The sequence below is a fragment of the Marivirga arenosa genome (assembly GCF_030503875.2).
GTDB classification, from domain to species: Bacteria; Bacteroidota; Bacteroidia; order Cytophagales; family Cyclobacteriaceae; genus Marivirga; species Marivirga arenosa.
Window position 1 is genome coordinate 1,038,087 of sequence record NZ_CP129968.2, and the last position, 57,671, is coordinate 1,095,757.

Consider the following 57,671-nt stretch of genomic DNA (forward strand, 5'->3'; position numbering starts at 1 on the left):
TACTGAAGCTAAAGATACAGAAGAGAGCTTCCCTACTGATATGCCACATAATGAGGTAGCTGCATTTTTAGCGGAAAAAAAGGCTAAAGCCTTTTCAAATAATGATGCCTATTACGACAAAATCATTTTAACAGCAGATACTACTGTTTTAATTAATAATGAGCTTCTTGAAAAACCTGCGAATCAGGAAGAAGCATTTGAAATGCTATCGAAGCTAAGTGGAAATGTACACCAGGTTGTTTCAGGTTTTTCTATTTTATTTAATGATGAAATTCAAAAGTATTCTGATGAGACTTTAGTCTATTTTAGGGCGGTTGAGGAAGATGTAATCTGGGATTATATTAAAACCCATAAGCCATTTGATAAAGCAGGAGCTTATGGAATACAAGAAGGACTTGGCTTAACCCATATTGAAAAATTGGAAGGTTCATACTTTACTGTAATGGGATTGCCCATCCACAAAGTTTATCAGGCGCTATATAAATTCAGTGCCTTTCATAAAAAATAAATGGCCTTTTTAGCATTAGGTTCTTTTCTCTCAGGAAATAATATGAAAGCAGTTTGGCAGTATTTTAAAGATTTCCATAAAGAGGTAATACATCCTCCAATGATGTATTTATTAATATCTTTATTCATTGCCATCCTCACAGCAATGAATTATCTTCTACTTGATATTCGTTTTGAGAAATGGATGTATCAATTAAAACCCATTGAATGGACTTATTTGGCCCATTTTGTACTCTTTGGGTTCATTTATTTTGGAATTATTTACATTTGCTACCGATATAAGACTATCCCAAATTTATTTAAGAATAAGGCCTTTATGGTAAAGAGCCTAATTATGCTTTTAATCTTAACCTTAGATGTTTGCTTTCATTATCATACATTCTTAATAAGAAACCTATTTGAGTTTCAGGATCGATTCTTTATGTATAAAGTGAGCAATCAAATAACTAGCCTTTTCATAATACTTTTGCCCTTATTCTTTTATTATAGAAAATATGAAAAGGATAATACTAATTTTTATGGTTTAAATACTTCTGTTAAAAAGATAGGACAGTATATGCCCTTAATTTTAATCATGATACCTTTAATAGGTATTGCATCCTTTGAAGAAAATATTAGAGATTTTTATCCGCAGTTTTCATCTAAATTAGAATTCATGAACTGGTCTGTAGAGTTAAGGGCAATTGTTTTTGAATTTTTTTATGCTTTTGATTTTCTGACCACTGAATTTCTTTTTCGAGGGTTCATGGTTTTAGGTTTTGTGGCTTTCTTAGGCCCTAGAGCTGTTTTACCAATGGTAGGTTTATATGTTGCTTTACATTTTGGAAAACCAGCTGGTGAAACAATCGGATCATTTTTTGGAGGGTATATACTTGGAGTTTTAACCTATCAAAGTAAAAATATTTGGGGAGGAATTGTAGTTCATATTGGTATTGCCTTACTTATGGAATTAGCTGCTTGGATGCAAAATACATTCAATTAAAAATAAATGGCACGAAACTGTTCTTCGTACCATTTTTTTAATATCAATTTAATTTATAGATTAATTACTCTTTTTAGTGCATACTCGGGATCTATTTATGGTTAAAATGATCCCATCCTTGAGCTTTAAGCGGGATTGGGTTTCCTTTTGCAGTTATAAGATTCAATCCATTTGATTTTTCATTTACATAACCAATGAAATGAATATCAGGATGGTTTTTTACTTTCTCGAATTCATCTTGAGATATTGTAAAAAGTAATTCATAATCCTCACCACCATTTAATATAGCTGTATTAGGGTCAAGTTTAAATTCTATAGCTGTTTCTTGCGTATTAGTTGCATACGGTAATTTATCCTCGTGAATGTTGATTCCAATATTCGATTGTTTTGCAATGTGATGTAATTCAGAAGCAAGTCCATCTGATACATCAATCATAGAAGTAGGAACTAGTTTTAAGTCTAATAATTCATGAACTAAATCCAAGCGAGCCTCAGGTTTTAATTGTCTCCCTACTATATATTGATATTTGTCTAATTGAGGCTGCATATCAGGGTTTTCAAGGTAGACTTGTTTCTCTCTTTCTAGTACTTGTAAACCCATGTAAGCTCCACCTAAATCACCTGTTACACAAACTATGTCATTTACTTTTGCTCCAGAGCGATAAGCTATTTTATCTTTGTCTACTTTTCCAATTGCAGTTACAGAAATGACTAATCCTGCAGGTGAAGTCGTAGTGTCACCACCTACTAAATCAACTTTATATGCATCACAGGCAGCTTTTACTCCTTCATAAAAGGCATCTACTGCTTCTACTGAAAACCGATTACTTAAGGCCAAGCTCACTGTAATTTGTTCAGCTATTCCATTCATAGCTGCTATATCAGATACATTCACAGCTACAGATTTAAAACCAAGATGATGAAGTGGAAAATAGGAGAGGTCAAAATGAACCCCTTCAACAAGCATATCAGTTGAAACCAACTGAAAATATTCCCCAGCATCAATTACAGCAGCATCATCTCCAATGGCATATTGCGTGGAACTATTTTGCTTGCTAAATTTGTTTGCAATTTGATCAATCAGGCCGAATTCACCCAACTTGTTGATTTCTGTTCTTTTTTGATCACTCATATTTTTCTGTTTGAGGTTCTCTTGAAATTATATATTTTTGATTATGAAATTTATACTATTTAGAATGTTCGTATTTTTATTGATAGGCACTTTTATTTTATCGGCCTGTCAGAGAAGCTCCTTTCAAACAAGAGAAGGTAAAAAGAAGCTCAAATACTATAATTCTATTCAGCATCAGTAATTAACTTTTTATTTCTTGGCAAAGTTCTACCAAAACACCATTCGTAGTTTTAGGGTGTAGAAAGCATACCATTTTATTGTCAGCACCTTTTTTTGGAGCTTTATTAATTAGCTGAAAACCTTCTGATTCTAATCTTTTCATTTCAGCTTCTATGTCTTCTACTTCGTAGGCAATGTGATGAATGCCTTCACCTTTTTTTGCAATAAATTTAGCTATCGCACTATCTTCATTTTCAGCTTCTAAAAGCTCAATTTTGGTTTCTCCCATTTTAAAAAAAGAAGTTGATACTCCTTCACTTTCTACTTTTTCAAGCTTATAGGGCTCTCTATTAAATAGTTTACCGAAAAGGGAATTAGCACTTTCCATATTCTTAACTGCAATACCTATATGTTCAACTTTTAACATGCTGTTTATTTTTATGGGACTAAATCGTTAACTTTGTATTTGTTAATGCAAAAATGCAGAAACTTTTCCATGGATAAAAAAGTTGGGATACTCAAGATCATTTTTTAACTTCATTTAAGAAACAAAAAGATGGAAACATCAGCAGACATACACGTAGAAAGTGCACGAGTTCAAAAAGAGATAAAAAGTTATCTTGGATTGAATAGTAGTGAGTTAGTTTTTGAGTTTAGTAATCTTGAAGGAAAAGTAAAGCTGGATTTAATCACTATTAATCCAAGGCATAATCAATCATTTTTATTTCATTCTGAAATGGGATATGATAAGCTTGATGCTTTAAAGAAAATGATGGATTATGTCAAAAACTATAGAGATCATGAGAGCTCTTATACTATACAGTGGATGACTAAAGATGACAAACAATTGCATACCTCTTATTTTAGAGCGAGCAATATTTTAGATAGTTTAGATAAACTTTACTACGGAAGAGATCGTAATACCATTACTGTTTTTAGTGTTGTGCTAAACCCAGTATCATAATAAAATATATTTTTAATCATGATTATTGTTACAGATAAAGCGAAAGATAGATTAGGCGAGTTAAAGAACGAAGAAGGTCATAGTGAAAAAAGCAATGTAAGAGTTTCTGTAAAAGGAGGGGGTTGCTCTGGCTTAATGTATGATTTAAGCTTCGATGAGGAAATCAAAGAAGGCGATGAAGTGTTCGAAGATAAAGGAGTGAAGCTTTTAGTAGATAAGAAAAGCATGCTTTATTTATTAGGAACGACCTTAGATTTTTCAGATGGCTTGAATGGAAAAGGATTCCAATTTATAAATCCTAATGCAACCAGAACTTGTGGTTGTGGTGAAAGTTTTTCAATTTAAAAGGTCTATATAACGTTTGAAATAACGTTTAAGAACATAGTTAAGCCCTTGACAGTCATCTGTCAAGGGCTTTTTGTTTTAGATTAAATTAGGAATTTTATTTATAAACTTCTGTAGATAGTTTGAATGGGTTAATGATTTACGATACAATATATTGCTTAAATGTTTTTAAGTAAAATAAAATATAGGTATATTAGGTATGGTGTATTTGAAAATATTTTAATATTAAATAAAAGTAATATTTTATTGTAATTGTATTTTTTCTCATTTAAATTTGAAACAAATGAAATCAATCAATAGACATAGGCGCTGTAATAGACCAATCCCAGTCCAAGCTCGTAAATCATTGACCCTAATGAATTTACAGCCTATTTTTGACTGCTAGTCAATTCATTTTCACACTTATTTTATTTTTATTTTTCACTTAAATTAATTTCTATGAGACAATTTTTACTCATGGTAATGGCTATTTTATTTATTAGTCATTATTCCTTAGCACAGGATGTTACCATTAATGGTACTGTTACTGATGCTGAAACTGGCGAACCACTTCCGGGTGTAAATGTGGTGATTAAAGGTACTACTGATGGTGTAAGTACCGATTTGCAGGGCTCCTATAAAATATCAGCTGGCCCTGATGCTGTTCTAGTTTTTTCCTTTATTGGTATGGAATCGAAAGAGGTTTCTGTTAATGGCCGATCAAGGATTGATGTAAAATTAGGATATGATGTTTCTCAACTATCAGAAGTAGTGGTAGTAGGATATGGTTCTCAAATAAAAGAGGATTTGACCGGTAACATTGCTAATGTATCTGGAGAAGATATTGAAAATATTGCAGTTCCAAGTTTCGAGCAAGCAATTCAAGGTAGAACGGCAGGAGTTCAAATAACTTCACAAAATGGTAAAGTTGGAGGAGGAATTAATATCCGAGTAAGAGGGTCGTCCTCAATAACGGCTAGTAATGAACCTTTATATGTGATTGATGGTGTACCTATGACTTCAGCAAGTCAATCAGCTACTAATGCAACTACTAATCCATTATCTGATTTAAATTTTAATGATATTGAGTCTATAGATATATTAAAAGATGCATCTGCATCAGCCATTTATGGTTCCAGAGGCTCTAATGGTGTAGTTTTGATAACAACTAAATCAGGTAAATCAGGAAAAACAAGAATATCGTTTGATTCGCAATATGGTTTTAGCGAACCTACAAGAAAAAGAGAGTTTCTTAATGCCGGTCAATATGTAGAGCTATTTAGAGAAGCAGCTTACAATAATGATTTAGCAGATGGATTCGATCCCATCAATAATCCTGCTGATTATCCAGGTTCTTGGTTAGAATATATGGAAGGTAGTATGGACTACTTATCAGGCTATAGGGACTGGAGACAGGAAACTGCAAATGATCCTAATTGGACGGGTACCGATTGGCAAGAAGAGGCATTCCAAGATGCTCAATTTCAAAATCATAACTTATCAGCTTCAGGTGGCGATGAAAAAACTCAGTTTTATGCAAGTGGTTCCATTACGGATCAGGATGGTATCTTAATTGGGAATTCATTCCAAAGAATTTCAGGAAGATTGAATTTAGATCATACTATAAATGATAAGCTTAAAGTAGGTTTAAATGTAGGGATCACAAAAAGTGTAAATAATAGAGTTACGGATGATAATCTATTCTCAACACCAATTCAATTAGTTGCACAAACACCATTGACTCCGGTTAGAGATTTAGACGGGGAATTGTATGATGATGCGTTGAATCCATCAATGTTTTATTATCCGGCCACTGTTGAGTTAGAGAATTCTACTTTTGAAACCTCAGTTTATAGAAATATAGGGAATACTAATTTAGAGTATAAAATTACTGATAATCTCACTTTAGTAGGAGAATATGGCTTTGACTTAATGACCCAGTTTGAGGATAGATATCAAAATTCAAAAACACAAACGGGTCGACCTGCAGATGTAAATGGTGTGGGTCAAGATAGATGGGTGAGAATTTTCAATAATACTTCTAAAGCCTATTTTAGATGGGATAAAGTGTTTAATGATACTCACACATTCAATGTAGTTGGAGGTACTGAATATCAAAAATCAACTAGAGACCAAACTAGCGTAACAGCTCAAGGCTTTCCTTTAGATGAACTAACAAAAGTTGAATCCGCTGCGGAGGCAACAGCTTGGTCAGGTACATTAAATGAGTTCTCTTTCTTATCTTATTTTGCTAGAGTTAACTATAAGTTCTCAAATAAATACTTACTTACTGTAAGTGGAAGAGCTGATGCTTCTTCTAGATTTGGAGAAAATAACCGTTTTGGTTTCTTCCCTGCTTCATCATTAGGATGGGTGATTTCAGAAGAAGATTTTATTTCTGATGCAGGAGCAATAAGCTTTTTGAAATTAAGAGCAAGTTATGGTTTAACAGGTAATGCTGGAATCGGAAATTATGAGCACTTTGGCTTATATACAGGTGTGAATTACGGAGGAAATGCAGCCTTAGCCCCATTTCAAATTCCTAATCCAGATTTAGAGTGGGAAAAAACAGCTCAGGTTGATGTAGGGATTGATTTTGGATTTTTCAATGATCGACTAACTGGTGAAATTGATTATTACAAGAAAAATACTACTGACTTGCTTTTGAATGTTCCTGTTCCGAGTACCTCAGGTTTTAGATCACAAACTCAAAATATTGGTTCATTAGAAAATGAAGGGTTAGAATTTGTCTTGAATTATAATCTAATCACTCAAAGTGATTTTACTTGGTCAAGTTCAATTAACATTTCTAGAAACCAAAACAGAATTACAAAATTAGCTGATGATCAAGAGTTTATTGAGAGCGGAAGTTCTAGATATTTGAATTCTATAAGATTGGGTGAAGCTATAGGTGTTCATTTTGGAGCTGAATTTGCAGGTGCTGATCCAGCAAATGGTGATGCAATCTGGTATTTGAATCGAGAACCCACTGAGTCAGAACTAAATGGAGGTAGTGTATTTCAGGTGAACCATTTGGGTGATGCTTATGTAACTAATGATTTCAGTCTAGCCGAAAGAAAAGTTTTAGGTAATCCTAATCCTGATTTTATCTTCGGATGGAATAACAGCTTTACATTTAAGAATTTTGACCTGAACATCTTGATGCAAGGGCAGTATGGGAATAAAATATTTTTAGGTGGTGGAACATTCACATCTGCAAATGCAAGATTTGAAGATAACCAAACTGCAGATCAACTTGACAGATGGCAGGAAGTAGGGGATATCACTGATGTTCCTCAAGCTAGATTGTATGCGAACAATGGGGCTCAACCTTCAAGTAGATACTTATCTGATGGTTCTTTTGTAAGGCTTAAGACTTTAACGTTTGGATATAACTTTCCAAAAGGCTTCTTAGGAAATGATTTTATAGAAAATTTAAGAATTTACTTTTCTGGACAGAATTTATTGACATTCACAAATTATGATGGATGGGATCCTGAAGTAAATACTGATTATCTAGCAAGTAACATTTTCTTAGGAAATGATTTCTATTCAGCACCACAAGCTAGAACTTATACATTTGGTGTGAAACTAGGATTTTAAAAATAACTGACATGAAAAAATTTAATATATATATATTTATTGCTCTGTTTTTGGTAGGTGTATCATGTGAAGACAGACTTGATTTACTACCTCCGCAGGATGTTGATAATAGCGTAGCATTAAGTACTGACGCTAACGTAAAGGCAGTACTCTTAGGCGCATACGATGCGTTAAGTAATGGTGATTTGTTTGGTGGTAATACACTAAGAAATTCTGAATTGTTAGGCGCTGACGGAGAAATTGTTTTCTCTGGTACTTTTGGTGATCCAGCCGATATTTGGAGAAAGCAAATTACAAATATTAATAGTGATGTAACGGAGACTTGGATTGAAGGATATGAGGTAATTAATATCTGTAATAATGTTTTGAGCGCGCTTGACGTTGTAGATGAGGCAGATAGAGCTTTAGTAGAAGGAGAAGCTAAATTCATTAGAGGATTAATGTATTTCGAATTAGTGAAATTCTTCGGGACGCCTTACTCTGCCGGAGGAGCTAACTCTTCATTAGCTATTCCGATTGCTGATACTCCAAATTCAACGGAAGAATATGAAAAGTCTACCGTTGAGGAGGTTTATCAGTTAGTAATATCCGACTTAACATTTGCCGAAAATAACTTACCTTCTGATAACGGTACATTTGCCAATAGAGTAGCAGCAGCGGCTGTATTGTCACGAGTATTTCTTCAGCAGGAAAATTTTGCTGGGGCAAGAGATGCAGCAAATAGAGGATTAAATTATGCTACTGGTGTTTACAGTTTAGTAGGAAACTTAGCTGGGGTATATAATAATACCAATAATACATCAGAAGATGTATTTGCGATTCAAGTAAATACTCAGGATGGTGTAAATAATATGCAATTGTTTTTTGCTTCACCTACTTTAGGAGGAAGAGGTGATATTGAAATCCAGCCATCACATTTTGATATTTATGAAGCTAATGATGAAAGAGCAAATTTATTTTACAATGATGAAGCTACCGGTGATATTAGAACTGCAAAATGGACTAACCAATTCGGAAACGTAGTATTAGTTAGATTAGCAGAATTATATTTAACCCGAGCAGAAGGTAATGTAAGATTAGGTCAATCTGTTGGTGATAGTCCAGCTAATGATTTAAACCTTTTACGACAAAGAGCTGGTTTGGCGGATCTTGTAAATCCAACATTAGCTGATGTTTTAGCTGAACGAAATGCTGAATTAGCTTTTGAGGGTCATAAGATTCATGATATAAAAAGGTTACAATTATCAACTGATGGGTTATCTTATGATTCTGATCAATTGATTTTTCCAGTTCCACAAAGGGAAGAAGGAGTGAATCCTAATCTTTAAATAATTATTTTTAATTCTAGAAAAGAGATGGCTTTTAGTCCTCTCTTTTTTTTTGCTTTACTTTTCCATATTTTCGAAAGAAAAATAATATGGATACTATCAACCCCAACTTTACAGGAATACGAACTAAAAGGCTTGAAAAGGTGATTGCGAATTATGAAAAACTTCTATCTGAATTGGATAACAGAGAACTGCCTGATGATATTTTAAATACAATTGATAAAGAAATTATTAGAATAAATTCTGAGCATAATAATGAAGCAAAACTTTATCATCTTGTTAATGGCTCTTATTATCGGATTTTAAAATTAGTAAGAAAGAGTATGGGTCTGGTGACTAAAAATCATTATTTGGCGATTTGGATGGGGATAGGAATGGCTGCTTTTGGAATTCCATTCGGTGTTATGATGGGGTTAATTTTGGATAATATGGCTTTTATGGGTTCTGGTATTGGGATTGGACTAGCAATTGGCTTACCTATTGGCGCTGGAATGGATAAAAAAGCTAAAGAAGAAGGAAGGCAATTGGATATCTCAATGTAGAAATTCTTTGATTGTAGTTTTTTATTTTCACCAAGTTCTCATATTTGCAATATGATTAAAGATAATGCTGCTCCTATAGGTATTTTTGATTCTGGTATCGGTGGATTAACCGTAGCACACAAGGTGAAAGAGTTGATGCCAAATGAGAATATCGTTTATTTCGGAGATATTGCTCACCTTCCTTATGGTGATAAGTCAGCAGCTGCAATTCAAGCCTACAGTATAAAAGTAACGGATGTTCTGCTACAGCAAGGCTGTAAGCTGATATTAATTGCATGTAATTCTGCGTCATCCGCAGCCTTTGAATTAGTTAGAGAATATGTGGGTTCAAAAGCAAAGGTATTTAATGTCATTGATCCTGTTGTAGAATATGTGGCCCAGCACTATAATCATAAAAAAGTAGGACTTATTGGAACCAAGCAGACCATAAATTCCAATGCATACGAATCAAAGCTTAAACAACTTAATCCTGAAATTGAATTACATAGTTTAGCAACTCCATTGCTAGTTCCTATGATTGAAGAAGGTTTTTTTGAAAACAGAATTAGCCATGATATAATAGAAGAATATCTTCATAATGATCATTTAATGGGTATTGAAGCCTTGATTCTAGGTTGTACGCATTATCCATTAATTAAAAATGAGATTAACGACTTTTATGAGGGTAAGGTAGATATCCTTGATTCTGCTTCTATAGTGGCTAAAAGACTTCAGCAATTTTTAAAAAATCATGACCTTTTGTCGGATATAAAATTGAATAAAGATAGATTTTTGGTTTCTGATATAACCGCTTCTTTTGAAGCATCAGCAAAAATATTTTTTCACGATGATGTTAAGTTAGAGAAGTTCCCTATCTGGGATTAAGAGGGATTTTTATAGTAAATTGTGATCCTTCGTTAACTTTTGAGCTAACTGAAATTTCGCCTTCTAAAAATGAAATAGCTTTATGTGCTAAAAATAAGCCTAAGCCAGAACCCGGGCTTTTATTACTGATTTTAAAATAAGCTTTAAATATATCATTAAAATATTTTTCATCTATTCCAAAACCATTGTCTTTTACGTGAATATAGAAGAAGTGATTTCCCCTATCTGTTGAAATCTCTATTTTATTAGTCCCTTCATTTTTGTATGTCATGGAGTTTTCAATGATATTGTCTAAAGCGATTCGCAAAAGCGAATTATTAGCTAAAACTGAATTTGCTTTAGGATTAATATCGATAGAAATTTGGGAATTATGTTCTTTAATTTCCAATGCCATATCATCAATACACTCTCGAATTAGTTCTTCAATATCTACTTTAGAAATATCATGAGTAGTATTTAACTCATAAGCCATTTGCAATTTGAATAACATTTTGTCCATGCCCATGGCCGTAACATTTACACTATGAAACAATTTCTTGAGCTGAAAATTGTCTTCAGTTAGCTGAGCAATATTGTTTAAGCCTAATAAAGTTCTGATGGGTCTTCTTATATCGTGTGAGGCTCTGTAAAGATAGGTGTCTAATTCTTTATTAATTTCTAAAAGTCTTGCAGTTCTTTCCGAAACTTTAGCTTCTAATAATTCATTTAGCCTGTCTATTTTTCTATTCTTGAACCGAAGCCTAAACACATACCATAAAACTACCAAAAGAGCAATTGCTATAATGATTAAGAAAGCAGTTCTTAATTTTAAATGAGAGGCTTGCAATTCATTAGTTTGTTGGAGTAATTCCAATTTGCTGATCTCTTTGTCCAGAAGATATTTTTCTTGCATTCCACTAATGTCATTTTGAATTGCAATAGAATCTCTTTTCAAGTCAACTTTTTCAAACTCCTTATAAAAATCTAATGCTTTTTTGTAGTCTCCTTTATTTTCAGCTAATGCAGCCGCTATTAAAAAGTAATCAGTCATTGCTACTGGGTTTGAGAAGTTGTATTCACTGTGAATTTGTTCAATTTCTCTAAAAATGGAATCCATTTTTTCAATCTTAGCTTGCGCTTGATAAACTCTTGCTAAATAAATTCCAGCATTAAAAGCACTTCCGTAAACTTCATTTTTCATGCTGTTGGTATAGTCCTCAATTAATAGAGGAAGAGCTTCATCTAACATTCCTAAATCAAAGTAGCTTACTGCTTTATTTCCTTTTGCTATGGAAACAAAAACTGTGTCTTTAAGCATGCGCGACATTTTAATTGATTCATTAAAATTATCAATGGCTTTTTTATGATTTGATAATCTTCTGTTATTCAACCCTTTATAGTCAATTATTGATCTTAGTAAAATACTGTCTCTTCTGTTTCTTGGAGGGTTTTCTTGAAATATCTGATGAGCCAGTTCGGCATAATTTAATCCTTGATTATAATTTTGTCCCTCGGTATTGATTCTTGATATGGATCTATAGATAGTCACTAAAGGATAAAATTCATTATTTGATTCATATCTATGAGAGGCTTTTAAATAGTTCTCTAAAGCAGATACTAGTTCATCCTGATGGTGGTATATTTTGCCTAAAGTCTGGAAAAGAAAAGCTTGAAATATTTCGCTTTTTTTTACTTTAGGAATAAGTGTTTTTAGTAAATTAATTGCTTTCTGATTTAAATCAGAATTTTCTAAATAAACCAGAAGTCTGATTACATCTTTAATTTCTTGTTCTGAAATTTCTGAATCACTTGGTATTCCATTCAAAAATTCATCAACTTTTAGATCTTCCGATATGTATTCATTGTCAATCTCCGATCTGTAATTATGGTAAATTTGCTCTATTTGCTCGTAATTGTTTTGAGCAAAACTTGGTGTAATAGCTAAAAAATTGGAGCTTAAAAAAAATATGATAAGGTTTAGCTTTTTCAAATCAGGTAAAATTGTAATTGTTTATTGATAGCTTTTTATTCCCTATTAAACATCAAAACTAAATATTTCTTTTTTGAAAATGGCATTTATTACAATTTTCTGTCGGTAAAAAAGTACCGATACATCGAATATATTACTTGTATTATTTTTAGATAATAGCTAATTGAAGAAAAAAAATTGAACATCAATTATAATAAAGTTAACTTTGTGTTTTAACGCAACAATCATGAGCGATATCATCAAACACGAATGCGGAATTGCATTAATCCGTTTAAGAAAACCTCTACAATATTACATTGATAAATATGGGCCACTTTATGCTATGAACAAGCTTTACCTATTAATGGAAAAGCAGCATAATAGAGGACAAGATGGTGCCGGTGTCGGAAACGTAAAATTAAATGTAGAGCCAGGGCATCGATATATCAGTAGATATCGTTCAGTGGAAAATCAGCCAATTACACAGATTTTCAAGAAAATTTCTAAAAAATATAAGAAAGCCAAAAAGGAAGGGGGTGAATTATTTAGCCAAGAAAAATGGTTAAAAGAAAATTGTGCTTTTACCGGTGAAGTTTGGTTAGGACATTTAAGGTATGGTACCCATGGTAAAAATTCTATTGAAAATTGCCATCCCATGTTGCGCCAAAATAACTGGAAAAATAGAAGTTTGATGGTAGCGGGTAACTTCAATATGACGAATGTTGAAGAACTATTCGATATATTAACAGAACTAGGGCAGCATCCAAAAGAAAAGGTGGATACTGTAACGGTTATGGAGAAGATCGGGCATTTTCTTGATGAGGAAAACCAAAGAATTTTTGAACTTCATAAAGATGAATATACAAACGCTGAGATTACTCAAATAATTGAAGAGAAGCTTGATTTATTACAAGTGTTGCAGCGAGCTTGTCGTGACTTTGATGGGGGATATGCCATGGCAGGAATTACAGGAGCGGGCCATGCTTTTGTTGCAAGAGATCCATCAGGTATTAGACCCGCACACTTCTATGCTGATGATGAAGTAGTAGTTGTGGCTTCAGAAAAAGCGGCCATTAAAACAGCTTTTAATGTTAATTATGAAGACATTCAGGAAATAAAGCCAGCTCATGCTTTAATCATCAATACAAATGGTGATTATAAAATGGATCAATATATTGAGCCATTAGAACGTAAGTCATGTAGCTTTGAAAGAATTTATTTTTCAAGAGGGTCTGATCCTGACATCTATTCTGAAAGAAAAATGCTAGGGAAGCTATTAGTACCTAAAATTTTAGATGCTATTGATTACGATTTAGAAAACACTGTTTTCTCATACATCCCTAATACGGCCGAAACATCATTTTTAGGAATGATGGAGGGAATGGAGCAACACCTTGCACAAAGGCAATTAGATGCACTGAAAAATAATAAAGATGATGATAAGCTGCTTAAGAAATTACTTTCTTTTAGGCCACGTGTTGAGAAGTTAGTAATTAAGGATGCTAAGCTCAGAACTTTTATTACGGATGATGAGCATAGAGATGACTTGGTAGCTCATGTTTATGATACTACTTATGAAGTGATTAAGAAAAAGGTTGATACTATCGTAGTAATAGACGATTCTATTGTTCGTGGAACTACTTTAGAGAAAAGTATCTTAAGAATGCTAGATCGCCTTGAGCCTAAAAAGATAATTATTGTTTCATCAGCTCCGCAGATCCGTTTCCCTGATTGCTATGGTATTGACATGAGTAAAATGAAAGATTTCATTGCATTCAGAGCAGTATTGGCATTATTGAAAGAGACAAAACAAGAAAATATACTAGAGGAGGCTTATCAGAAATGCTTGCATGGTGATAATTCTGAAAACTACGTAAAAGCAGTTTTTGAGCCATTCTCATATGAGCAAATTTCGAATAAGATTGCTGAATTAGTCAAAGTTGAGACCATTGAAGCAGAGGTTGAAGTGATTTATCAAACGGTGGAAAATTTACACAAAGCGAGTCCAGATCATTTGGGAGACTGGTATTTCACGGGAGATTTCCCAACTAAAGGGGGTAATCGTGTTGTGAATAAAGCTTTTGTAAACTTCATGGAAGGTAAAGAAGTACGAGCTTATTAATGAATAAATAAAAAGTTAAAGTTATTTAAAGGTGCATCACTCAATAAGGTGATGCATTTTTTTATTTCATTCAAGCCCCAATTTTTCTCTGTATATACTATCTTTTACTGAATTTCTATTCCAATAATCAAGCATTATTCTTTCATTTAAAGTAGCTTCAGTTGTCATCATTTCTCCATTTTCAGGGTATGTTTCCTTCCAGCTTTGAATTTTGTAGGGGTGATTTGCCTCAAATTGAATTTTAAGGTTTTTTTCTAAATCAGGAATATTTAATTCTAGTATTTTTAAGCTATTATGATTAATGATATCAATGCTTGCCGAATAAGGGATTGCTTCTTTGTGTTTTAGTCTTAGATATTGCGTAGAAGGTAAAATCTTAATTTCTCCCGATGGAAGTTTTTCGGGGTTTAATCTTATTAAAGTCCATAGCTCATCTTCCAACCATACTTTTTCTAGTTCTGTTTCGATATCTCCTTCACTCTCAAAATAAGACCTGCTGAGTAAATTATAATATTTATCTTCATTATTGAGTTGCGTAAAAACATGACCACACCATTCCTGAATAGAGGTGGTGATTTTACGTGCATGTAAGTCGTATTGAGGATAAACGGGACTGAAAACTGAGGTCATAATGGAATAGGGATAGATACCCGTTTTGAATTTTTTTGTAAAGTTTAACTTCATCACTTTTTCTGTATCATCTCCAGCCGCTTTTGGATTATCCAATTTCACTTGTTTAGATTTTGAAAAATCTTCAGTAACATAAACCAAAACTGCATGCCCCTTTCTTTGCTGGCCATATCTCACTTGTGTCAGCTCATAGGAGGTTAATTCCGCCTCACCCTGATACCAATAGTCTCCAAAATTTTGATTAAGGGTAAAGTTTATTTTCTCTTTTGATGTGGTGGATTCAGTATTTTGATTGCAGGCTTGAAATAAAATAAAGAGAGGAAGTATTATAATTAACTTTTTCATAATGTTTTATTTCTATGGTATGGTTCAACGGTCTAATGGCTTAGATGTTAATGCTGTAAAGTTTTTAGCACATTAAAACGGCTGAATAATTCTTCTTTATACCAATTTTCATTTTTTACTTTTTTAATAATTTCTTTGTGGATGTCAGCATAAGCATAAGCCTTCATAGCGTCTTCATTTTCCCAAATACTAAAAGTAGCTTGTTCAATAAGTGGCCATTCTCCTATTCCTTTTGTGTAAATTAAGCCTTTAGCTTGCTCTATAGCCTGACTTGCTTTTGGAACAAATTTCCAAAATCTTGGAAGCTTATTTAAGTTAATTCTTGCTCTAGTAATAACGGCAATTTTGTCATTTCTGTAATTGTTTTTTGAGGGAAATGGATTTTCTCCATACCAGCTACCATGAGCTCCTATCGATTCTAAATAGTGAGTCTGAATACCGTTAGACTTAGATTTAAGTTCTTTATATAAAGAAGACTCCTCAAAAAAATAATTCAATGATTTCTCATCTTTCCAATTCATTAATAGCGCATAAGTGGAAAAATCTGGCCATAGACTAAAGCCAAATCCGCTACCGGTGCCTAAAAGTTTCGAAAACTCACATCCTGGAATTCCTTTTAATAGGGGTGGGAGCAATTGCATTTGTTTGAAAGCCCAATATTTATTTTGGGAATATTGAATTAAAGATAAGGTTACCATATGCTAAATTATACAAAGAATAACTTTAACATAAGGATAGGGTTTTAAATCTTAGATTAAAAATTTTAATGTCAAAATAGATTTGATCGATAATTGATGTGAACTAGTGAACATAGTAAATACTTAACAATAACGCCCCATTATAAGGTATTAATAATATTAGAATAGTTTTAAAGAAAAACCAGCCTTAAATAAGATTGGTTTGTGATTTAGTAGTAGGAGCAGGACTCGAACCTGCGTCCGCTAGCCAGCGGATAAGAGCCTAACGAGCTATTTTATATTAAAAAGGACATAAAAAAACCAGCCTTAAAATAAGACTGGTTTGATTTCTAGTAGCGGGAGCAGGACTCGAACCTGCGTCCGCTAGCCAGCGGATAAGAGCCCAATGAGCTATTTTATATTAAAAAGGACATAAAAAAACCAGCCTTAAAATAAGACTGGTTTGTGATTTTAGTAGCGGGAGCAGGACTCGAACCTGCGTCCGCTAGCCAGCGGATAAGAGCCCAATGAGCTATTTTATATTAAAAAGGACATAAAAAAACCAGCCTTAAAATAAGACTGGTTTGTGATTTTAGTAGCGGGAGCAGGACTCGAACCTGCGACCTTTGGGTTATGAGCCCAACGAGCTACCAACTGCTCCATCCCGCGATATAAACTCTTGATTTTTTCATCATTTTCTGATGTTTCTCTCAAAAGGATTACAAAGGTATGCTAAGGTTTTCAGAAAATCAAGTACCTTTGCAAAATAAATTTAAATTAATGTCAGAAAATCAGCATAAAGCCGGATTTGTAAGTATAGTAGGGAAACCAAATGTAGGGAAATCTACCTTAATGAATGCATTAGTAGGTGAAAGGTTGTCTATCATTACTTCAAAGGCTCAAACAACTCGCCATAGAATTATGGGGATTTTGAGTGGTGAAGATTTTCAAGTGGTATATTCAGATACTCCTGGAATTTTAAGTCCTCAGTATGAATTACATAATTCAATGATGCGATTTGTAAAATCAGCTTTAGAGGATGCTGACATTTTATTATTTGTTACGGATTTATATGAGAAGTATGAGGAGGGAGATGTTCTGATTGATAGAATTAAGAAAAGTGGAGTGCCTATTATTTTGATCATGAATAAAATTGATCAAGCAAAAGGTTCTCAGGCGGAAGATAAAATGAAATATTGGGCTGAAATTATTGAGCCTGATCATCAGATTATGGTTTCTGCTTTAGAGAAAATCAATATTGAGGCACTTTTTGCACAACTCCTTGATTTATTACCTGTTCATCCGCCTTATTTCCCTAAAGACGAAATGACAGATAAGCCTGAGAAGTTTTTTGTTGAAGAAATCATTCGAGAAAAAATCTTTCAGAATTACAAAAAGGAAGTTCCTTACAGTTGCGAAGTGGTGGTTACTGAATTTAAAGAGGATGATACCATTATTCGAATTCGGGCTGAAATATATGTGGAAAGAAAATCTCAAAAAGGAATTATAATAGGAAAAGGTGGTGAGGCTATTAAAAAGGTAGGGATTGAATCGAGAAAGGATTTGGAAACTTTTTTTAATAAGCAAATACATCTTGAAACCTTCGTGAAAGTAGAACAAGATTGGAGAAAAAAAGACTTAAAGCTGAAGAGATTCGGTTATCAATGATAATTAATAATTTGTAAATAATAATTATTAATTTGAGATACCAAAGCCTTCAAAAAGTATGAGATCTGATAATTTAATTCAACAGAAAAGCTATAATTTTGCACTGAATATCATAAAATTAGCTCAGAAACTAAAAGAAGCTACACATTTTGAAATATCTAGTCAGGTTTTGCGATCAGGAACGTCTATTGGTGCCAATGTAGAAGAAGCTATTGGTGGGCAATCAAGGAAAGATTTTTACGCAAAATTATCTATAGCTTATAAAGAAGCAAGAGAGTCTCATTACTGGTTAAGATTAATAAAGGATTCTGGCTTATATAATGGAGATGAGATAAATAATAGGATAGAAGAATGTGAAGAGATACTAAAAATCATCACAGCTATTCTCAATAAAATAAAGCAAAATGGCTTTTAATCAGGGAACATTAATTCTGATTTACTAATTACAAATTACTAATTACCAAATATAAATGTCAAATATAGTAGCAATAGTAGGGAGGCCTAATGTCGGGAAATCCACTTTTTTTAATCGTTTAGTTGAACGTAAACAGGCGATTATGGATAATGAATCAGGAGTGACTCGTGACCGTCAATATGGAGAGGCACAATGGACTGGTAAGAAATTTACAGTCATTGATACAGGAGGGTATGTAACTGGTTCCAGCGATATCTTTGAAAAGGAGATCAGGAAGCAAGTTAAAGCAGCATTAAGCGAAGCAACCGTAATTCTTTTTATGGTAGATTGCCATACTGGACTCACGGATATGGATAAAGACTTTGCAAATGTTGTAAGAGAAGTCGGGAAACCAGTATTTGTAATTGCAAACAAAGCCGATAATACTGAAAAGAGCTATATGGCAGGCGAATTTTACGGATTGGGATTTGATGAAGTATTTACCATGTCTTCAGCAAGTGGATCAGGTAGCGGTGAAGTATTAGATGCGGTTGTAAAGCTTTTTCCTGATGATGATCATAAAGATCCTTACGAAGGAGTGCCAAGGTTGGCTATTTTGGGAAGGCCAAACGCGGGAAAATCATCATTTTTAAATGCGTTATTAGGTGATGAGAGAACAATTGTTACTGACATTGCTGGAACTACTCGTGATTCTATCAATACACACTATAAATTGTATGGCAAGGATTTTATTTTAACTGATACTGCCGGTTTGAGAAAAAAGACTAAATCTAAAGATGATATAGAATTTTATTCAACTATTCGAGCTATTCAATCTCTTCAAGATAGTGATGTATGTATTATCATGATTGATGCAACTCGTGGTTTTGAATCTCAGGATATGCAAATCATAGGATTGGCCCATAAAAATAAAAAGGGTATCATGATTATGGTGAATAAATGGGATCTGATTGAAAAAGATGGGAAAACGCATGATAAGTTTAAGAAAGAAATTCAAGAAAAGCTTGGTCCACTTGATTATATTCCAATAATATTTACCTCTGTAGTTGAAAAACAAAGAATTTTTCAAGCAATAGAACTTGCCACAAAAATATATTTTAGCAGATCAGAAAAAGTAAGTACTTCTGCTTTGAATGAAGTAATGTTAAAGGAGATAGAGAAATATCCACCTCCAGCACTAAAGGGGAAATATATTAAGATTAAGTATGTAACTCAATTACCTACTTATACTCCAACTTTTGCATTTTTCTGCAATTTGCCACAATACATAAAGCCACCTTACGAAAGATACTTAGAAAACAGGCTAAGAGAGAATTTTGACTTCGAAGGGGTTCCAATTAAACTAGTTTTTAGAAAAAAATAGTAAATACTTTTGCAGGTATTTAAAATTAGATACATTTACATCTTAAACCATAATCAATTGAACTATGAAAAAATTATTTACACTAGTTTTACTAGGAGCATTTAGTTTAGCTGTTTTTGCATGTGGAAATACAAGCGAAAAGGAAGAAGCTAAAGAGCAAATGGAAGAATCAACTGAAGAAGTAAAAGATGCAGTTGAAGATGCAGCTGACGAAATGGGTGATGCTGCTGAAGAAATGAAAGAAGATGTAGAAGAAAAAGTTGAAGAAGGAAAAGAAAAAGCAGAAGATGCTGGTGAAGAAATGAAAGAAGCAGCTGAAGAAGTGAAAGAAGAAGTTGAGAACTAATATTTCTCAAATTATAAAAGTTTAAAAGGCTACCAATTGGTAGCCTTTTTTTATTGCTAGATGTTTAGTTAAACAATTTTTAAATTAAACTATTTACATATAGGTTCATTTTTTAATTAAACATAATTTTTATGCTATCTCAATTAGTGTATGTAAGTGATAGAGTGAATAATTCGGAGAAAGAAATCGAGAATATTCTTCAAGCTTGTAAAAAGAATAATCCAGATTTAGGTATTACAGGAGCTCTACTTTACTCAGATAAAAAATTTTTGCAATTAGTAGAAGGGGAAAATGATACAATAATGACTTTATATGACAAAATAAAAGATGATCACCGTCATAAAAACTGTATTATGCTGTCGTATATGCCTATCACTAAAAAAAGTTTTCCATCTTGGCATATGGGGTCAAAAAAGATAGGAAGTAATGAAATTGAATTTGACACTAGTATCAATAGTGCTGAAAAACAGATTTTTTCTAATTTATTAGATGGTAAGGAAGAGAATGGCTCTAAAACAAAACAAATAATCCAAAAGTTTTTTTAATAAATACTAAGAGAGTAATTCATAAATTTGAATTACTCTCATAAGATATCACATTCTATAAATGATGGCGTTTATATGCATTCCAGCTCCAACTGATGCCATAATAATGTCATCTCCACTTTTTACTTTATGACCTTCAAGTTCTCCTTTTAACATTAAATCAAGCATAACAGGAACAGTGGCTACTGAATTATTACCAAATTTCTGGATTGTCATAGGCATCATTTCTTTAGCCTCTAACCTTAAATCATACAATTGACCAAGCTTTCTTAGAATTGCCTCATCCATTTTTGCATTCGCTTGATGAATTAATACTTTTTGAATGTTTTCTAAAAATATCCCAGACCTTTTTAAGGCAATCTGCATGGCAGCAGCTACTTCATCCAAAGCGTATTCATAAATTTTACGTCCTTTCATTTTAATGAACCTTGCTTCTTCTTCAAGTCCTGGTTTATTGGACTTACCCATGGCTAAGTAGTTAAGTTCTTCTGCAGCATCCGTTCTATTGGCAAATCCTAAAATTCCTTTTCTGTCGTCATCATATGAAGCTGAAACAATGGTTGCTCCGGCTCCATCTGAGAATATCATTCCATCTCTATCATGTGGATCCACGCATCTACTGAGGGTTTCAGCTCCAATTACCATAATGTTTCTACAAAAACCACTGCGAATCATTTGATATGCTTGTATAACACCTTGAACCCAACCTGGGCATCCGAAGATGATATCATAGCATACTACATCAGGATTTTTAATATTTAATTTATGCTTAACTTTTGCAGCTAAACTTGGCATATTATCCACTCTATTGGTACCATATTCTATGTCGCCAAAATTGTGAGCATATATAATGTAGTCAAGATCTTCTTTGTCAATTTTACTGTTTTTTAAGGCATTTTCAGCTGCAAAAAAACCCAGGTCAGAATTCAATTGATCTTTGTCTGCATATCGTCTTTCTTTGATTCCAGTAATTTTCTCAAACTTTTGAATAATTTCTTCATTAGAAACTTCAAAAGGTGTTCCATCTTCCATGTAAAATTCGTGTTGTAGAAAATGTTCATTTGGCACTACATTTTCAGGAACGAATGATCCTACTCCATTAAAAACTACATTAGGTGTTTTCATATTAATTATATATAGTCTGTACTTAAAATTTTAATTAATTATTTTTTACGGCATCCCAACATGCATTTGCAGCCTGTTCTATCCTTTCAGCACTTAATTTCTGTTTATGATCTATTTGTAATTTTGCCAATGAGGTAATGGGGCCATAGGCTAAAGATATAATGGTGTAAATCGGTAAATCTTTCATGGCTTTTGCGCTTTTTGCTTCAATGAAAAACATCATTACTGGAGACATAATCATAAAACTTTCCTCTCTTGTAAGCTTACTCATGTAAGAAGCGTATCTGTGTTGTTCTATAAATTGAAAAGCTTTAGGGTGATCCATGAAATAATTGATAAGGTTCATCCATAAATGTTTGAACCGATCTTTGAAGGATTTATTCTCATTATAATCATCAAGCATAGCATTCATTACCTTTCGCTTTATTTCTTTAAATAGCTCATTGATTAAGGCCTCCTTATTTTCAAAATATCTATAAATAGTGCCTGCACCTATTCCAGCTTTTTCAGCAATCATAGAAATAGGAGTTCCATGAAATCCATTCTCGGATATCAATTCAAGCGTTGTATCTAAGATTAGATTTTTCTTATCAAGTTTATTTTTAAGTGCGGAATGAACGTTCATTCCGAAAAGTTCGTGACTTTAAAATTCTCATCAAAATATTTTCATAAATATTTAAACCGCTGGTAACCAGAAACTAACGTTTGTTAGTAAGTGGGTGTAGTATATTCTGAAGATGATTTTGCGTAGATTTTATCTATTATTTAACCAGAAAGGCTTGGATATTTTTTAGCGATAAAACCGGATTTAATATTTTACTTTGGCAATTGACATTCAATTCATTTATCTTTGACCTTCCAATTAAAACCTGTAAAAGGTTTAATTAAAAATTTGAAACAATATGGCTTGGTTTAAGCGACAAAATAAAGGGATTTTAACTCCTACAGAGAATAAAAAAGAGGCTCCGGATGGCTTGTGGTATAAAACCCCAAGTGGGAAAATCATTCACATGCGTGAGCTCAAGCAAAACGCCTATGTTAGCCCAGATGATGAATATCATGTTAGAATAGGTTCTAAGGAATATTTTGAGATTCTTTTTGATGACAACAAGTTCACAGAGCTTGATAAAGATATGGTTTCTGGTGATCCTTTAGAATTTGTGGATAGCAAACCGTACCCTAGCAGAATTAAGAAGACTCAGGAAAAAACAGAATTAAAAGATGCTGTTCGATCTGCTCACGGAAAGATGAATGGGTTAGACATTTGTATCGCTTGTATGGATTTTGGATTCATTGGTGGTTCAATGGGCTCTGTGGTTGGAGAAAAAATTGCTAGAGCGATTGAATATTCTATTAAGAAGAAAGTGCCTTTTTTAATGATTTCAAAATCAGGGGGCGCTAGAATGATGGAAGCAGGATTTTCACTAATGCAAATGGCTAAAACATCCGCTAAACTTGCTCAACTCTCAGAAGCAAAAGTACCTTATATTTCATTATTGACAGATCCAACAACAGGCGGGGTTACTGCTTCTTATGCTATGTTGGGTGATTTCAATATAGCTGAACCTGGTGCTCTAATTGGTTTTGCTGGACCTAGGGTAATCCGTGAAACCATAGGTAAAGATTTACCAAAAGGCTTCCAAAGCTCAGAGTTTGTCCTTGACCACGGCTTTTTAGACTTTATAGTAGATAGAAGACAATTGAAAACGAAGTTGACAACATTGCTGAAAATGTTGAAATAATATTTTAACTCTCAAAATGCCAGTAGAACCACTGGCATTTTTTATGAACTGCTATCGGGTAAAGTCATTAATCAATCTCTTTTAATATTTTTCTAGCCCTTGATTGAAACCCTTTAGATGCATTTTCAAATTTGAATAATAGAATTTCCTTTAATAAATGCATTAAGTCCTTATTATTTTTGGATAGTTCAAAGGCTACACTCATAGAAAATACCTGAACTGCAATTGAGCTTTCATTTCTTTCCAAGGTCTCAAATGCGAGATGGGTACATTGTTCTTGAAGGTTTATTGGGATTTCTATGAATTGAAATGTGCGCCATATATTCCTTTCTAAAGCTTTGGAGGGATTATTCTCTAATAATTTTATTAGCAAAGTAATGTCTTGTTCTTTTATTATATCTGGTTTTAATTCTACTACACTACTAAAAACCCAGGAAGCTTTATCATTAACTTCAGGTTTTTTCAAAGCTTCTAATAGAGTTTCTATTTCAACTTTTCCGCTTAATACTTCTTGTTGTAAAGTTTCCTTCTCAATCTTATACTTGATTTTACTATAATCCATTTTTTTCAAGCATTCTCATAAACACAATTTAGCATTTAGAGTAGCTTATTCCTAACTTTAGGCCATGCGCTTAATCCGAAAACCGGTTTTATGTAATTATTATGTGACCTACAGGTGCAATGCGAGTTGTCACTTTTGTGATATCTGGGAGAAGCCTAGTCCCTATATTGAACTAAAGGATGTAGAGAAAAATCTAAAGGACTTAAAGAAATTAGGCGTAAGAGTGATTGATTTTACTGGAGGAGAACCATTATTACATCAACAAATAGATGTTTTTCTCAGAATTGCGAAGAAATTAGGCTTTATCACCACCCTTACCACAAATGCATTATTGTATCCTAAAAAGGCAGAAGCACTTAAAGGATTAGTGGATATGCTTCACTTTTCACTCGATTTTGCAGATGCGGCAAAGCATGATGAAGTGAGAGGAGTGGGCTGTTTTGATTTCGTTATGAAGTCGATTGAAATAGCTAAATCCCTGGGTGAAAAACCTGATATTTTGTATACCGCCATGAATGAAAATATTCATGAGCTAGAAAAAATATACTATAATATATGTTTACCAAATAACTTGGTACTGATTGTAAATCCTATTTTTGATTATAATGCAGTTGAAACTGGAGGAGGATTAACTCAAGAAAATCTTCATTATTTAACAAAGGTCAGCAGATGGAAAAATATTTATCTAAATGAAGCCTTTATTAAATTAAGAGAAGAAGGTGGGAATCATGTAGATGATCCTGTTTGTAAAGCGGCTTCTTCTTCTATTGTAATCTCCCCAAAAAATGAATTGATTTTACCCTGTTATCATTTAGGAAAGCAAGAATTCCCAATTCAAGGAGATTTATATAATTTGTATAAGTCAGATGAAGTTCAAAAGCTAGCAGCTCTTGAAGGCAGGCTTCCTGAGTGTGAAGGATGTGCCATAAATTGTTATATGCAGCCCTCTTTTGCGGTAGAAATCAATCGCTATTTCTGGAAAGCATTGCCCTCAACCATAAAATATAACCGCCTAAAAGGGACCTGGAAAAATATTTTTTAATAATTTGAAAATTTCGCCAACTTTTTGAATGTTCAAACTGTTAGAAATTCAAATATATTATTGGAAAAATATTGAGCCTAACTTATAGGTTTACATTTTATGTAATATATTTGCAACTCAATTAATTGAATCATTAAGAACAAAATAAAAGTTCATGACATCAGTAATTATCACTTCAATTGTTGCCTTTACAGTGCTAATACTATTATTAGTATTGATTCTGTTATTTGCGCAATCAAAATTAGTTCAGTCCGGACCAGTTAATATTGTTGTTAACGGAGATGAAGACAATCCAATTGTAACAACGGCCGGCTCCACTTTATTGTCTACTTTATCAGGACAAGACATTTATTTACCATCTGCTTGCGGTGGTGGTGGTACTTGTGCCATGTGTAAATGTGTTGTTGAAGATGGTGGAGGTGATGTACTTCCTACAGAGGAAGGTCACTTAAGCCGTTCTGAAAAGAAAGAGAATGTTAGACTTTCTTGCCAGGTTAAGGTAAAAGAAGACATGCATATCCGTATACCAGAAGAGATTTTTGGTATCAAAAAGTGGGAGTGTACTGTTAAATCTAACTACAACGTTTCTACTTTCATTAAAGAATTTGTTGTTCAATTACCAGAAGGTGAAACTTTAGATTTCGAATCAGGTGGTTATATACAAATTGATGTTCCTGAAATTACTTGTGAATTTAAAGATATAGATATTACTCCACATCCAGACTTAGGTCACAAAGATGATATCTTCAAAGAAGATTGGGATAACTTTGGTCTGTGGGATTTAGTAATGAAAAATGTTGAGCCAATCTTTAGAGCTTACTCTATGGCGAATCACCCAGCGGAAGGTAATATCATCATGCTGAATATTAGAATTGCTACTCCACCATGGGATAGAGCTAAAAATACTTGGATGGATGTTAATCCTGGTATCTGTTCTTCTTATGTTTTCACTAGAAAACCAGGTGACAAAGTAACAATCTCTGGACCTTATGGTGAATTCTTCATTAATGAATCTGATGCAGAAATGATTTATATCGGTGGTGGTGCAGGTATGGCTCCATTAAGATCTCACATCTTCCACTTATTCCATACTCAGGGTACTGATAGAAAGGTATCTTACTGGTACGGTGGTAGATCAAAAAGAGAATTATTCTACGTTGATCATTTTAGAAAGATCGAAGAGAAGAATCCTAACTTCCAGTTCCAAATCGCGCTATCTGAACCATTAGAAGAAGATAACTGGAAAATTAAGAAGAGCTTAGATGATAAAGACGGTGATGGTTATACTGGATTCATACATAATGCTTTATACGAAAATTACTTGAAGCATCACAAAGAGCCGGAAGAAGTAGAATACTACTTATGCGGACCTCCAATGATGAATGCTGCGGTATTGAAAATGTTAGATGACATGGGAGTTCCACCAGAAAACATCAGATTTGATGACTTCGGAGGTTAATCCATAATAAATATTAAAGAGAAAGGGCTTTTTAAAAGCCCTTTTTTTATGTCAAAATCACTCAGGATGCTGTATGTCGTTACTTATTATTCCATTATTGACATTTACCTGTTCTGATGTAACTTCATTCGTTAGAGGCTGCCAATTAAAAATATTAAAGCTTTTTGTATAATTATCCTTTCCCCTCACTGAATAAGCAGTGATTCCATCAGTCCAATGCAAAGGGGTATTAGCTTCACACCTATTTGGTGATGAATTTGCAGTCAAAAAATATGCATAATCTTGATATTCCGAATTTCCAAAAACTGCTGCGTCTCCATTTTCTTCGATAGCTACGGCAGTATGTTCATCAACAGCAATAGCTTTAATGACTTCGTAATTTGCTATTATTCCATCTTGAATGCATCTAGCCATGAAGGATATGGTTCTTCCAAGTCTATTTCTTTCTGAAAAGTGAGAGTCAGTAATTATATTTTGTAAACTTGGAATTGATATAAAATCAGTTTTTAATGTTTCCATGTTTGTGTGATAAGGGTTTTCAAGAGCTTCAGAGGACTTTACACCTAAATTTTGAGGGATATATGCAATTCCGCCCAGTACTGCTAATCCTGCTGAAGTACCACCTATAGGTACTTTTTTATCATTAAATAAATACCCTATAGCACTTTCAACTTCAGTGTTTTTCCAGAGATTGTAGTATTCTGTTTGGTCACCACCCGCTATGAATAATGCTTCAGCAGCTCTTATTTTTTCCCGGACAAAATTTGAATTAGCTTTTTCCTTGCTATCAACCACTATTGTTAAGATTGAATTGGCTCCTTCTATAAAAGTATCGTCATTATAACCATCGCGGTCATCAGTTCTTAGGACTACAAAATCACCACCATCCGATTTTGATACCATCCAATCGAACCATATTTTTTGATCGGTTGCTCCACCTGCCAACAGTAATCCTAAGCTACTATTAGTTTCAATGTCACTTGTGCTGCCTGTTAGATAATAGGTGATATTTGTATTTTCTTCAACAGACTCTTTATCGACTACTTCATTTTGAGATTCTTCGAAATTACATGCTAGTAATAGTGAAGAAAGAAATAAAAATGCTGACGCTTTCATAAATTGTAGGTTTTAAGAAATTGTAAACGAATTAGGGGTTGAAGTGAGCATACACATCATTAATTTAACGGAAAAAGTAAAGTATATCAAATACTATAGAAGTATTTGATTTTAAAATTTGAAAGCTGAGATTCTTATTATTAATCTTTTTGATTCTCCTCTCTTTTCTTTTTTCTTTTCCACCAAAAATAGGCACCTATTAATATCAATATGGGAAGAACGACATAAAGTATATAATCGAACGGACTATTTAACATAATCGAATCATTTCCATCTGGTTGTGGAACCCCTTTTGGTATCTGTAAAAGTAGTTGTAAAATAAACATATTGTAAAAAGTTGTTTATTATACTTAACTCATGCAAGCCATTGCAGTTATAATCATGTGATTCCTTAAAATCATCACACTATTTTTGTAGTGTAAAGTAATTAATAATGAAATCTTTTATTTTTGCACTTTAATTTTCATGCAATGGTAGAACTAACATTAGAAAATAAATTAAAGAGGATTATTGTAGTAGGAGACAGGGTTTTAATTCGGCCTAAAGAGCAAAATGAAAAGACTAAAACAGGTCTTTATCTCCCACCAGGTGTTAAAGAAAAGGAACACGTTCAAAGCGGATATGTAATGAAGGTAGGTCCTGGATATCCATTACCATTACCTAATGAATCTGATCAGCCATGGAAAGAAGAGGAAGCGAAATATATTCCGCTACAAGCAAAGGAGGGTGATTTAGCATTATTCCTTCAGAAAGGAGCTCATGAAGTAAGGTTGGATGATCAAAAATATTTCATAGTTCCTCAGAGCTCAATTTTGATGTTAGAGCGTGAGGAAGACCTTTGATCCTATTAGTTTTAACAGCTACTTTGATCAGTATCTATAATTTTGATTGTCAATATACTTTCCTAATTTAGATGAGTTATATTGACAATCAAAACTATGTTTAAAAACTCATACGTCTTTTTTATATCCTTAACAGCTGCCTTAGGTGGCTTTTTATTTGGCTTTGATACAGCCGTAATTTCAGGAGCAGAACAAGCAATCCAAACAATCTGGGAGTTGTCAGACTGGATGCATGGTTTTTCAATTGCAATAGCATTATATGGAACCGTAATAGGGGCTTTAGCTGCAGGTGCACCTGCTAACAAATACGGTAGAAAGCCAATGTTACTTCTTATTGGAGTATTATATACAGTATCTGCTCTGGGATCTGCTCTAGCACCAGAAGTTATTTCTTTTATGGTATTCCGCTTTATTGGAGGTATAGGAGTTGGAGCTTCTTCCGTAATTGCACCTATGTATATAAGTGAGATAGCGCCAGCAGGTAAAAGAGGTGGTTTGGTGGCCTTATTTCAATTTAATATTGTATTAGGTATTCTGGTAGCCTATTTTTCGAATTATTTAATTGCTTTGGCTGATTTAGAAAGCAGTTGGAGATGGATGTTAGCTGTAGAGGTTTTTCCAGCATTAATTTACTCAGTTTTGAGTGTTCGTTTACCAAGGAGTCCACGCTGGCTGATAGCCAATCATGACAATTATGAAGACGCTAGAGTGATTTTAACCAAAACGGATCCTGAAAATGTAAATCAGATTATTAATAATATTGAAATTGAAAAGGCTAAGGAAGAGCAAGAATTAGGCTTTTTTGCTTTATTCAAAAAGCAATATTTCAAATTTACTTTCATGGCTATACTGATAGCCTTTTTTAATCAATTGTCAGGAATAAATGCCATTATTTATTTTGCTCCTCGAATTTTTGAGTCTGCTGGCATAAGTACAGAAAACGGCTTATTATCTACTATGGGGATTGGCTTTATCAATGTAATAGCCACTATGTTTGGACTTTATTTAATCGATAAAATGGGCCGTAAATTCCTATTGTATTTAGGTTCAGCTGGCTATTTAATTTCATTGAGTTTGATGGCTATCAGTTTTGGTGGTGACATCATTCCTTCAAATTTATTACCATTTTTTGTATTTCTTTTTATTGCGGCTCATGCAGTAGGAAGCGGTTCAATTATTTGGGCCTTTATTGCTGAAATATTTCCAAATAAATTAAGAGCAAATGGACAATCAATTGGAAGTTTTACGCATTGGTTATTCGCAGCAATTATCGCAAATGTGTTTCCATTTTTTGCGAACACCTTTGGCTCTGCTTCAATATTCTGGTTTTTTGCACTTATGATGCTAATTCAGTTACTGTGGGCAATATTTATTATGCCTGAAACAAAAGGAAAACAATTAGAAGATATTAATTAAGTTAAAACCTTTATTTATACCATTATCTTATCCTCATCAATCAAATGTAAGATGAGCTGATATTTTATTGATTATTCTTAAAACCTTTCGGATAATCAGGCTGTTACAAAGTCATAATTCAAATAGTATTATGGCAAAAAAGGAAACAGCAAAAGCGGTTGATTTAAAAATAAAAGAAGCATACATTGATTATGTTTTAGAAAACGGTAAACAGCCCGCATCTATTTACAAATTTTCAAAAGATTTGAAATTAAAAGAAGTTGATTTCTATAATCACTTCAATTCTTTCCAAGCACTTCAGAAGCATATTTGGGCGGATTTCTTTAAAGAAACTGTTGATACACTTCATGCTGAAGAGGCATTTGTAGAATATACTTCCAGAGAGAAATTGTTAGCATTGTATTTCACATTGATCGAAATTTTGAAAGTGAATAGATCTTATGCAATGATGGACCTTCAGAATATGAAAAAGGGTGATCTTAAACCGTCCTTCTTAGAAGTCTTTAAAAAGCATTTCTTGAAATTTGTTGATGAAATCTTGCTTCAGGGAAAGGAAACCGAGGAAATTATGGATCGCCCTATTATAGGAGATCGATATTCTGAAGGCTTATGGATTCAAACGCTTTTCATATTACAGTTTTGGGCAAACGATGAAAGTAAGGATTTTGAAAAAACAGATGCTGCAATTGAAAAAGCAGTTAATGTAGCCTATGATTTAATGGGTAAAAGTCCATTAGATTCCATGTTTGATTTTGCCAAATTTTTATTTCAAAACCGTTAATTATGGCTGATAGAAAAGAACAATCACGCATACCCGTTTCCAAAATTCAGAGAGCCAGCAAATTTGTAAGAACTGGTGCTAAGGTAGGCGGTAATTATATAAAGCATTACTCTAAAAAAGCATTTAACAAAAATTTAGACAGATCACAACTTGATTTGGATAATGCTGAAGATATTTATGAATCATTAAGCGAATTGAAAGGAAGTGCATTGAAGGTTGCGCAGATGTTAAGTATGGATAGAAATTTACTTCCGCCTGCTTATCAAGAGAAATTTACTATGTCACAATACAGTGCACCGCCATTATCGTATCCGTTGGTAGTAAAAACTTTTCAAAAAACTTTGGGAAAGGGACCTGACGCATTATTTGATAGTTTCACTAAAAGTGCGGTGAACGCAGCTTCTATGGGGCAAGTGCATAAAGCACAAATAGGTGATAAAATCTATGCGGTGAAAATCCAATATCCTGGAGTGGCAGATAGTATTAGTTCTGATTTACGATTGGTGAGACCTTTTGCTACTCGATTATTCAATATGAGTAATGCAGAATTAGATCATTATATGAGTGAGGTAGAAGGTAAATTGATGGAAGAGGCTGATTACGCTTTGGAGCTACAACGATCTAAGGAAATTACGGAAGCTTTGGCTGGTAAAATTGATGGTTTATTCTTTCCGAAATATTATGAGGAATATTCTGGTGATAGAGTAATTACTATGGATTGGTTAGAAGGCGTTCATTTAAAAGAATTTTTAGAAACTAATCCTTCTCAAGAAGTAAAAAACAAAATTGGGCAGGCTTTATGGGATTTCTATAATTTCCAATTCCATGAATTGAAGCAAGTTCATGCTGATCCTCATCCAGGTAATTTTATGTTTAAGGATGATGGAACAATGGGAATTATTGATTTTGGCTGCATTAAGGAGATCCCTGATGACTTTTATGAAAATTACTTCAGTTTGTTGAAGCCAGGATTTATGGAGGATAAAGATGAAATTGATAAGAGGTTTAAGGCATTAGATTTCTTCCATGAAAAAGATACTCCTGCTGAAAGGGAAATATTCAGTTCTGTATTCTTAGAGATGATAGGGATGTTAAGCAAGCCTTTCCAATATGAAACTTTCAACTTTGGAAATAATGCTTTCTTTGAGGAGATATACGCAATGGGAGAGAGAGTTTCAAATATGAAAGAAGTAAGAAATAGTAATGGCGCTCGAGGTTCAAGACATGGTCTTTATGTTAATAGAACCTATTTTGGGCTTTACAATATGCTGAATCAATTGGATGCAGAAGTAAAAATAACTAAGCCAGATTGGTTGAAAGGAAGTAGAGAAAAAGTAGCATAACTTTTATTTACTTTTGAAATTAACTAGATAGCCATACGAAAGTGTGGTTATTTTTTTTGGTTTAATAGTAAATCCTTTGTAGCAATTTTTATAAAGAACTCTTTTTCAAAAGGTTGTAGATATTGAATTGTATTTAGCATTCAAATTAAATACTTTTAAAAAAAATCTTCCAAATACCTTATAAGATACTATGGACCAAATAGAAAAAGAAGATATTATTGACGAATATGTATTCAGTATATTATTTGATGATTTTGGCATCGATCGAGTAAGGCCTGAATTAGAAGCAAGGGATTTAAATGATGAGCTTATTAAGGAAATTGTAAAAGAGATAGATGATATTGTTTTACTTAATCAAGTTCATATTAAAATCGAAAAAAAACAATATCAATATCGAAAATCTGGTCTAGGAATTCTAGTTACTTTATTGGCTACATTGTTTTATCTTTCATACAGCTACGGGTTACTTAATATTGATGCAACTGATTTTTGGGTTATTTTTTTAACCATAGTGGTGGGTTCTTATTTCTTATACCAGAAAGTCAAAGTTCCTAGCGATAAATTTATTAATAAGAATAAATTTAGTAATCGCTTATAGTTCAAGTAGGTTAATGCTGATTCGACACATCTTTATGCACTGATGGCATCATATTTAATAATTGAGCAAGACTTGTAAAAATTCCGTTATGCTATCATTGAAAATTACTAATTCAAAAAATTTTTATTTATATTAGGTAGGAATTATTGAAATTGTAAATGGCAGAAAGAGAATATAAGAGTTTTAAAGAGTTTTATCCGTATTACTTAACAGAGCATCAAGATGCTACCTGTAGAACACTTCATTTCACAGGTACTGCTTTATTATTTATAGTTTTAGGATGGGCATTAATCACACAAACGTATTGGGGCTTAGCTTTAATTCCAGTTGTAGGATATGGCTTTGCGTGGGTAGGTCATTTCTTTTTTGAAAAGAATAAACCTGCTACTTTCACTTATCCATTATGGAGCCTAGCTTCGGATTTTAAAATGTTTTTTCAAATTTTAATTGGTAAACAGCCAATTAATCCGCAGCGATAATTTTAGGGTAAAATTTAAATATTACAACTGTACAAACTATACTAACTAAAAGTAGAGCTATTGCATTCAATATTTCGCCATATATAAATAAACCAGTGCTGAATAATAAGCTATAAATTCCAATACTTCCGGCAATCATACAAACAATACCCGTTGGTACTTTCCATTTTTTGTTTTCATTATTTTTCAATAAGCCTTTACTATTCAGGCGATCAATGATTTTTTTCCAACCTGGTCCACCTGGGTTTACTTTATTTAAAAAGTTAGCTAATTGTTTATCCGTTGTTTTCGGGCTGAAATAGGTGGTTAAGATCCAACTGATTGAAGTAATGCCCACACCTATAATCAATTTTTGCCAAGACAATAGTTCAGAAAAACCTAATTCGGTGTGAATAAAGCTAAAGTAGACTGCAACAAGAAAGCTTACAATCATTGCAACGATCTCACTGATTGCATTAACTCTCCACCAAAACCATCTTAAAATATAAATAAGCCCAGTTCCCGCGCCAATTTGTAAAAGGATCTCAAAAGTTTGAAGTGCGTTTTCTAACACTAAGGCAATCAACATGCTAAATATCATCAGCACTAGGGTTAATATTCTACCTAAAGACACTTGTTTTTTTTCTGAAGCATCAGGATTAATAAACCTTTTGTACACATCATTAACTAAATAAGAAGAGCCCCAATTCAAATGTGTTGAAATGGTACTCATATAGGCGGCAACCAAAGAAGTGACTACTAATCCTAATAATCCTGCAGGAATAAAGGTCAACATAGCGGGATAGCCCATATCATGAGTGGCCACCCCTGAATTAACCGCAGGGAATGCTTTTGAAAAGCTATCCAGCTCTGGGAAAACAATAATAGAACATAATGCCACTATAATCCACGGCCAAGGTCTTATAGCATAATGGGCAAAATTGAAAAATAAAACAGCTTTTATAGAATGATCAGCATTTTTGGCTGCAAACATTCTTTGGGCAATGTATCCCCCACCACCAGGTTCAGCACCCGGATACCAAGTGCTCCACCATTGAACTAAGAGTGGTATGATCAATAGCATTACCCACATTTCAGGATTTGAAAAAGAAGGAAAGAAGGATAATTTATCCACTACATTTTCATGAGTTAATAAATTTTCTAAACCATTTACTTTCGGATGATTTAAAGCAACTACTGCTGCTATTATGGCTCCTCCTAGTGATAAAAAGAATTGTAGAAAATCGGTAAGTACAACTCCTCGTAATCCCCCTAAGCTACTGTATATTACAGTGATTATCCCTGCAATAAGCACAGTTTCAACAGGGCTTAAACCTAATAGAACACCGCCTATTTTAATGGCAGCTAAACTTACTGAAGCCATTATCATGACATTGAAAAGTAATCCTAAATAGATGGCTCTAAAACCTCTTAGGAATTTTGCTGCTTTTCCTGAATATCTTAATTCATAAAATTCTACGTCAGTTAATACTCCTGATTTTTTCCATAATCCCGCATAAACGAATACGGTTAGCATGCCAGTTAAAAGGAATGCCCACCAAGCCCAGTTGCCTGAAACTCCATTTTGTCTTACGATATCGGTTACAAGATTTGGGGTATCAGTAGAAAAAGTAGTGGCTACCATAGATACTCCTAAAAGCCACCAGGGCATTTTTCCACCTGCAGCAAAAAATTCAGATGCATTTTTATTTTTTCTGGAAGTCCAGAAGCCGATCAGTAGTGAAATGGCTAAAAAACCAAATAGGATAACCCAATCTATGGTATTTAATATCATGATGATTTAAAATTTGCATGAAGATAGAAATTTTGATATTTCTTTTGATAATCCTCTAAATCAAATTTTAATTATTATCCTTTTCCCTTGTTTCAACTTTAATTTTGCTTTCCAGCGTTTTATGAACTGGGCATTTATTGGCTATTTCAATCAATCGTTTTTTCTGCTCATCATCCAAATCTCCATTTATTTCAATAGTTCTATCAAAAAAAGTAATTTTACTATCTGAAGACTCGCAATCCTTACTGTCCTTATCATATCTTTGATCATGATCAACATGGACTAGGATTTCATCCACCTCCCAATTTTTTCTATTGGCATACATTCTTAATGTTATAGCAGTACAAGCTGCAAGCGCTGAAGTTAATAAGCCATAAGGAGATGTTCCAAAATTGTTTCCTCCCACTTTTTCAGGTTCATCAGCAACTAAATGATGACCTTCAGCAATTATCTGAGTAGTATAGATTTGATCTTTTCCTCCTATAAAAGCTACAGTTTGAGAATCAGTGGAAATTTTGGCTTGCTTATTAAATTGTACATATCGTTTTGCCCAACTTGCAATTACTTCTCCACTGTAAATAGAATCTTCTTTTTTACTTAACAAATGATCGGCCTGATCTAAAGAAATAAAACTTTTAGGGTGATGAGCTCTTTCATAAATTGCTGCCGCATTAGAAATGTCAACGGTTTCATCTTGAGGAGAATGTAAAATCAAAATTGATTTTCTTAATTCTTCAATTTTGCTAAGGTTATCTTTGCTTTGAAGATCATCCAAAAATTGCTTTTTAATTTTAAATGATCTTCCGCCAATATTTACTTTTGCCCCACCACTTTCTATTATTTCCTCTTTCTTATTTTCAATTAAATGAAGAACATGATCAGCCTGAGCTGGTGCACCTATAGTGGCTATTGCCTTAACACTATCTATTTTAGCGGCTGCAATTAACACTGCTGCACCTCCTAAGGAATGCCCAACCAACATTGTTGGAGAGGAGTATTCTTTTTCTAGGTATTCAGATGCTAAAACAATATCTTCTATGTTAGAAGAAAAGTTAGTGTCTGCAAAATCACCGTCACTTTGTCCTAAACCTGTAAAATCAAAACTTAAAACGGCAAATCCTTTTTTTGTTAAACCTAATATGATATTGCGTACAGCATTAAGGTTTTTATTGCAAGTAAAGCAATGTGCAAATACAATATAATTATGGGGGAAATCATCTGCAGGGAAATGTATTTCAGCTGATAATTCAGTATTCTGACTCCCTTTAAAAGTAATTTTTTCTCTTTTCATTGTGCTTTGATTTGCTATAAATTTTAATTTAAAAAATCTAATCTATATTTAAAGGTGATTTTGAGCATTTGAAAAATTTTATAAAAATTTTACTTTAAAAAGTATTGAATAATTACATTAGAGCTTAAAAAAATGTGATTTTTCAAAAGTATTGTTAACTTAGTTGTGCTTAATGAGCAAAAGAATAATCAAGCTATAGTGTGAACGAACTGCTAAAACTTGATTTATAACATATTAGAAACAACATAATTAAAAGATTAAAACTCAAACCATGTTAAAAGAACAGCTAAAAATCTTAATTAAATTAGCCACAATTGATAATGAATTGGCTGACAAAGAAGCTAACTTGATAGAAAAAGTTGGTAAGGCTAATGGGGTTACAGAGGATGAAATATATCAAATGATAAAAAACCCTGAGCCTATTAAAAACTTAGATACTTTATCTGAAGATCAGAGATTTGAATATCTATATAACATCATTCAATTGATGAAAATAGATGGTAAAGTTTATAAGAGTGAGATTGTGTTTTGTCAGCAGATAGCTGAAAAATTAGGATATAAAAAGAAAGCTGTAGCTGAGTTATCGAAAAGTATTTACAGTGATCCTAGCATCACTAGTGATAGAGAAGAACTAAAATCTCGATTGAGAAAATATACAGTAAGATAATTGCAAGCCCCATTACGGGGCTTTTTTTATGATAAAGGTTTATTCTACTTTAAAATTATCGTTAAAATACTCCTTTCCTTTATTTATATACTTTTCATCTACCAGGTAATATTCTTTTCTGCTTTTCTTTTCAATTAAATCCTTAAATAGAATTTCTGCTTTTTTATTTTTATCATTCTTATGCAGTGCTTTTGCATATAAAAATTGATTCGCAGTATGCTCAGGTGCTATTTTATATGCTTTTTTTAGTAATTTTTGGGCTTTTTTATCGGAGGGCCATTCTATAATTAAAGGAATATTAGGTACTTCTAAATACATGCCGCCCAACAAACGTATAGCTCCAGCCTGATTGTAATTTTCATCTAGCGTAATTGCTTTTTGACTTAATTTCTTAATTTCATTTAGAACATTATTTTGAGCGGCTTCAACAATATCAAGCATGTTAGCCCATCTAGCATAATTAGCAGCATACCAATATACTATTGCCCCATTTTCAGGAAATTCTTTTGTCTTTTCTTCAGCTAAATCAATAGCCATTTTGTATATCTGCTTTTTTTCTTTTTGTGAGCAATCTGTCCATGAAGCTTTGAATTCATAGCTTTTTAATAAGCCAATGGTTCTTTCAGGTTCTGTTTTTATTTGTTTGAAATGATAAATTGCTTTATTGATGTTTGTGTTTGTAGCATATCCATCTTTAATTTCCGCATGCTTATGTTTTAAATAATATTCAGCTGAATCTAAAGATTTTTGAGCGTAGGAATGAATTTGAAAAATGAGAAAGAGTAGTAAAAGAATGATAGTTTTATAACTCATAATTAGTTCATGTTTCAATTATTTGACTGTCCGGTTAACGCTTTCAAATTAATTATGTTGGAATAGATTTTTGTTTATACACATTTAATCAAAAAATCTGTAAATTAAAGTTTAATTCATTAACAAATGACACCGAAATCATCTGAAAATTCACGAACTACTATTACGGAGCTTATGATACCTTCATATGCTAATTTTGGGGGTAAAATCCATGGAGGAATCCTTTTGTCTTTAATGGATAAAGTGGCTTATGCAACAGCTACCAAACACAGTGGTGCTTACTGTGTAACTGTATCTGTGGACAATGTTGATTTTTTACAACCAGTTGAAGTAGGTGATTTAGTATCCATGATGGCTTCAGTAAATTATGTTGGCAATTCGAGTATGGTGGTTGGCATTAAAGTGATAGCCGAAAATGTGAAAACAGGGATAGTAAAACATACTAACACAAGTTACTTTACAATGGTTGCTAAAAATGATGAAGGTGGTTTAATGAAGGTTCCACCGCTAAGATTAAATACTAAAGAAGATGTGAGAAGGTTCGCTGAAGCCGTAAAAAGAAAAAGCTTAAGAAAAGGCTATCAAGCACAAATGGAGGCAGAAAAAAGTGATTTTACCTTTGAAAAGCAAAAAGAGATATTGCAAGACCAGAGATGTGAAATAAAATTAAAGGAATAAAAAGGGCAGATTAATTGAAACCTGCCTTCCAAAATTAATAATTAGGCATTAACGGATTGCTTTTCTTTTAGCCATTTTTTTGCATCATCTACCGTTTTAAAAGTAGCCATTTCTAATACACCACCAATATTCATATTTAATTCTTTTGCTGACATTTCAGAAAAAGTATTTGCAGAAACTACATGAGCATAATATTTAAGTCCAGCATCCATTACTTTAGGAATTAAAACAGATTCAATCCAATCCATTGCTTGTGTCCACGGACCAGTTGATTTACTATCATCATTTAACAAATAAGGGCATTTTGTTTTCTTTACTAAATCGGCAAAGTCAAGACCCCATTTTTTTATTGCATCCACGTTTGCATAGCCTTCCCAATCACAAAATATCCAATTATTTTGTTCTTGATATTCCGTTTTGCAAATCACTCTGTCAAGGTTGTTTTTGGTATCAAATTTCATAATGTTAAAATTTTTAGGTTAAAATATTTCAAAAAATATATCGATAATAAAATTAACTAAATGCTAAGTAGATTTAAATTTAGTTTGTTATTATATGTTACATTGTATAATAATTGTTATTAGCTCCAAAAGTTTCTGTTAATTTGTAAGTATGAAAAAAATAATTCTGTTTGTTTTCCTTATTACTGCTTTGTTAATAGTTTATTCTCTTTCAACAGTGGAAAATGTAAATTCATTGGAGGGCGATTTTGAAGAAATGGCTTTTGTTAGGAATGAAAATAATACTGGACCAGTGCACAGAATCTATGTTTTTTCACTAAATGATACATTATGGACCCAAATGAGAAAGCATATTGACTTACTTCCACACACGAAATATGGCACTACTGAGGTATATTATTTTCTAAAAAAGGATGTAAAATCTATAGAAATCAGTTTGGATATGTCAGGTTTGGAGAATAAGACACTTAAGCCTTTAGCTCATTATGTGAAAAATGGCCAAGGAAAAATCATTAGAAAATAAATATTTATTGGATTAGTAATACTTTCCAAGCTTGCATAATTTTACCTTTTTCTAATAAAATATGAGCAATATTATGGATTTCTTCAGTAGTAGTTTTATTATCTATCTTCTCGAAACCTTCTGGAAATTCAACAGATTTTAAATCTTCTGAGGTAGGAAGCTTTTCTATGTTTCCAAGCTTTCCTAGATCATTCCCACTAAGAATTTTGCTATTTTTTATCAATTCTGGTAAGGCATCAACACCAATACCTAATTTTTGTAAAGGTTTTTCAACTTCGAAAAGTGCATTTTTTGATCGACTATACCAATTGCCGCCTAATCTTCCTATAGGATCTAGCTTAAAAGGATCAACTTTTCCATTTTCATCTAATATTTCTTCATTCACATGAATGTGAATCACTTCACAAATCACTAGATTTCCAGCTCCTCCATTAGGTCCGGTTTCTATTACTTCATTTACTTTACATTCAAATGCAATGGGTGATTCTGCAACTCTTGGAGGCTTTACTTTTGTTGATTTTGCTTCCGTAAGTCCTGATTTAATGAATTCATTTACCCCCTTTTCATATTCAGTAGATGAAAGAGACATTTGCTCTACCATAGGGTAGTTGGCAATATTGATTACAACTTCTGCAACTTCTTTCACATTTTCATATGAGTGTTTGGTTGTATTATTCCTACCTCTTCTTGCAGGTGAAAAAATAAGAATAGGCGGATTTGCACCAAAAACATTAAAAAAACTAAAAGGACTTAAATTAACATTTCCTTCTTTATCAATTGTACTGGCAAAAGCTATAGGCCTTGGTGCAATTGTGCCTAGTAATAAAGCATGTAATTCAGGTGTTTTAATTGATTTTGGATCTATTTCTTTATAACTCATTTTATTGATTTTATGTCTTTGCTTAGCTAATTGTTCTCAATCAGCCACAGTTCCAAAATTAATAAACTGTAAATGATATAATAAGTATTTCGGTCCTGATATTTATTTCCCCTAAATAATCCGCTAATCTCATCATAGTTTATAAACTGGTAGATGTTAGCATTTGGATCATATAATAAGTCTTTTATGATTTCATTAAAATCATTTTTAATCCATTCCTCTAATGGAGCTTCAAATGAGATTTTTTTCGATTTCGTTACTTCTTTAGGAAGTTGGTCTTTATATATTGATTTTAATAAATGCTTTCTGCTAAAGCCTTTAATATTATAGCCTTCATCTAAAGCATTCATGGTTTCAAACAATCTGTAATCTAAAAATGGTGATCGAGCTTCCACTGAATATGCCATACTTGCTCTATCCATTTTAACTAAAATACCAGATAGTAAATTGAAGTTTCTATCTAGGTGCATTAGTTGATCCAATTCTGATAGCTTATCATCTAAAAATGGCCATAATAATTCCTCAGCTGATTGAAATGATTTAGCGTTATTCAAGATTTGATCTTTATCTATATCTCTGAACATGTCAGTGGTATACAATAAATATTTTTCAGGAAATTTCGATTGAGTAATTCTGTTGATTCTATTTAAAAACCCAAACTTCGATTTCCTATTATTATTTGAATCGAAAAAACTGAAATACTTTAAAGCAGATAAAAATTTGATGTTTTTTGCTGTAAAATACCTTCTATAACCACCAAAAAGCTCATCTCCTCCATCTCCATTCAGCATCACTTTTACTTTTTTGGAAGCTATTTCAGCAATTGCCAAATTAGGCAAGGCGCTGCTATCCGCTAGGGGTTGATCAAATGTTTTAATAGCTGTATTCAGTAAAGCTATAGGAGTTTTATCAATGCTTATAATTTCATGGTTTAATCCAAATTGTTTAGCTGTTGTTTTAGCTATATTACTTTCATTTTGATCAGTTTGAAAAGGATATTTTACTGTATAAGCAGCTAATTGATTATCAAACTTTGCTGCTTCCATGGCGATTACTGAACTATCCCAGCCCCCCGATAGGAATAATCCTTTTTTTACATCCGCCCTTAATCTAATTTTTACAGCATCTTCAATCTGTACTTTTATCAATTCCTTAGCGTCCTGAAAGCTTATGCTTTCATTTTTTTGATAATTGTGTTTCCAAAAAGATTCAATACTAAGATTACCCTTATTAAATTTTAGAATACTGGCAGGAGGAAGAGCATAAATGTTCTCATATATGGTTTCAGGCTCTGGGATATTAGAGTAACACAAATAATGGAAAATAGCATTTTTATTTAGCTGAATTGGGATGTTTTTCAACTGCATTAATTTTTTCAGGCTCTTTATTTCAGATGCAAAAAGGAAAGTATTCTGGTTATGATAGTAATATAAGGGTTTTTGTCCCATCCTATCTCGAGCAAGTAGAAATGTATCAAGATGCTCATCATAATAGGCAATTGAAAACATTCCATTTAATGTGGATATACTATTTTCAAATCCTCTTTTTGTAACTAATTCGAATAAAATATCTGTATCAGAATTAGATTGAAAATTTATTGATTTACCGATTTCAGGATAATTATAAATAGCCCCGTTGAAGATCAGGTATTGTCCTTTATTGTTATGCTTGGGCTGGCTTCCATGATCAAGTCCAATTATCTTAAGCCTTTGAGTTCCAATATTTATATTTGATGTAGATAAAAATTGTTGTTCATCCGGGCCTCTATGCTCTAATAATTTTAAAGCAACAGCAAAATCCCTTTCATCTAAAGCATTATGATTTGACCAAGCACCCGCTATTCCACACATATTGAAATTTTAAAGGCTAGAAAATGAAGTTATTCGCCTGAAATCAAAAATAGTTATTTCTTAAAATAAGAACCACTGATCTTTTGCAAAATCCTCTCGATAGGTGTTCTCATCAAACTTAAAAAATTGAGCAGGTTTATGAGATACATTGGTTTCCTTTTCATCTAAAGCAATTAAGAACTTATTTCTTAACATTCTCTTTCTGAAATTTCTTTTATCTAGCTCTTGCCCAACAATGGCTTCATAAAGAGTCTGAAGCTGTCTTAGTGTAAATTTTTCGGGTAATAATGAAAAAGCAATAATTGGCTCTCTCTTTATTTTTTCTCTTAACATTGCCCAGCCAGTATTCGCTATTTCATTATGGTCAAAACCTAGTTTTTGTGGTTTTTCAATTGGGTGCCATAATACTTCTTCAGCAAATGATGAGGGTCTATAATCAAAATCATCAGTTTTTACTAGTGAATTATAAGCTACTGTAATTACCCTAGCTTCAGGATGTTCTCTTACTGATTTAATCCATTCCACATCAACAGGATCAGAAGTCCTATCCGGAGAACCAAAAGTTTTAAATTGTTCTAGATATAAGTTTTTCATTCCAGTTAATTCATAAAGTACTCTGGAAGCCGCAACATCCAGGTCCTCACCTTTTTGAACCAAATCTCCCGGAAGAGCATATACATTTTTACCTTCTTGTTTCCTTTTTATAAGGAGGATATTGATTTTTTCGTCATCGAATCCAAAAATGACGCAATCAACTGAAATGTGTGGGTTGTAATGGAATTCAGACATATTCTTATTCAATTAGTCATGCAAAGATAATAAAATACTATTGGCTAAGTGTACGTATTACACTATCTTTGACAGGCTGAATAAAATTTAGATGAATAAGATAAATCGAATAGGTGTTTTTACATCTGGTGGTGATGCTCCAGGTATGAATGCAGCGATCCGTGCTGTAGTGAGAGCAGGTATATATTATGGAAAAGAGATTGTTGGGATTTACCGAGGTTATGAAGGAATGATTGAAGGTGATTTTGAAGATATGAATGTTCGATCTGTTGCTAATATCCTTCAAAGAGGCGGAACTTTGTTAAAGTCTGCTCGATCCGCGGAATTCAGAACGCCAGAAGGCAGACAAAAAGCTTTTGACCAATTAAAGAAGCAAAACATAGATGCTTTAATTGGAATAGGAGGAGATGGTTCGTTTACCGGTATGCATCATCTTTATCTTGAGCACCAAATGCCTTATATATGCATTCCTGGCACTATTGATAATGATATACCTGGTACTGATTATACGATCGGTTATGATACTGCAACAAATACTGCTGTGGAAGCTATTGATAAAATAAGAGATACAGCGCTTTCTCACAATCGATTATTCTTTATAGAGGTAATGGGAAGAGATTCGGGTTATATTGCCATTAGTAGCGGTATAGCAGGGGGTGCGGTTTCAATTATCATACCTGAAGAAGAGACTTCCATAGATGAATTGGTTGAAAAGCTCAATAAGGGTGAAAAAAAGAAAAAGACTTCAAGTTTAGTCATAGTTGCTGAAGGAGGTAAATCTGGCTCGGCAATGGAGATTGCACAAAAAGTGAAGGAAAAATCCTCTTATTTTGATACAAAAGTGACTATATTAGGACATTTGCAAAGAGGAGGTACACCAACTTACTTTGATCGTGTGTTAGCAAGTAAGATGGGAGTAGCGGCTGTTGAAGGATTAGACCAAGGAAAAACAGATAGCATGGTGGGAATAAAACATCATGATATCATTTTTAATAAATTTGAAGATATAATGAATCAGCCTAAGGATATTCATAAGGATGATTTAAGAATAGCTAAAATTTTATCAATATAATTTATGATTTTAATAGGTACTAGCGGTTCCACTAAATGCGATTGGCAATTAGTTGATAATAAGAAAACACTAATTAAAAAGAGTACTAAAGGTATGAATCCATTCTTTATGGATGATGTAGCCATTAGTGATATAGTGAAGTCATTAGGAGATGAAATCATAGATCATAAAAAAGAAATTGAGGTAGTTTATTACTTTGGAGCAGGCTGTTCAAGTAAGCACTTTGCAGCAATGCTTGAAAGAGGTATTTCAATGGTTTTTAATCATTCTCATTTATATGTAAAAGAAGATATAGTGGCTGCTGCATTTGCAACCTTCGATGGAAAACCTTCAATTACCGCATTAATGGGTACGGGTTCCAATGCATGTCATTTTGATGGTGATATAGTTAGGCAAGAGGTAAGCGGAATGGATTTCATACTGGGTGATGAAGGAAGTAGAAGTCATTTTGGTAAATTACTTCTAAGCAAGTATTTGAAAAAACAACTTCCGGAAGCAATTGCTAACGATTTAGAGAAGGAATTTCAATTAACCAAAGAAGAGATTCTGCTAAATGTATATATAAAACCTTATGCAAACGTTTATTTAAGCAGTTTTAGCCAATTTATTAAAGAAAGAATTGATCACCCTTTTTTAAGGGATATGGTTAAACAAAGTATTAATGAATTTGTGACAACCTATGTTTGTAGCTATAATAATTATAAAAACTTAGCTGTAAATTTTGTGGGTTCAGTACCTTACTTTTTTGAAGAAATTGTAAATGAGGTTGTGGAGCAAAATGAACTGCAAAAAGGCGTCTTTATTGAAGAACCAATTGATTTATTGGTGAGCTACTTAATTAAAAAACATTATAGAAATTAATATTACCATTTATTTTATAAAGGAATGGTAATTTAAAATATAGATTATTATGAAAGTTAGTATTGGGATTGATATAGGAGGAACAGGAACAAAGTTTGGGATTGTAACTTTAGAAGGAAAAGTCTTATATCAAGGCTCAATTCCGACTCAAACAGAGCCTGTATTTACTGATTACATACATTCTTTATCAGAAGAAATCAGAAAAGGTTTAGATTCTGAAAAACATGAACTTATAGGGATTGGAGTAGGAGCTCCTAATGCGAACTATCATAGAGGTACTATTGAGCAAGCTACTAATTTAAGATGGAAAGGTGTTTTGCCTTTAGTAAAAACATTAGAGGATGAATTTGGTGTACCCACAGTAGTTACTAATGATGCGAATGCTGCTGCAGTAGGAGAGATGATTTTCGGAGGTGCGAAAAACATGAAGGATTTCATAGTAATTACCTTAGGGACCGGTTTAGGAGCAGGAATAGTATGCAATGGAGAATTGGTGAATGGAGCCAATGGAATAGCAGGTGAGTTGGGGCACGTTACTGTGACATATGGAAACGGGCGGTTCTGTGGTTGTGGTAAAAGAGGTTGTTTGGAAACTTATGTGTCAGCAACTGGTATCAAAAGAACGATCTATAAATTATTAGCAGATTATACCGATGATAGTGAATTAAGATCCGTAAGCTTTGATGAACTGAGTCCTGAAATGATAACTAAATATGCTCTAAAAGGAGATATTATCGCTAAGCAAGCTTTTGAGTATACGGGGCGAATATTAGGGACTAAATTAGCAGATACTGTAATTCATACCGATCCTGAAGCTATTTTCATTTTTGGAGGACTATCTCAAGCAGGAGATTTAATTTTTAATCCTGTAAAAGAACATTTGGAATTAAACCTAATGCCTGTTTTTAAAGGGAAGGTAAGAGTGGTGTCTTCTCAATTACAAAATCAATCTGCACCTATAATTGGAGCTAGTAGCTTAATAATTGATAAGTTGAAAAAGGACGAAATATCATTAATGGAGAATAAAAGACTTAATGATTAAGCTCTTTTAATTTGTAATTTCTGATGTCGAGAATTTTCTGGAAATCTTCCACACTGTTTTTTCTTACATTAAAATCTAAGGTGTTTCCATCTATAATTTTTGGTATTATTTTTTCATAAATAATATCTTCTGGTAGCTCATGGCAAGGGATAGGGTCAATTTTTATTCTTTTACTTTTAAAAACTTTTTCAAATTCTAAGGAATTTAGCCAGATTACATAGTCCTTCAAAATCTCTTCATGATCAGAGAATAATAGAGTCTTATTATGATTCTGCGTATTTTTTCCATTTAAATTAGGGGTAAAAGGCTTGTATCTTTCTTCAAATGCAAAACGTTTCCCCATTTTGACATTATATTCATCAAATAACGTTTTAATCATGTCAAATAAGCCTTGTTGTTTGCAATCAATTAAAATGGAATGGAAAGACTTTACTTTTTGCCAATCTTCATTTAATACATCAGGGCTCAATTTTTCAAAGGCTATTAACATTTTAAGTCTTCTACAGATTTCAAGTTTAATGGCTTCTGCCATATCATCAAGCTCTTTTTGAAACGACTCTTCTTGGCCTTTTAAATGTTTATTTTCCGATAGAATATCAATTATTCTTTCGAATTTCACATTACCTGAAAATTCACTTTGGTTTATTTCTGCAGACTCAAATTGATTTAAAAAATTAATAACTCCATCTGTTTTAGTAATCAATTTAAAATTCAGATCAAAAATTAAAACAGCACCCTCTTTTCCTGCGCTCATTTTATTTTATTCTTTAATTCAATTAAAAATAAATTATGTAAGGGATGGTTGAGAATTTGTTTTAATTATATATTGCGTTAAATTTAATTACAATTCCCATATATTAAAAGTTCTAACATCTTTTTTTAATTCAAATTTTAGATCATAATATTGGTGTTATATCATGTAATTTTAAATTACTTTTGTAGTCATGAAAAATGAGCAGCAAAGTTTATTACATGCTATTGATGAACTAAGTCAAAATGGATATTATATATGGGATGATTTTCTTTCCCAAAAGGAAGTCGAAGAACTGATTTTAGCTATTCAAAAAGAAAATGATTCTGGAGAATTCAAGAAAGCAGGAATTGGAAAACAATCACTCTTTCAGTTAGATAAGTCTGTTAGAGGAGATTTTATTAAATGGTTAGATCAATCAACCGAGCATGTATCCGTTCAAAATTTTTTAGATAGAATTGAAAAAATTAAATCCAGTTTAAACGAATTTTGCTATTTAGGTTTAAAAGATTTTGAGACTCATTTTGCTATTTATCCTGAGAATACGTTTTATAAAAAGCATGTCGATCGTTTTCAAAAAAATGCTCACAGAGTAATTTCTTTTGTACTCTATTTAAATCAAAATTGGCAAGAGAAAGATGGGGGTGAATTAGCTATTTATTTAAAAAACAATACTCATATAGTTCAGCCAATTTCTGGTAGATTGATCTTATTTCGAAGTGAAATAGAACATGAAGTATTAATGTCTTATAAAAAACGTTATAGTATCACAGGTTGGATGTTAGATAAAGATATGAGTTTAACATTTCTTCCTTAAAATAGTATTAATACCCAAATAAATTGCTTTTAGAATTAGTGTTTAATAATTCTTTAGGTTATATATTTTTTTTAACCAAAATTTTACAAAATGTCTAAAAATTTAAATTCCACAAGGAAGCGTTATCATTTGTTCGAAGATGAGCAAATTGACCACATGTATTTTGATATGTCTACAAGTGGTGAAGTAGATGCAAACAAATATTCATTATATAATTTCACTGGTGATCCAAAACTGGAATATGCAGAATGGGAAAGTAGGCTAGATATGATGAATAGCTGGTTTTCCGATATGAAAAATAGCAAGCGCTTTTTATACGAAAGAGAATCCATCGATGGTTCTAAAATTATTTCAAGTGTTGTTGATCCGGAAACAGGTGAAATTCGCAAAATGCTAAATTTTGCGTCCAATGATTATTTAAATTTAACACAGGACAAAAGGATTTGGAAAAACGTCAATGATATTATAAGCCAATATGGAGGAGGCGCTGGAGGAGCTCCTTTATTAAGTGGTTCTGTGCGTATTATTAAAGAATTGCAAGATCAAATATCTAAGATGAAGGGCACAGAATCTTCTATAGTTTATACATCAGGATATGCAGCTAATATTGGTACAATTTCAGGTCTTTTAGGGCATAAAGATGTTGCGATTTATGACATGTATTCCCACGCTAGTTTAATTGATGGAAGTAAAGGAGCAAATAAAAAGTTTTTCGCACATAATGATGCCAAGTCCCTTGAATCTGTTTTAAAGAATATTCAGAATAAATACATCAATAAATTGGTAGTGGTAGATGGGGTTTACTCCATGGATGGAGACATCTGTAATTTGCCCGAAATTTTAGATGTAGCGCATTTTTATGGTGCTTGGGTATTAGTAGATGAAGCCCATGCTACTGGTGTGATTGGTAAAAATGGTAGAGGAACTGTTGATTATTTTAACCTGGAAGGTAAAGTTGATATTATAACTGGAACTTTAAGTAAATCTGTAGGTGCAGTTGGTGGATTTGTTTCAGCATCTGAAAAACTAATTAATTATTTAAAATACAATAGTAGATCCTACATGTTTTCTACTTCACCCTATTTACCAGCAGTAGCAGCTTCATTAGAAGCCTTAAAGTTAATTGAGCAAAATGAAGCTGGACAAGATCAGCTTTGGCGAAATATTCAATATGTAAAATCTCGATTACTAAATGCAGGTTTTAATATTGGTAATGCTGAAACTGCTATTTTCCCAATTATAATAGGAGATGATAATAAGGTGAAAGAAATGACCTATAGATTACATCAGAAGAATATCTTCGTAAACCCTGTACCTTACCCAGCAGTACCGAGAAAGCTTACGAGAGTAAGATTGACTGTTACAGCAGGTTTCAGTAAGGATCAACTAGATTATACTTTAGATCAAATTGAGGAAATTGGCCGAGATTTGAATATAATTAAATAGCGAAAGGGATGGTTTAAAACCATCCCTTTTTTATTGCTCTTAGATTTCATCCTACCATTTGTATTCAAATATAAATTGTACGCTTTTATTGAAACACAGTGTTCGTTTATGAACAATAATATCTTTGGTTTTTGATAAAAGCACCTCTCAACACTCATTTTAGCCATTTACAGAATATGGCACATTCCATGCACCTTGAGTTGGCATAAGCGCATCTATTAACTAAAGAATACGAAAATGCAAACGCTCAAGAACATGAAAACTATTTTATTACTACTAACGCTAACATTTTTAATTAGCAGTTTTGCCCTAGCCCAAACTGGCGAAATTTCAGGTTCACTAATTGATTCTGAAAATGCTCCACTACCATACAGCAATGTTGCAGTTTATAATTCATCAGATTCTAGTTTGGTTACTGGATCTATAACAGATCAGTCTGGTCATTTTTTAATTAAAGTAAATTATGGTAATTATTACTTAAAAGTATCTGCAGTAGGATTTGCTACATTTTTATCAGAATCATATTCTGTAAATGAATCAAATAGCAAAGTAAGCTTACCTAAAATCCAATTGAAGGATGATGTGCAAGTAATGGATGCTGTTGAGGTAAAGGCTTTACGTCCACAAGTAATTGTTGAAGCCGATAAAATGGTAGTTTCTGTTGAAGGAACCGCAATGGCTGCAGGTACATCTGCATTTGAAGTACTTGAAAAATCACCAGGAGTATTTATTGATCAAGATGGTAACATTCAATTAAATGGTCGTCAGGGCGTACAGATCATGATTGATGGCAGACGATCTTATTTGTCAGCAGCTGACTTACAAAATATGCTTCAGGGTATGTCTGCTGATAACATTAAAAACATTGAAATTATCAATAACCCATCTGCAAAATATGATGCAGAAGGAAATGCTGGAATTATAAACATTACATTGAAAAAGAATACTATGAAGGGTATTAATGGTAATTTAAATGCTGGATACAGATACAATGAGATCCATAATTATAATACAGGAATCCAATTAAATCATAAAGCAGGAGATTGGAATTCCTTTGTAAATGCAGATTTTTCTCAGAGAGGAAGAGTTAGAGATGCAGATTTTTATAGAGAAATCAATCAAAATAATGGATCAACTACAATTTTTGATCAGGATGCAAGAGAAGAAGTGTTGAGAAGATCTCCAGCTTTAAGGATTGGGACTGACTATGATATAAATGATATGCAGTCTATAGGGATTATGTTGAACGTGTATGGTCAGGAAAGAGATGGAGATTTTGATATTCAATCCGATTTAAATCAATCAGGAGTAGATCAATACGTAGAATCATTGAATAATATGAATACAAGCTTTTTGAATTCTCAAGCAAATATGCATTATGTGCAAAAGCTTGATACAAATGGAACCAAATTATCAGCCGATTTTAATGTAGTAAAGCTTATCAATAGAGGAGGAGCATCTTTTTCTAATTCTTATTTTACTGAAGGAAATGAAACTCCCTATCAAGTAGAAAGATTAGAGAATAATAATCCTTACAGATATGATATTTATTCCGCTCAATTAGATTTCGAAGGAAAATTTTTCGGACAAAAAATTGAGAGTGGGGTAAAAGCGAGTCAAGTAACCTCGGATAACGACCTTAAATTTTATATAATCGAAAACGGAGAAGGTGCAGTTGATGAAAACAGATCGAATCATTTTATATATACTGAGCAAATTTTAGCAGGATATACGAGCCTTTCGGGTAAACTATCAGACAAACTAACTTATAAAGCAGGTTTAAGAGCAGAACAGACTTTTTCTTTGGGGCAATCATTAACCTTGAATACTGAAACGGAGAGAAACTACTTTAACTTATTTCCAAGTTTCTTTTTACAGCATAATGTCAGTCCAAACTATCAGGTGAATTACAATTATAGTAGAAGAATTGATAGACCAGATTATGGGAACTTAAATCCGTTTGTTTTGTATTTAGACCCTTATACTTGGGCCCAAGGTAATCCATATTTAAGACCACAAATGACCCACTCTTTAAGTTTAACCCAAACTTTCATGAGACAATTCAACTTAGTTCTAAACTATGGATATACAACAGATTTCATCGCTGAAATTCCATTACAAAATCCAGAAGATGGAACTACTGTTTTTAAGCAAAGTAATTTGGATACTCAAGAAAGCTTTTCAGCAACTGCTGTTATTCCTTTCCAGCCAACTAAATGGTGGTCAATTAATGGAAACATAACTGCTTTGTATCAAGATTTCACGACTGAAGTTTTCAATAATACTGTAAATAATAAAGCAACTTCAGCCATTTTCAGAGCTAGTAATAATTTTATGTTACCAAATGATTTTAAAATTGAATTAAACGGAGATTATAGATCGAATATTGTTTGGGGAGTTTACAGCATTGCTCCACAATGGGGTGTTGATTTTGCAGTGAAGAAAAGCTTTATGGATAGTAAATTAGAGGCCTCACTTAATTTTAATGATATTTTCAGAACAAGAGTATTCAGAGGGGATGCAAATTTCAATGGGAACATAAATGAATTAAGTCAATATTTTGGTCAGCAAAGTGTTGGTTTCTCATTAAGATATAGATTCAGTAAAGGAGAAGAATTTAAAGCTCGTCAGCGCAATACAAACTTAGAAGAGTTGAACAGAGCTGGAGGATAATACAATTAGGTTAAATTAGGTTAAAAGCGGCAGCCAATAATGGTTGTCGTTTTTTTTATACAGTATTTTTGAACAGTTTTAATTGAGAACACGTAAAAACAGCACAATATTTGTATTGTTATATTGTTTATTCACTAAAGATTTTTTCTATGAATCAATATGTAAAAACAACTCTTAGCGCATTTCTGGGTGGAATAGTTGGAGCTTTTTTGGTTTTTTATTTAACTCATAATAATAACCAAATAAATAATAATACTGTATTTCAAAAACCAGCAACAGATATTTCACAAGCATCATTTGAGAATGAATCAACCAATAATGAGGTAGTTAAAATACCGGATGTTGATTTTATTGAAGCTTCTAAAAATAGTAGAGAAAGTGTAGTATATATTAAGACCATTTCTGAAGCATATGGTAGAAGTTCTTGGTTAGATTTATGGCTTGGTGGTGGAGGAAGTATGCAGCAGGTTGGTTCTGGTTCGGGTGTAATCTTTCGTGAAAATGGCTATATCATAACCAATAATCATGTAATTGATGGTGCGGATGAAATTGAGGTGATTAGGAAAAAGAAAACCTACAAAGCAAAATTGGTAGGTCGAGATCCTTCTACTGATTTAGCGGTTTTAAAAATCGATGATAAAAATCTTCCAGCGATAAGAGTTGGTTCATCTAAAGATTTACAAGTAGGTTCTTGGGTGTTAGCAGTTGGTAACCCTTTCAATTTAACCTCTACAGTAACAGCTGGTATAGTGAGTGCAAAAGGGAGAGAATTGAATATTTTAAAAAGTAATTTTCCCATTGAATCCTTTATTCAAACTGATGCAGCAATTAACCCTGGTAATAGTGGAGGCGCGTTAGTAAATACTGAAGGAGAATTAGTAGGGATTAATACGGCAATTTTATCTAAAACAGGTTCTTATGCAGGCTATGGCTTTGCAGTGCCTATAGATATAGTGAAGAAAATCGCTACTGATATCATAGATTATGGAATGGTTCAAAAAGCTTTTTTGGGGGCTGAGGTTACCACTTTAGATCCTGAAATAGCTAACAGATTAGAAACGGATGATTTGGACGGTGTTGTAGTGAGTTACATCCAAGAAAATGGAGCAGCAGAGAAAGTAGATTTGCAAAAGGGTGATATCATTAGGGAATTTAATGGGGAGGATGTGAGTACTCATTCTGAATTTGAAGAAAAACTGAGTATGTTATCACCAGGAGATAAATTGTATTTAACTATCGACAGAAAAGGCAAAAGCATTCAAAAGGAATTGATTTTGACCAATAGTGAAAATACTACTGAATTACTCAAGAGAGATGTATATTTTTCTAAATCATTAGGTGCAGAATTTGAAAGTGTCCCAATGGTTGAGAAAAATTTATTGGATATCAAAAGTGGTGTAAGAGTAGTAGATGTTAAAAATGGGTTTTTCAAAAGACTCAATATTGATGAAGGTTTTATCATCACGGCTATAAATGGAAATCCTGTAAGCAATCCTAAGGAACTATCTGAAATTTTGGAATCTATTAAAGGAAAAGTAGTGGTTCAAGGAGTTAATAAAAAAGGAGTAAAAGGCTATTATTCTTATTATTTCTAGAAATGGTAAATAGGCTCTTTTTCAATGATTAGAGCCTATTAATTTTCAATACCACTTTCGTGTTCTCTCAGCTTATTGAAGTCTTTTTGAGGCATGAAATTTATGATTTCGAATTCATACTTTTCATCAATTAATTTATCCAAATCAGGTTGGCCTGCATTTACCCAGGCTGTAAACCAATAATCTCCAATCATTTTAATAGCATTTCGCATTCTGTGTTCAACTTGCTTGCCTAACATTTTATGATAAGCAGTTGAGAAATCTCTTGAATAAACCTTAACGTTTGAGTTTCCTCTCATTTCGTAACTGTATTTAGCGTCATTATCAAATTTGTTGCTTAGATCTTTTTCAAATCTAAATACTGAGTCTAATGCAAGGTGAGCGACAGTAATTGCATCCCAAATGGCTAACTGGGTATTTTCAATGTATTCAGCTTTTCCTATGAAAAAATCAAATTGATCAGAAAATAATTCGGGTAATCTCGATTCCCAAAAACCATGAATACCATATTGTCCACTTAGCTGACCGTTATAATTCTTGGTTGTATGTAAAGGAACATTAGCATCCGCAATGTAGTGACCTAAGTCCGTAGAATATCTGATAATATCCTCAGCATTATTTTCCTTAAATGCTTCTGTAAGTTGGTATGTAACTAAATTTACATGCCACGGAACTATTCCATAAGCTTGTAACGTATCTTCTGAGTATTTTTCAACAGCATCCTTCCAATATCTTGGCATTTTATAAACTGCGCTATCGCCATATACATCTAAATCTATGTAATGTCTGGGTGCTTCATAATCCACTGCATATCTTCTTTTATCAGGATTCACTGCGTTTTCGGTAATGTACTGAATATGATGCTTATAGAAAGTAATCATTTCAGTGGGTAGGGTAAATATTGCTAATCGATTAATTTTTTGATGAGCATAGAATCCCCAATTTAATTTAGATGAAGTAAGTAGGATGAATGATAAACTAATTAAACTGATTTTGAGGAGTTTAATCATGTGAATTTGGGCTTTGGTTGAGTTTTTTAATAGATTAAGGTTTAGATTAATACCTTAATATCATACTTAAAAGTCAATTATTTCATGATTTATGAAAATTAATATTGATAATACTGAAATGATTTTGTTTAGTAAAACAAATTCACTTAAATTTGCAGTCCTAAAAAGAAAAGCTAGAAATTCAATTTATATAAATCAATATGGCAAATCATAAGTCAGCATTAAAAAGAATTCGCTCAAGTGCAGCAAGACGTTTGAGAAACAGATATCAGGCTAAAACGACCAGAACTTATATCCGTAGATTAAGAGCTACTGAAGATAAGGCTCAGGCTGAAGAGTTATTAAAAACTGTGACTTCAATGTTGGACAGATTAGCGAAAAAGAATATTATCCACAAAAAGAAAGCGGATAATAACAAATCTAAATTAGCAAAGCACGTAGCTAAATTAGCTTAAGAATTTGAAAATTTTGCCTTAAGCCTCAGCCCAAAAGCTGAGGCTTTTTTAGTTTGTGCTTATTTGATATATTATGGTTTGATTTTAATTTCAACCTTAATCATATCACATGAAAGTCAATACATATTCTGAAGTTAGTAGCATCAAAAGTTGGGCTGAAGCAGATAGGCCAAGAGAAAAATTATTGAACCATGGAAGAATGGTTTTATCTGATGCGGAATTAATAGCCATTTTAATTGGTTCAGGTACTCAGTCACTATCTGCAATTGATGTGGGTAAAAACATTTTGACTGAAGTTCAAAATGATTTGAATCAATTAGCCAAATTTTCAGTAAAAGAATTAACCAAATTCAAAGGAATAGGGGAGGCTAAGGCTATTACCATTATTTCAGCTCTAGAATTAGGGCGAAGAAGGAAAGAAGCTGAGGTTATTGAGAAACCAAAAATAACTTCCTCAACGGATGCTTATAATTTATTAAAATCAGTATTGATTGATTTACCCCATGAAGAGTTTTGGGTAATTTTTTTAAATCGAGCGAATAGAGTTATTAAGCTCAAGAGAATTAGCATGGGTGGGGTTTCAGGTACTGTAGCTGATGTGAAAATCATATTCAAAGAAGGGATTGAAAATCTAGCTTCAGGAATGATCCTGGCTCATAATCATCCTTCAGGAAATTTGAATCCTAGTGAGCAGGATATTCGTTTGACAAAAAAGATGAAAGAAAGCGGTGTCATATTAGATATACCGGTTCTAGATCATATTATTTTTACAGAGCAATCTTATTATAGCTTCGCTGATGAAGCGATGCTTTAAAATTGAATAGTATTATGGACAATAATCCAGAATTAAGCGGTAAATATTTAGGAACTATTACAGAAGACTTCGTAGCAATTTCAGAAACATTGAAAGAAGCTTCTTATGCGGTTAGAAAACAAGGTTTTTCGGAATATCCTATTTTCCCTATTTGTAAAACTGAACAGCCAATAGGTCAGGTTTTAATTGGTGCTGGAGAATTAAACTTAACCTGGAATTATTTTATCACGTATCTCGATGAATTTGTGCAAAGAAAGATTGTGGATGAAGAAAAAGTTGAGGAATTTAAACAGGCTTATAAAAACCCAGATGAGTTCTGCTGTTTATTTGTGATCGATACGAATATGACTAGTTTCGTTTACGTTCCTTATCCGGAAGATTGATTTTCTCTTTTTTCTTGAATTAAATTTAAAGCAGTTCGGCTTAGACTTTCATTCATTTTCCTAATGACTGCATCCATTTGTTTGGCTGTAGCTTTTAATTTATTTATAACATAGGAGGGGTCATCATATTTTTCAAATATGGTGGTCAATCCCATCATGCTAGTTAAAGGCCCCCTGAGCTCATGTGAGGTCTGAAATGCATATTCCGTAAAATCTTCTAATAGGTTTTTCTGGTCATGTTCTAGTTTTTTCTTTTCCGTTATATCGTAACTGATTGACATAAATTTGTATATCTCACCATCATGATTTTTGATGGGGCTTATCACTATATCCACCCAATATTCTTTTCCAGCTTTGTTTTTATTTTTGATATCTGCTCTCCACAATTCTCCTGCTTTAATTTGTGTCCACATTTCGTTCCAGAAATTGGAAGTGTGATATCCAGATTCTAAAACTTTAATCGGCTGTCCTACTAATTCTTTTCTACTAAATCCACTTACTCGGCAAAACTCACTGTTAACTTCTTGTATATTTCCATTAATGCCTGTAATTGAAACTAAAGCAGCTTTGTTAAGTGCCTTTTGAAAGTTTTCACGTTCGATTTCAGCCAGTATTTTGTCGTTTATGTTTATGGCATTTACGATCCTACATTCTTTTCCCTTATAGATGGTTTTATGTGAAAAAATATTAACGTAAAAGTAATTTCCAGCTTTGTCCATATGCAACAATTCTCCACTGTCAGTAAATTCCTCCTTTAGATTTTTTAAATGCTGTTGTAATCTTGCTTGTTCTGAATAAGGCCTTAAGTCTTTTAAGTTTAATTGACTCATTTCGTTTGAAGAATAGCCGTACTGGGAGCTAGCTGCTTTGTTAGCTAGTAAAATATTTTGTGTGCTAACTTCAAAAATATACATGGGATTAGGGTTGTCCTGAAATAGTCTCTGAAAGTCATTCTTTATCAATTTTAAGGTGTGTGTTTTTCTTTTTATTAAAAAGTATAATAAAGTAGCAGTAATAATTACGTATAATATACCTTTCCATTTACTAATTGCATTGACTGTCTCTGTGCTCCAATTAAATTTTTCATTCATAAAGAACAATAAATTATCGCTTAAGCTAATCCAGAATACTCCAAGAATTAAATAAATAAAGGGTATCAACCAATCCTTTTGTTCTATCTTCATAAAGAAAAAATATTAGCTACTTTAAATTAATTTAAAAAAAATAGAGGATAAACAATAACCAGTATACAATTAATAAGTAGAAATTATTTGCCACTAAGAATTAATTGCAATTCGAAGGGTAATTAAAATTGATGTTTTTATCTTTGCGCTAAATCAAATTCAACAATGGCAAAACAAGCAAAAAATCCAAAAGATACTTATACTATCATGACTGAGCTGGTATTACCTAATGATACCAATCCTCTTAATAATTTAATGGGAGGACGGCTGATGCATTGGATGGATATTGTTTCAGCCATAGCTGCACAAAAGCATTGTAATAGGATAGTGGTTACCGCTTCGGTGGATAATATATCATTTCAACATCCTATCGCTTTAGGAGATGTAGTAACACTTGAAGCTAAGGTAACCAGAGCTTTTAGTTCTTCAGTAGAAGTCCATATTGTTGTCAAGGGAGAAAATATACCATCAGGGCGTAAATATGCCTCAAACTCAGCCTTCTTTACATTTGTTGCAGTCGACCAATCGGGAAGACCAATAGATGTACCTGAATTGGTTCCTGAAACCGAAGAAGAGAAGGAGTTATTTGAAGGGGCATTAAGGAGAAGACAATTAAGACTTGTTTTAGCAAAAAGAATGAAGCCAGAAGAAGCTACTGAATTAAAATCTATTTTTAAATTAGATCAGTAATGATTATTGAGAAAGACTTCTTAGCTAAAATATTTGAAGGAGATAAACTTTTTGTTTTCAGTGAAGAGAATACTAGTGTTGAATATAAAGATTCTACCGAGAATGATAGTATTCTAAATGAAGTCGCTGAAAAAAGAGAAGTTGTTGAATCGAGTATCCCACAATCTAAAAAAGTAGAAAAAG

At 32.8% G+C, this 57,671-nt stretch carries 58 protein-coding genes and 1 tRNA gene (2 of these 59 cut by a window edge); 38 read left to right on the forward strand and 21 right to left on the reverse strand.

Translation table 11 applies throughout. The features are described 5' to 3' along the window. Together QYS47_RS04445 and QYS47_RS04450 are read left to right on the forward strand one after the other, a co-directional pair. On the forward strand, positions 1 to 508 hold the 3' portion of the coding sequence (locus QYS47_RS04445; RefSeq protein WP_322347861.1) for a Maf family protein. 83 nt of this gene lie to the left of the window's left edge; the window shows 508 of its 591 coding nt (coding positions 84-591); the start codon falls outside the window, past its left edge; its stop codon occupies positions 506 to 508. Further along, on the forward strand, positions 509 to 1,489 hold the full coding sequence (locus QYS47_RS04450) for a CPBP family intramembrane glutamic endopeptidase (RefSeq protein WP_322347862.1): 981 nt from the start codon (positions 509 to 511) through the stop codon (positions 1,487 to 1,489). It begins immediately after the preceding gene. Positions 1,490 to 1,580: 91 nt separating this feature from the next. Here the strand turns inward: QYS47_RS04450 and thiL are convergent, their stop codons facing one another. Both thiL and mce read right to left on the reverse strand, forming a co-directional pair. Then, a complete protein-coding gene (gene thiL / locus QYS47_RS04455) occupies positions 1,581 to 2,621 on the reverse strand; it encodes a thiamine-phosphate kinase (RefSeq protein WP_322347863.1) in 1,041 nt (346 codons plus the stop codon). A gap of 181 nt (positions 2,622 to 2,802) precedes the next feature. Then, positions 2,803 to 3,207 (reverse strand): methylmalonyl-CoA epimerase, encoded by a 405-nt coding sequence (gene mce / locus QYS47_RS04460; RefSeq protein ID WP_322347864.1) that lies wholly within the window; start codon positions 3,205 to 3,207, stop codon positions 2,803 to 2,805. Positions 3,208 to 3,336: 129 nt separating this feature from the next. Between mce and QYS47_RS04465 the strand changes: the two genes are divergently transcribed. From QYS47_RS04465 to murI, 6 genes are all read left to right on the forward strand, one after another. Further along, positions 3,337 to 3,744, forward strand: a complete 408-nt coding sequence (locus QYS47_RS04465) for a hypothetical protein (RefSeq protein ID WP_302127636.1) — start codon at positions 3,337 to 3,339, stop codon at positions 3,742 to 3,744. Between the two features lie 18 nt (positions 3,745 to 3,762). Continuing rightward, on the forward strand, positions 3,763 to 4,089 hold the full coding sequence (gene erpA / locus QYS47_RS04470; RefSeq protein WP_308357584.1) for an iron-sulfur cluster insertion protein ErpA: 327 nt from the start codon (positions 3,763 to 3,765) through the stop codon (positions 4,087 to 4,089). Positions 4,090 to 4,527: 438 nt separating this feature from the next. After that, positions 4,528 to 7,671: a SusC/RagA family TonB-linked outer membrane protein gene (locus QYS47_RS04475; RefSeq protein WP_322347865.1), complete on the forward strand. Its 3,144-nt coding sequence runs from the start codon at positions 4,528 to 4,530 to the stop codon at positions 7,669 to 7,671. An 11-nt stretch (positions 7,672 to 7,682) separates the two neighbouring features. Continuing rightward, positions 7,683 to 8,999 (forward strand): RagB/SusD family nutrient uptake outer membrane protein, encoded by a 1,317-nt coding sequence (locus QYS47_RS04480; protein WP_322347866.1) that lies wholly within the window; start codon positions 7,683 to 7,685, stop codon positions 8,997 to 8,999. Between the two features lie 89 nt (positions 9,000 to 9,088). Continuing rightward, on the forward strand, positions 9,089 to 9,541 hold the full coding sequence (locus QYS47_RS04485; RefSeq protein ID WP_322347867.1) for a hypothetical protein: 453 nt from the start codon (positions 9,089 to 9,091) through the stop codon (positions 9,539 to 9,541). A 51-nt stretch (positions 9,542 to 9,592) separates the two neighbouring features. Next, the gene (gene murI, locus QYS47_RS04490) at positions 9,593 to 10,405 is read left to right on the forward strand and encodes a glutamate racemase (RefSeq protein ID WP_322347868.1); all 813 of its coding nucleotides are present in this window, start codon (positions 9,593 to 9,595) and stop codon (positions 10,403 to 10,405) included. Here murI and QYS47_RS04495 read toward each other — a convergent pair. Then, positions 10,392 to 12,374: a HAMP domain-containing sensor histidine kinase gene (locus QYS47_RS04495; RefSeq protein ID WP_322347869.1), complete on the reverse strand. Its 1,983-nt coding sequence runs from the start codon at positions 12,372 to 12,374 to the stop codon at positions 10,392 to 10,394. The genes murI and QYS47_RS04495 overlap by 14 nt on opposite strands. A 226-nt stretch (positions 12,375 to 12,600) precedes the next feature. On the opposite strand from QYS47_RS04495, the gene QYS47_RS04500 reads away from it, so the two are divergent. Continuing rightward, on the forward strand, positions 12,601 to 14,475 hold the full coding sequence (locus tag QYS47_RS04500) for an amidophosphoribosyltransferase (RefSeq protein WP_308357578.1): 1,875 nt from the start codon (positions 12,601 to 12,603) through the stop codon (positions 14,473 to 14,475). Positions 14,476 to 14,541: 66 nt separating this feature from the next. Here QYS47_RS04500 and QYS47_RS04505 read toward each other — a convergent pair whose 3' ends face one another. From QYS47_RS04505 to QYS47_RS04515, 3 genes are all read right to left on the reverse strand, one after another. Then, positions 14,542 to 15,450 carry a hypothetical protein gene (locus QYS47_RS04505; protein WP_322347870.1) on the reverse strand — a complete coding sequence of 303 codons (909 nt, stop codon included), beginning with the start codon at positions 15,448 to 15,450 and terminating at the stop codon, positions 14,542 to 14,544. A gap of 47 nt (positions 15,451 to 15,497) precedes the next feature. After that, complete coding sequence (locus QYS47_RS04510) at positions 15,498 to 16,091, reverse strand: spheroidene monooxygenase (protein WP_322347871.1); 594 nt, start codon at positions 16,089 to 16,091, stop codon at positions 15,498 to 15,500. Between the two features lie 632 nt (positions 16,092 to 16,723). Further along, a tRNA-Met gene (locus QYS47_RS04515) sits at positions 16,724 to 16,796 on the reverse strand. Positions 16,797 to 16,907: 111 nt separating this feature from the next. Between QYS47_RS04515 and era the strand changes: the two genes are divergently transcribed. The 5 genes from era (at position 16,908) to QYS47_RS04540 (ending at position 20,464) form a co-directional block, all read left to right on the forward strand. Beyond that, entirely contained in the window at positions 16,908 to 17,795 is an 888-nt protein-coding gene (gene era, locus QYS47_RS04520; protein WP_322347872.1) for a GTPase Era, read from the forward strand. 58 nt (positions 17,796 to 17,853) lie between these two features. After that, entirely contained in the window at positions 17,854 to 18,210 is a 357-nt protein-coding gene (locus QYS47_RS04525; RefSeq protein ID WP_302127622.1) for a four helix bundle protein, read from the forward strand. Positions 18,211 to 18,265: 55 nt separating this feature from the next. After that, on the forward strand, positions 18,266 to 19,573 hold the full coding sequence (gene der, locus QYS47_RS04530) for a ribosome biogenesis GTPase Der (RefSeq protein ID WP_308357572.1): 1,308 nt from the start codon (positions 18,266 to 18,268) through the stop codon (positions 19,571 to 19,573). 64 nt (positions 19,574 to 19,637) lie between these two features. Next, positions 19,638 to 19,919: a hypothetical protein gene (locus tag QYS47_RS04535; protein ID WP_308357571.1), complete on the forward strand. Its 282-nt coding sequence runs from the start codon at positions 19,638 to 19,640 to the stop codon at positions 19,917 to 19,919. Between the two features lie 131 nt (positions 19,920 to 20,050). After that, positions 20,051 to 20,464 (forward strand): BLUF domain-containing protein, encoded by a 414-nt coding sequence (locus QYS47_RS04540; RefSeq protein WP_308357570.1) that lies wholly within the window; start codon positions 20,051 to 20,053, stop codon positions 20,462 to 20,464. Between the two features lie 48 nt (positions 20,465 to 20,512). On the opposite strand, the gene QYS47_RS04545 is transcribed toward QYS47_RS04540, so the two are convergent. Both QYS47_RS04545 and QYS47_RS04550 read right to left on the reverse strand, forming a co-directional pair. Continuing rightward, positions 20,513 to 21,589: a 3-oxoacyl-ACP synthase III family protein gene (locus QYS47_RS04545; RefSeq protein WP_322347873.1), complete on the reverse strand. Its 1,077-nt coding sequence runs from the start codon at positions 21,587 to 21,589 to the stop codon at positions 20,513 to 20,515. 34 nt (positions 21,590 to 21,623) lie between these two features. Beyond that, the gene (locus QYS47_RS04550) at positions 21,624 to 22,214 is read right to left on the reverse strand and encodes a TetR/AcrR family transcriptional regulator (protein WP_322347874.1); all 591 of its coding nucleotides are present in this window, start codon (positions 22,212 to 22,214) and stop codon (positions 21,624 to 21,626) included. A 277-nt stretch (positions 22,215 to 22,491) separates the two neighbouring features. On the opposite strand from QYS47_RS04550, the gene accD reads away from it, so the two are divergent. After that, positions 22,492 to 23,331 carry an acetyl-CoA carboxylase, carboxyltransferase subunit beta gene (gene accD, locus QYS47_RS04555; RefSeq protein ID WP_308357567.1) on the forward strand — a complete coding sequence of 280 codons (840 nt, stop codon included), beginning with the start codon at positions 22,492 to 22,494 and terminating at the stop codon, positions 23,329 to 23,331. Positions 23,332 to 23,398: 67 nt separating this feature from the next. Here accD and QYS47_RS04560 read toward each other — a convergent pair whose 3' ends face one another. Next, complete coding sequence (locus QYS47_RS04560; protein WP_322347875.1) at positions 23,399 to 23,893, reverse strand: hypothetical protein; 495 nt, start codon at positions 23,891 to 23,893, stop codon at positions 23,399 to 23,401. A 64-nt stretch (positions 23,894 to 23,957) separates the two neighbouring features. On the opposite strand from QYS47_RS04560, the gene QYS47_RS04565 reads away from it, so the two are divergent. After that, positions 23,958 to 24,935, forward strand: a complete 978-nt coding sequence (locus QYS47_RS04565; protein WP_322347876.1) for a radical SAM protein — start codon at positions 23,958 to 23,960, stop codon at positions 24,933 to 24,935. A 154-nt stretch (positions 24,936 to 25,089) separates the two neighbouring features. Further along, positions 25,090 to 26,394 carry an NADH:ubiquinone reductase (Na(+)-transporting) subunit F gene (gene nqrF / locus QYS47_RS04570; RefSeq protein WP_322347877.1) on the forward strand — a complete coding sequence of 435 codons (1,305 nt, stop codon included), beginning with the start codon at positions 25,090 to 25,092 and terminating at the stop codon, positions 26,392 to 26,394. 57 nt (positions 26,395 to 26,451) lie between these two features. On the opposite strand, the gene QYS47_RS04575 is transcribed toward nqrF, so the two are convergent. Continuing rightward, positions 26,452 to 27,510, reverse strand: a complete 1,059-nt coding sequence (locus QYS47_RS04575; RefSeq protein ID WP_322347878.1) for a cyanophycinase — start codon at positions 27,508 to 27,510, stop codon at positions 26,452 to 26,454. 140 nt (positions 27,511 to 27,650) lie between these two features. Beyond that, positions 27,651 to 27,836 carry a hypothetical protein gene (locus QYS47_RS04580; protein WP_308357562.1) on the reverse strand — a complete coding sequence of 62 codons (186 nt, stop codon included), beginning with the start codon at positions 27,834 to 27,836 and terminating at the stop codon, positions 27,651 to 27,653. Between the two features lie 144 nt (positions 27,837 to 27,980). Between QYS47_RS04580 and QYS47_RS04585 the strand changes: the two genes are divergently transcribed. From QYS47_RS04585 to QYS47_RS04610, 6 genes are all read left to right on the forward strand, one after another. Further along, on the forward strand, positions 27,981 to 28,352 hold the full coding sequence (locus tag QYS47_RS04585) for a co-chaperone GroES (protein WP_308357561.1): 372 nt from the start codon (positions 27,981 to 27,983) through the stop codon (positions 28,350 to 28,352). Positions 28,353 to 28,448: 96 nt separating this feature from the next. Further along, positions 28,449 to 29,768 (forward strand): sugar porter family MFS transporter, encoded by a 1,320-nt coding sequence (locus QYS47_RS04590; protein ID WP_322347879.1) that lies wholly within the window; start codon positions 28,449 to 28,451, stop codon positions 29,766 to 29,768. A 130-nt stretch (positions 29,769 to 29,898) separates the two neighbouring features. Further along, positions 29,899 to 30,549, forward strand: a complete 651-nt coding sequence (locus QYS47_RS04595; RefSeq protein WP_308357559.1) for a TetR/AcrR family transcriptional regulator — start codon at positions 29,899 to 29,901, stop codon at positions 30,547 to 30,549. 2 nt (positions 30,550 to 30,551) lie between these two features. After that, complete coding sequence (locus QYS47_RS04600) at positions 30,552 to 31,892, forward strand: ABC1 kinase family protein (protein ID WP_308357558.1); 1,341 nt, start codon at positions 30,552 to 30,554, stop codon at positions 31,890 to 31,892. Between the two features lie 190 nt (positions 31,893 to 32,082). Continuing rightward, positions 32,083 to 32,490 (forward strand): hypothetical protein, encoded by a 408-nt coding sequence (locus tag QYS47_RS04605; RefSeq protein ID WP_322347880.1) that lies wholly within the window; start codon positions 32,083 to 32,085, stop codon positions 32,488 to 32,490. Between the two features lie 158 nt (positions 32,491 to 32,648). Continuing rightward, entirely contained in the window at positions 32,649 to 32,969 is a 321-nt protein-coding gene (locus QYS47_RS04610; protein ID WP_308357557.1) for a DUF962 domain-containing protein, read from the forward strand. Here the strand turns inward: QYS47_RS04610 and QYS47_RS04615 are convergent. Further along, positions 32,953 to 34,743, reverse strand: a complete 1,791-nt coding sequence (locus QYS47_RS04615; protein ID WP_322347881.1) for a sodium:solute symporter family protein — start codon at positions 34,741 to 34,743, stop codon at positions 32,953 to 32,955. The genes QYS47_RS04610 and QYS47_RS04615 overlap by 17 nt on opposite strands. Before the next feature lie 67 nt (positions 34,744 to 34,810). Continuing rightward, positions 34,811 to 36,034 carry a bifunctional alpha/beta hydrolase/OsmC family protein gene (locus QYS47_RS04620; protein WP_322347882.1) on the reverse strand — a complete coding sequence of 408 codons (1,224 nt, stop codon included), beginning with the start codon at positions 36,032 to 36,034 and terminating at the stop codon, positions 34,811 to 34,813. Between the two features lie 271 nt (positions 36,035 to 36,305). On the opposite strand from QYS47_RS04620, the gene QYS47_RS04625 reads away from it, so the two are divergent. Further along, positions 36,306 to 36,701, forward strand: coding sequence for a TerB family tellurite resistance protein (locus QYS47_RS04625; protein ID WP_302103632.1), 396 nt, complete (start codon positions 36,306 to 36,308; stop codon positions 36,699 to 36,701). A gap of 39 nt (positions 36,702 to 36,740) precedes the next feature. On the opposite strand, the gene QYS47_RS04630 is transcribed toward QYS47_RS04625, so the two are convergent. Continuing rightward, on the reverse strand, positions 36,741 to 37,514 hold the full coding sequence (locus QYS47_RS04630) for a tetratricopeptide repeat protein (RefSeq protein WP_322347883.1): 774 nt from the start codon (positions 37,512 to 37,514) through the stop codon (positions 36,741 to 36,743). A 126-nt stretch (positions 37,515 to 37,640) separates the two neighbouring features. On the opposite strand from QYS47_RS04630, the gene QYS47_RS04635 reads away from it, so the two are divergent. After that, on the forward strand, positions 37,641 to 38,192 hold the full coding sequence (locus tag QYS47_RS04635; RefSeq protein WP_322347884.1) for an acyl-CoA thioesterase: 552 nt from the start codon (positions 37,641 to 37,643) through the stop codon (positions 38,190 to 38,192). 41 nt (positions 38,193 to 38,233) lie between these two features. On the opposite strand, the gene QYS47_RS04640 is transcribed toward QYS47_RS04635, so the two are convergent. Then, positions 38,234 to 38,653 (reverse strand): hypothetical protein, encoded by a 420-nt coding sequence (locus tag QYS47_RS04640; protein WP_302127606.1) that lies wholly within the window; start codon positions 38,651 to 38,653, stop codon positions 38,234 to 38,236. A 151-nt stretch (positions 38,654 to 38,804) separates the two neighbouring features. On the opposite strand from QYS47_RS04640, the gene QYS47_RS04645 reads away from it, so the two are divergent. Continuing rightward, entirely contained in the window at positions 38,805 to 39,176 is a 372-nt protein-coding gene (locus QYS47_RS04645; RefSeq protein WP_302127605.1) for a hypothetical protein, read from the forward strand. A 4-nt stretch (positions 39,177 to 39,180) separates the two neighbouring features. Here the strand turns inward: QYS47_RS04645 and QYS47_RS04650 are convergent, their stop codons facing one another. From QYS47_RS04650 to QYS47_RS04660, 3 genes are read right to left on the reverse strand one after another with little or no spacing between them, the layout of a single operon-like run. After that, entirely contained in the window at positions 39,181 to 40,056 is an 876-nt protein-coding gene (locus tag QYS47_RS04650) for a flavin reductase family protein (protein WP_322347885.1), read from the reverse strand. A 26-nt stretch (positions 40,057 to 40,082) separates the two neighbouring features. Then, positions 40,083 to 41,906, reverse strand: a complete 1,824-nt coding sequence (gene asnB / locus QYS47_RS04655) for an asparagine synthase (glutamine-hydrolyzing) (protein WP_322347886.1) — start codon at positions 41,904 to 41,906, stop codon at positions 40,083 to 40,085. Positions 41,907 to 41,966: 60 nt separating this feature from the next. Then, positions 41,967 to 42,695 (reverse strand): NUDIX hydrolase, encoded by a 729-nt coding sequence (locus tag QYS47_RS04660; RefSeq protein ID WP_308357551.1) that lies wholly within the window; start codon positions 42,693 to 42,695, stop codon positions 41,967 to 41,969. Positions 42,696 to 42,786: 91 nt separating this feature from the next. On the opposite strand from QYS47_RS04660, the gene pfkA reads away from it, so the two are divergent. Genes pfkA through QYS47_RS04675 form a run of 3 tightly spaced genes read left to right on the forward strand, consistent with a single transcriptional unit; the run spans position 42,787 to position 45,670 of the window. Next, positions 42,787 to 43,767 (forward strand): 6-phosphofructokinase, encoded by a 981-nt coding sequence (gene pfkA / locus QYS47_RS04665; protein ID WP_322347887.1) that lies wholly within the window; start codon positions 42,787 to 42,789, stop codon positions 43,765 to 43,767. Positions 43,768 to 43,770: 3 nt separating this feature from the next. After that, complete coding sequence (locus QYS47_RS04670) at positions 43,771 to 44,628, forward strand: hypothetical protein (protein WP_308357549.1); 858 nt, start codon at positions 43,771 to 43,773, stop codon at positions 44,626 to 44,628. 49 nt (positions 44,629 to 44,677) lie between these two features. Continuing rightward, the gene (locus tag QYS47_RS04675; protein WP_302127599.1) at positions 44,678 to 45,670 is read left to right on the forward strand and encodes an ROK family protein; all 993 of its coding nucleotides are present in this window, start codon (positions 44,678 to 44,680) and stop codon (positions 45,668 to 45,670) included. Here QYS47_RS04675 and QYS47_RS04680 read toward each other — a convergent pair. After that, complete coding sequence (locus QYS47_RS04680) at positions 45,660 to 46,424, reverse strand: hypothetical protein (protein WP_308357548.1); 765 nt, start codon at positions 46,422 to 46,424, stop codon at positions 45,660 to 45,662. The two genes, QYS47_RS04675 and QYS47_RS04680, sit on opposite strands and share 11 nt — an antisense overlap. 190 nt (positions 46,425 to 46,614) lie before the next feature. Between QYS47_RS04680 and QYS47_RS04685 the strand changes: the two genes are divergently transcribed. The 4 genes from QYS47_RS04685 to QYS47_RS04700 all read left to right on the forward strand — a co-directional run bounded on the left by QYS47_RS04685 (position 46,615) and on the right by QYS47_RS04700 (position 52,952). Next, entirely contained in the window at positions 46,615 to 47,238 is a 624-nt protein-coding gene (locus tag QYS47_RS04685; RefSeq protein ID WP_322347888.1) for a 2OG-Fe(II) oxygenase, read from the forward strand. Between the two features lie 90 nt (positions 47,239 to 47,328). Further along, on the forward strand, positions 47,329 to 48,684 hold the full coding sequence (locus QYS47_RS04690; RefSeq protein ID WP_322347889.1) for an aminotransferase class I/II-fold pyridoxal phosphate-dependent enzyme: 1,356 nt from the start codon (positions 47,329 to 47,331) through the stop codon (positions 48,682 to 48,684). 255 nt (positions 48,685 to 48,939) lie between these two features. Then, a complete protein-coding gene (locus QYS47_RS04695) occupies positions 48,940 to 51,357 on the forward strand; it encodes an outer membrane beta-barrel family protein (protein WP_322347890.1) in 2,418 nt (805 codons plus the stop codon). 149 nt (positions 51,358 to 51,506) lie between these two features. Beyond that, positions 51,507 to 52,952 carry a trypsin-like peptidase domain-containing protein gene (locus QYS47_RS04700; protein WP_322347891.1) on the forward strand — a complete coding sequence of 482 codons (1,446 nt, stop codon included), beginning with the start codon at positions 51,507 to 51,509 and terminating at the stop codon, positions 52,950 to 52,952. Between the two features lie 38 nt (positions 52,953 to 52,990). Here QYS47_RS04700 and QYS47_RS04705 read toward each other — a convergent pair whose 3' ends face one another. Next, positions 52,991 to 53,962, reverse strand: coding sequence for a zinc dependent phospholipase C family protein (locus tag QYS47_RS04705; protein ID WP_322347892.1), 972 nt, complete (start codon positions 53,960 to 53,962; stop codon positions 52,991 to 52,993). Positions 53,963 to 54,162: 200 nt separating this feature from the next. Between QYS47_RS04705 and rpsT the strand changes: the two genes are divergently transcribed. From rpsT to QYS47_RS04720, 3 genes are all read left to right on the forward strand, one after another. Then, on the forward strand, positions 54,163 to 54,417 hold the full coding sequence (rpsT, locus tag QYS47_RS04710; protein ID WP_013455209.1) for a 30S ribosomal protein S20: 255 nt from the start codon (positions 54,163 to 54,165) through the stop codon (positions 54,415 to 54,417). Positions 54,418 to 54,526: 109 nt separating this feature from the next. Beyond that, on the forward strand, positions 54,527 to 55,231 hold the full coding sequence (gene radC / locus QYS47_RS04715; RefSeq protein WP_308357542.1) for a RadC family protein: 705 nt from the start codon (positions 54,527 to 54,529) through the stop codon (positions 55,229 to 55,231). A 14-nt stretch (positions 55,232 to 55,245) separates the two neighbouring features. Further along, positions 55,246 to 55,614, forward strand: coding sequence for a hypothetical protein (locus QYS47_RS04720; protein WP_322347893.1), 369 nt, complete (start codon positions 55,246 to 55,248; stop codon positions 55,612 to 55,614). On the opposite strand, the gene QYS47_RS04725 is transcribed toward QYS47_RS04720, so the two are convergent. Continuing rightward, on the reverse strand, positions 55,599 to 56,798 hold the full coding sequence (locus QYS47_RS04725; RefSeq protein WP_322347894.1) for a PAS domain S-box protein: 1,200 nt from the start codon (positions 56,796 to 56,798) through the stop codon (positions 55,599 to 55,601). The two genes, QYS47_RS04720 and QYS47_RS04725, sit on opposite strands and share 16 nt — an antisense overlap. Positions 56,799 to 56,963: 165 nt before the next feature. Between QYS47_RS04725 and QYS47_RS04730 the strand changes: the two genes are divergently transcribed. Beyond that, on the forward strand, positions 56,964 to 57,488 hold the full coding sequence (locus QYS47_RS04730) for an acyl-CoA thioesterase (protein WP_308357540.1): 525 nt from the start codon (positions 56,964 to 56,966) through the stop codon (positions 57,486 to 57,488). Continuing rightward, a protein-coding gene (locus QYS47_RS04735) for a hypothetical protein (protein WP_322347895.1) crosses the window boundary here: on the forward strand, positions 57,488 to 57,671 show its 5' end (the start). It continues 305 nt past the right edge of the window; 184 of the gene's 489 nt are visible here — the first part of the coding sequence; its start codon is at positions 57,488 to 57,490; the stop codon falls past the right edge of the window. The genes QYS47_RS04730 and QYS47_RS04735 overlap by 1 nt, the downstream gene beginning before the upstream one ends.

Excerpts from the sequence above, each read along its gene's own strand:
- QYS47_RS04485 (WP_322347867.1), top strand. The coding sequence starts at position 9,089 with ATGGATACTATCAACCCCAACTTTACAGGAATACGAACTAAAAGGCTT.
- QYS47_RS04590 (WP_322347879.1), top strand. The coding sequence starts at position 28,449 with ATGTTTAAAAACTCATACGTCTTTTTTATATCCTTAACAGCTGCCTTA.
- mce (WP_322347864.1), bottom strand. The coding sequence starts at position 3,207 with ATGTTAAAAGTTGAACATATAGGTATTGCAGTTAAGAATATGGAAAGT.
- QYS47_RS04615 (WP_322347881.1), bottom strand. The coding sequence starts at position 34,743 with ATGATATTAAATACCATAGATTGGGTTATCCTATTTGGTTTTTTAGCC.
- QYS47_RS04540 (WP_308357570.1), top strand. The coding sequence starts at position 20,051 with ATGCTATCTCAATTAGTGTATGTAAGTGATAGAGTGAATAATTCGGAG.
- QYS47_RS04680 (WP_308357548.1), bottom strand. The coding sequence starts at position 46,424 with ATGAGCGCAGGAAAAGAGGGTGCTGTTTTAATTTTTGATCTGAATTTT.
- QYS47_RS04450 (WP_322347862.1), top strand. The coding sequence starts at position 509 with ATGGCCTTTTTAGCATTAGGTTCTTTTCTCTCAGGAAATAATATGAAA.
- QYS47_RS04560 (WP_322347875.1), bottom strand. The coding sequence starts at position 23,893 with ATGGATTATAGTAAAATCAAGTATAAGATTGAGAAGGAAACTTTACAA.
- QYS47_RS04600 (WP_308357558.1), top strand. The coding sequence starts at position 30,552 with ATGGCTGATAGAAAAGAACAATCACGCATACCCGTTTCCAAAATTCAG.
- QYS47_RS04650 (WP_322347885.1), bottom strand. The coding sequence starts at position 40,056 with ATGAGTTATAAAGAAATAGATCCAAAATCAATTAAAACACCTGAATTA.
- QYS47_RS04605 (WP_322347880.1), top strand. The coding sequence starts at position 32,083 with ATGGACCAAATAGAAAAAGAAGATATTATTGACGAATATGTATTCAGT.
- QYS47_RS04580 (WP_308357562.1), bottom strand. The coding sequence starts at position 27,836 with ATGTTTATTTTACAACTACTTTTACAGATACCAAAAGGGGTTCCACAA.
- QYS47_RS04690 (WP_322347889.1), top strand. The coding sequence starts at position 47,329 with ATGTCTAAAAATTTAAATTCCACAAGGAAGCGTTATCATTTGTTCGAA.
- QYS47_RS04725 (WP_322347894.1), bottom strand. The coding sequence starts at position 56,798 with ATGAAGATAGAACAAAAGGATTGGTTGATACCCTTTATTTATTTAATT.
- QYS47_RS04565 (WP_322347876.1), top strand. The coding sequence starts at position 23,958 with ATGCGCTTAATCCGAAAACCGGTTTTATGTAATTATTATGTGACCTAC.
- pfkA (WP_322347887.1), top strand. The coding sequence starts at position 42,787 with ATGAATAAGATAAATCGAATAGGTGTTTTTACATCTGGTGGTGATGCT.
- QYS47_RS04630 (WP_322347883.1), bottom strand. The coding sequence starts at position 37,514 with ATGAGTTATAAAACTATCATTCTTTTACTACTCTTTCTCATTTTTCAA.
- QYS47_RS04720 (WP_322347893.1), top strand. The coding sequence starts at position 55,246 with ATGGACAATAATCCAGAATTAAGCGGTAAATATTTAGGAACTATTACA.
- QYS47_RS04505 (WP_322347870.1), bottom strand. The coding sequence starts at position 15,450 with ATGAAAAAGTTAATTATAATACTTCCTCTCTTTATTTTATTTCAAGCC.
- era (WP_322347872.1), top strand. The coding sequence starts at position 16,908 with ATGTCAGAAAATCAGCATAAAGCCGGATTTGTAAGTATAGTAGGGAAA.
- QYS47_RS04645 (WP_302127605.1), top strand. The coding sequence starts at position 38,805 with ATGAAAAAAATAATTCTGTTTGTTTTCCTTATTACTGCTTTGTTAATA.
- QYS47_RS04475 (WP_322347865.1), top strand. The coding sequence starts at position 4,528 with ATGAGACAATTTTTACTCATGGTAATGGCTATTTTATTTATTAGTCAT.
- QYS47_RS04525 (WP_302127622.1), top strand. The coding sequence starts at position 17,854 with ATGAGATCTGATAATTTAATTCAACAGAAAAGCTATAATTTTGCACTG.
- QYS47_RS04670 (WP_308357549.1), top strand. The coding sequence starts at position 43,771 with ATGATTTTAATAGGTACTAGCGGTTCCACTAAATGCGATTGGCAATTA.
- QYS47_RS04620 (WP_322347882.1), bottom strand. The coding sequence starts at position 36,034 with ATGAAAAGAGAAAAAATTACTTTTAAAGGGAGTCAGAATACTGAATTA.
- QYS47_RS04700 (WP_322347891.1), top strand. The coding sequence starts at position 51,507 with ATGAATCAATATGTAAAAACAACTCTTAGCGCATTTCTGGGTGGAATA.
- QYS47_RS04550 (WP_322347874.1), bottom strand. The coding sequence starts at position 22,214 with ATGAACGTTCATTCCGCACTTAAAAATAAACTTGATAAGAAAAATCTA.
- nqrF (WP_322347877.1), top strand. The coding sequence starts at position 25,090 with ATGACATCAGTAATTATCACTTCAATTGTTGCCTTTACAGTGCTAATA.
- der (WP_308357572.1), top strand. The coding sequence starts at position 18,266 with ATGTCAAATATAGTAGCAATAGTAGGGAGGCCTAATGTCGGGAAATCC.
- radC (WP_308357542.1), top strand. The coding sequence starts at position 54,527 with ATGAAAGTCAATACATATTCTGAAGTTAGTAGCATCAAAAGTTGGGCT.
- QYS47_RS04640 (WP_302127606.1), bottom strand. The coding sequence starts at position 38,653 with ATGAAATTTGATACCAAAAACAACCTTGACAGAGTGATTTGCAAAACG.
- thiL (WP_322347863.1), bottom strand. The coding sequence starts at position 2,621 with ATGAGTGATCAAAAAAGAACAGAAATCAACAAGTTGGGTGAATTCGGC.
- QYS47_RS04625 (WP_302103632.1), top strand. The coding sequence starts at position 36,306 with ATGTTAAAAGAACAGCTAAAAATCTTAATTAAATTAGCCACAATTGAT.
- QYS47_RS04480 (WP_322347866.1), top strand. The coding sequence starts at position 7,683 with ATGAAAAAATTTAATATATATATATTTATTGCTCTGTTTTTGGTAGGT.
- QYS47_RS04660 (WP_308357551.1), bottom strand. The coding sequence starts at position 42,695 with ATGTCTGAATTCCATTACAACCCACACATTTCAGTTGATTGCGTCATT.
- QYS47_RS04500 (WP_308357578.1), top strand. The coding sequence starts at position 12,601 with ATGAGCGATATCATCAAACACGAATGCGGAATTGCATTAATCCGTTTA.
- QYS47_RS04595 (WP_308357559.1), top strand. The coding sequence starts at position 29,899 with ATGGCAAAAAAGGAAACAGCAAAAGCGGTTGATTTAAAAATAAAAGAA.
- QYS47_RS04535 (WP_308357571.1), top strand. The coding sequence starts at position 19,638 with ATGAAAAAATTATTTACACTAGTTTTACTAGGAGCATTTAGTTTAGCT.
- rpsT (WP_013455209.1), top strand. The coding sequence starts at position 54,163 with ATGGCAAATCATAAGTCAGCATTAAAAAGAATTCGCTCAAGTGCAGCA.
- QYS47_RS04730 (WP_308357540.1), top strand. The coding sequence starts at position 56,964 with ATGGCAAAACAAGCAAAAAATCCAAAAGATACTTATACTATCATGACT.
- QYS47_RS04585 (WP_308357561.1), top strand. The coding sequence starts at position 27,981 with ATGGTAGAACTAACATTAGAAAATAAATTAAAGAGGATTATTGTAGTA.
- QYS47_RS04705 (WP_322347892.1), bottom strand. The coding sequence starts at position 53,962 with ATGATTAAACTCCTCAAAATCAGTTTAATTAGTTTATCATTCATCCTA.
- QYS47_RS04685 (WP_322347888.1), top strand. The coding sequence starts at position 46,615 with ATGAAAAATGAGCAGCAAAGTTTATTACATGCTATTGATGAACTAAGT.
- asnB (WP_322347886.1), bottom strand. The coding sequence starts at position 41,906 with ATGTGTGGAATAGCGGGTGCTTGGTCAAATCATAATGCTTTAGATGAA.
- QYS47_RS04695 (WP_322347890.1), top strand. The coding sequence starts at position 48,940 with ATGAAAACTATTTTATTACTACTAACGCTAACATTTTTAATTAGCAGT.
- murI (WP_322347868.1), top strand. The coding sequence starts at position 9,593 with ATGATTAAAGATAATGCTGCTCCTATAGGTATTTTTGATTCTGGTATC.
- QYS47_RS04635 (WP_322347884.1), top strand. The coding sequence starts at position 37,641 with ATGACACCGAAATCATCTGAAAATTCACGAACTACTATTACGGAGCTT.
- QYS47_RS04510 (WP_322347871.1), bottom strand. The coding sequence starts at position 16,091 with ATGCAATTGCTCCCACCCCTATTAAAAGGAATTCCAGGATGTGAGTTT.
- QYS47_RS04545 (WP_322347873.1), bottom strand. The coding sequence starts at position 21,589 with ATGAAAACACCTAATGTAGTTTTTAATGGAGTAGGATCATTCGTTCCT.
- QYS47_RS04610 (WP_308357557.1), top strand. The coding sequence starts at position 32,649 with ATGGCAGAAAGAGAATATAAGAGTTTTAAAGAGTTTTATCCGTATTAC.
- accD (WP_308357567.1), top strand. The coding sequence starts at position 22,492 with ATGGCTTGGTTTAAGCGACAAAATAAAGGGATTTTAACTCCTACAGAG.
- erpA (WP_308357584.1), top strand. The coding sequence starts at position 3,763 with ATGATTATTGTTACAGATAAAGCGAAAGATAGATTAGGCGAGTTAAAG.
- QYS47_RS04575 (WP_322347878.1), bottom strand. The coding sequence starts at position 27,510 with ATGAAAGCGTCAGCATTTTTATTTCTTTCTTCACTATTACTAGCATGT.
- QYS47_RS04675 (WP_302127599.1), top strand. The coding sequence starts at position 44,678 with ATGAAAGTTAGTATTGGGATTGATATAGGAGGAACAGGAACAAAGTTT.
- QYS47_RS04465 (WP_302127636.1), top strand. The coding sequence starts at position 3,337 with ATGGAAACATCAGCAGACATACACGTAGAAAGTGCACGAGTTCAAAAA.